The sequence below is a fragment of the Vibrio sp. J1-1 genome (assembly GCF_021728395.1).
Classification (GTDB): domain Bacteria; phylum Pseudomonadota; class Gammaproteobacteria; order Enterobacterales; family Vibrionaceae; genus Vibrio.
This window is the reverse complement of the sequence record NZ_JAKKCM010000003.1, coordinates 403381-461051: the sequence shown is the minus strand read 5'-3', so window position 1 is coordinate 461051 and position 57671 is coordinate 403381. Positions and strand designations below refer to the sequence as shown.

The 57671-nt window shown below is 45.4% G+C and carries 56 protein-coding genes and 1 other RNA gene (2 of these 57 only partly in view); 40 read left to right on the top strand and 17 right to left on the bottom strand.

Features of this window, described 5'->3' with window-relative positions; translation table 11 throughout:
• The 5 genes from endA to L3V31_RS06950 form a co-directional block, all read right to left on the bottom strand.
• Window positions 1-29 carry the 5' portion of a deoxyribonuclease I gene (endA, locus tag L3V31_RS06970; RefSeq protein ID WP_237315373.1) on the bottom strand. Its footprint begins 667 nt before the window's first position, so 29 of the gene's 696 nt are visible here — the first part of the coding sequence; it begins with the start codon at window positions 27-29; its stop codon lies beyond the left edge, outside the window.
• Window positions 30-159: 130 nt separating this feature from the next.
• Window positions 160-657: a SprT family zinc-dependent metalloprotease gene (locus L3V31_RS06965; RefSeq protein WP_237315372.1), complete on the bottom strand. Its 498-nt coding sequence runs from the start codon at window positions 655-657 to the stop codon at window positions 160-162.
• Between the two features lie 65 nt (window positions 658-722).
• Window positions 723-1520 carry a DUF2189 domain-containing protein gene (locus L3V31_RS06960; RefSeq protein WP_237315371.1) on the bottom strand — a complete coding sequence of 266 codons (798 nt, stop codon included), beginning with the start codon at window positions 1518-1520 and terminating at the stop codon, window positions 723-725.
• A gap of 312 nt (window positions 1521-1832) precedes the next feature.
• Window positions 1833-2987: a methionine adenosyltransferase gene (metK, locus tag L3V31_RS06955; protein WP_014233023.1), complete on the bottom strand. Its 1155-nt coding sequence runs from the start codon at window positions 2985-2987 to the stop codon at window positions 1833-1835.
• A gap of 87 nt (window positions 2988-3074) precedes the next feature.
• Window positions 3075-3305, bottom strand: a complete 231-nt coding sequence (locus tag L3V31_RS06950) for a hypothetical protein (protein WP_237315370.1) — start codon at window positions 3303-3305, stop codon at window positions 3075-3077.
• Between L3V31_RS06950 and tkt the strand changes: the two genes are divergently transcribed.
• The 5 genes from tkt to mscS all read left to right on the top strand — a co-directional run bounded on the left by tkt (window position 3304) and on the right by mscS (window position 10339).
• Window positions 3304-5298, top strand: coding sequence for a transketolase (gene tkt, locus L3V31_RS06945; RefSeq protein ID WP_237315369.1), 1995 nt, complete (start codon window positions 3304-3306; stop codon window positions 5296-5298). The two genes, L3V31_RS06950 and tkt, sit on opposite strands and share 2 nt — an antisense overlap.
• A gap of 142 nt (window positions 5299-5440) precedes the next feature.
• The gene (gene epd, locus L3V31_RS06940; protein WP_237315368.1) at window positions 5441-6481 is read left to right on the top strand and encodes an erythrose-4-phosphate dehydrogenase; all 1041 of its coding nucleotides are present in this window, start codon (window positions 5441-5443) and stop codon (window positions 6479-6481) included.
• Between the two features lie 155 nt (window positions 6482-6636).
• Complete coding sequence (locus L3V31_RS06935) at window positions 6637-7797, top strand: phosphoglycerate kinase (RefSeq protein ID WP_237315367.1); 1161 nt, start codon at window positions 6637-6639, stop codon at window positions 7795-7797.
• A 154-nt stretch (window positions 7798-7951) separates the two neighbouring features.
• Window positions 7952-9028 (top strand): class II fructose-bisphosphate aldolase, encoded by a 1077-nt coding sequence (fbaA, locus tag L3V31_RS06930; RefSeq protein WP_237315366.1) that lies wholly within the window; start codon window positions 7952-7954, stop codon window positions 9026-9028.
• Between the two features lie 444 nt (window positions 9029-9472).
• Window positions 9473-10339, top strand: coding sequence for a small-conductance mechanosensitive channel MscS (gene mscS, locus L3V31_RS06925; RefSeq protein WP_237315365.1), 867 nt, complete (start codon window positions 9473-9475; stop codon window positions 10337-10339).
• A 104-nt stretch (window positions 10340-10443) separates the two neighbouring features.
• On the opposite strand, the gene L3V31_RS06920 is transcribed toward mscS, so the two are convergent.
• Complete coding sequence (locus L3V31_RS06920) at window positions 10444-11073, bottom strand: LysE/ArgO family amino acid transporter (protein WP_237315364.1); 630 nt, start codon at window positions 11071-11073, stop codon at window positions 10444-10446.
• Between the two features lie 131 nt (window positions 11074-11204).
• On the opposite strand from L3V31_RS06920, the gene L3V31_RS06915 reads away from it, so the two are divergent.
• Complete coding sequence (locus tag L3V31_RS06915) at window positions 11205-12101, top strand: LysR family transcriptional regulator ArgP (RefSeq protein ID WP_237315363.1); 897 nt, start codon at window positions 11205-11207, stop codon at window positions 12099-12101.
• A gap of 250 nt (window positions 12102-12351) precedes the next feature.
• The gene (locus L3V31_RS06910) at window positions 12352-13044 is read left to right on the top strand and encodes an oxidative stress defense protein (RefSeq protein ID WP_237315362.1); all 693 of its coding nucleotides are present in this window, start codon (window positions 12352-12354) and stop codon (window positions 13042-13044) included.
• Window positions 13045-13110: 66 nt separating this feature from the next.
• On the opposite strand, the gene serA is transcribed toward L3V31_RS06910, so the two are convergent.
• The 5 genes from serA to zapA form a co-directional block, all read right to left on the bottom strand.
• Window positions 13111-14343 carry a phosphoglycerate dehydrogenase gene (gene serA, locus L3V31_RS06905; protein ID WP_237315361.1) on the bottom strand — a complete coding sequence of 411 codons (1233 nt, stop codon included), beginning with the start codon at window positions 14341-14343 and terminating at the stop codon, window positions 13111-13113.
• Between the two features lie 273 nt (window positions 14344-14616).
• On the bottom strand, window positions 14617-15273 hold the full coding sequence (gene rpiA / locus L3V31_RS06900) for a ribose-5-phosphate isomerase RpiA (RefSeq protein WP_237315360.1): 657 nt from the start codon (window positions 15271-15273) through the stop codon (window positions 14617-14619).
• Window positions 15274-15331: 58 nt separating this feature from the next.
• Window positions 15332-15925, bottom strand: a complete 594-nt coding sequence (locus L3V31_RS06895; protein ID WP_237315359.1) for a 5-formyltetrahydrofolate cyclo-ligase — start codon at window positions 15923-15925, stop codon at window positions 15332-15334.
• Between the two features lie 4 nt (window positions 15926-15929).
• Window positions 15930-16114: non-coding RNA, 6S RNA (ssrS, locus tag L3V31_RS06890), on the bottom strand.
• A gap of 8 nt (window positions 16115-16122) precedes the next feature.
• Window positions 16123-16431, bottom strand: a complete 309-nt coding sequence (zapA, locus tag L3V31_RS06885) for a cell division protein ZapA (protein ID WP_237315358.1) — start codon at window positions 16429-16431, stop codon at window positions 16123-16125.
• A gap of 248 nt (window positions 16432-16679) precedes the next feature.
• Here zapA and L3V31_RS06880 point away from each other — a divergent pair, with 248 nt between their 5' ends.
• The 3 genes from L3V31_RS06880 to L3V31_RS06870 are packed head-to-tail and all read left to right on the top strand — an operon-like array spanning window position 16680 to window position 19715.
• Window positions 16680-17258, top strand: a complete 579-nt coding sequence (locus L3V31_RS06880) for a YecA family protein (RefSeq protein ID WP_237315357.1) — start codon at window positions 16680-16682, stop codon at window positions 17256-17258.
• A gap of 27 nt (window positions 17259-17285) precedes the next feature.
• A complete protein-coding gene (gene ubiH, locus L3V31_RS06875) occupies window positions 17286-18464 on the top strand; it encodes a 2-octaprenyl-6-methoxyphenyl hydroxylase (protein ID WP_237315356.1) in 1179 nt (392 codons plus the stop codon).
• 42 nt (window positions 18465-18506) lie between these two features.
• Window positions 18507-19715 carry an FAD-dependent 2-octaprenylphenol hydroxylase gene (locus L3V31_RS06870; RefSeq protein ID WP_237315355.1) on the top strand — a complete coding sequence of 403 codons (1209 nt, stop codon included), beginning with the start codon at window positions 18507-18509 and terminating at the stop codon, window positions 19713-19715.
• Between the two features lie 60 nt (window positions 19716-19775).
• Here L3V31_RS06870 and L3V31_RS06865 read toward each other — a convergent pair whose 3' ends face one another.
• The 3 genes from L3V31_RS06865 to ygfZ all read right to left on the bottom strand — a co-directional run bounded on the left by L3V31_RS06865 (window position 19776) and on the right by ygfZ (window position 22047).
• Window positions 19776-19982 (bottom strand): DUF1107 domain-containing protein, encoded by a 207-nt coding sequence (locus L3V31_RS06865; protein ID WP_014233006.1) that lies wholly within the window; start codon window positions 19980-19982, stop codon window positions 19776-19778.
• 630 nt (window positions 19983-20612) lie between these two features.
• The gene (locus L3V31_RS06860; RefSeq protein ID WP_237315404.1) at window positions 20613-21086 is read right to left on the bottom strand and encodes a YbaK/EbsC family protein; all 474 of its coding nucleotides are present in this window, start codon (window positions 21084-21086) and stop codon (window positions 20613-20615) included.
• The gene (ygfZ, locus tag L3V31_RS06855) at window positions 21079-22047 is read right to left on the bottom strand and encodes a tRNA-modifying protein YgfZ (RefSeq protein WP_237315354.1); all 969 of its coding nucleotides are present in this window, start codon (window positions 22045-22047) and stop codon (window positions 21079-21081) included. The genes L3V31_RS06860 and ygfZ overlap by 8 nt, the downstream gene beginning before the upstream one ends.
• A gap of 186 nt (window positions 22048-22233) precedes the next feature.
• Between ygfZ and L3V31_RS06850 the strand changes: the two genes are divergently transcribed.
• Together L3V31_RS06850 and L3V31_RS06845 are read left to right on the top strand one after the other, a co-directional pair.
• Window positions 22234-22494 carry a succinate dehydrogenase assembly factor 2 gene (locus tag L3V31_RS06850; RefSeq protein ID WP_237315353.1) on the top strand — a complete coding sequence of 87 codons (261 nt, stop codon included), beginning with the start codon at window positions 22234-22236 and terminating at the stop codon, window positions 22492-22494.
• Window positions 22442-22888 (top strand): protein YgfX, encoded by a 447-nt coding sequence (locus tag L3V31_RS06845; protein ID WP_346014845.1) that lies wholly within the window; start codon window positions 22442-22444, stop codon window positions 22886-22888. The genes L3V31_RS06850 and L3V31_RS06845 overlap by 53 nt, the downstream gene beginning before the upstream one ends.
• A 28-nt stretch (window positions 22889-22916) precedes the next feature.
• Here the strand turns inward: L3V31_RS06845 and nadB are convergent, their stop codons facing one another.
• A complete protein-coding gene (nadB, locus tag L3V31_RS06840; protein WP_237315351.1) occupies window positions 22917-24539 on the bottom strand; it encodes an L-aspartate oxidase in 1623 nt (540 codons plus the stop codon).
• Window positions 24540-25113: 574 nt separating this feature from the next.
• Between nadB and rpoE the strand changes: the two genes are divergently transcribed.
• From rpoE to acpS, 11 genes are all read left to right on the top strand, one after another.
• Window positions 25114-25692, top strand: coding sequence for an RNA polymerase sigma factor RpoE (gene rpoE / locus L3V31_RS06835; RefSeq protein ID WP_014233001.1), 579 nt, complete (start codon window positions 25114-25116; stop codon window positions 25690-25692).
• Window positions 25693-25718: 26 nt separating this feature from the next.
• A complete protein-coding gene (locus tag L3V31_RS06830) occupies window positions 25719-26345 on the top strand; it encodes a sigma-E factor negative regulatory protein (RefSeq protein WP_237315350.1) in 627 nt (208 codons plus the stop codon).
• Window positions 26342-27298 (top strand): sigma-E factor regulatory protein RseB, encoded by a 957-nt coding sequence (gene rseB / locus L3V31_RS06825; protein ID WP_237315349.1) that lies wholly within the window; start codon window positions 26342-26344, stop codon window positions 27296-27298. Before L3V31_RS06830 ends, rseB begins: the two co-directional genes overlap by 4 nt.
• A 16-nt stretch (window positions 27299-27314) precedes the next feature.
• Window positions 27315-27785: a SoxR reducing system RseC family protein gene (locus tag L3V31_RS06820; RefSeq protein WP_237315348.1), complete on the top strand. Its 471-nt coding sequence runs from the start codon at window positions 27315-27317 to the stop codon at window positions 27783-27785.
• A gap of 159 nt (window positions 27786-27944) precedes the next feature.
• Complete coding sequence (gene lepA, locus L3V31_RS06815) at window positions 27945-29738, top strand: translation elongation factor 4 (protein WP_237315347.1); 1794 nt, start codon at window positions 27945-27947, stop codon at window positions 29736-29738.
• Window positions 29739-29842: 104 nt separating this feature from the next.
• Entirely contained in the window at window positions 29843-30742 is a 900-nt protein-coding gene (gene lepB, locus L3V31_RS06810) for a signal peptidase I (RefSeq protein WP_237315346.1), read from the top strand.
• Between the two features lie 20 nt (window positions 30743-30762).
• Window positions 30763-31440 carry a ribonuclease III gene (gene rnc / locus L3V31_RS06805; protein ID WP_237315345.1) on the top strand — a complete coding sequence of 226 codons (678 nt, stop codon included), beginning with the start codon at window positions 30763-30765 and terminating at the stop codon, window positions 31438-31440.
• Complete coding sequence (era, locus tag L3V31_RS06800) at window positions 31433-32395, top strand: GTPase Era (RefSeq protein WP_237315344.1); 963 nt, start codon at window positions 31433-31435, stop codon at window positions 32393-32395. The genes rnc and era overlap by 8 nt, the downstream gene beginning before the upstream one ends.
• Before the next feature lie 93 nt (window positions 32396-32488).
• On the top strand, window positions 32489-33220 hold the full coding sequence (gene recO, locus L3V31_RS06795) for a DNA repair protein RecO (RefSeq protein ID WP_237315343.1): 732 nt from the start codon (window positions 32489-32491) through the stop codon (window positions 33218-33220).
• Complete coding sequence (gene pdxJ, locus L3V31_RS06790) at window positions 33217-33948, top strand: pyridoxine 5'-phosphate synthase (RefSeq protein ID WP_176293485.1); 732 nt, start codon at window positions 33217-33219, stop codon at window positions 33946-33948. The genes recO and pdxJ overlap by 4 nt, the downstream gene beginning before the upstream one ends.
• A 13-nt stretch (window positions 33949-33961) precedes the next feature.
• Window positions 33962-34342 (top strand): holo-ACP synthase, encoded by a 381-nt coding sequence (gene acpS, locus L3V31_RS06785; protein ID WP_237315342.1) that lies wholly within the window; start codon window positions 33962-33964, stop codon window positions 34340-34342.
• Between the two features lie 84 nt (window positions 34343-34426).
• Here the strand turns inward: acpS and barA are convergent, their stop codons facing one another.
• On the bottom strand, window positions 34427-37228 hold the full coding sequence (barA, locus tag L3V31_RS06780) for a two-component sensor histidine kinase BarA (protein WP_237315341.1): 2802 nt from the start codon (window positions 37226-37228) through the stop codon (window positions 34427-34429).
• Between the two features lie 192 nt (window positions 37229-37420).
• Between barA and rlmD the strand changes: the two genes are divergently transcribed.
• From rlmD to rpoS, 13 genes are all read left to right on the top strand, one after another.
• Window positions 37421-38740 carry a 23S rRNA (uracil(1939)-C(5))-methyltransferase RlmD gene (rlmD, locus tag L3V31_RS06775; protein ID WP_237315340.1) on the top strand — a complete coding sequence of 440 codons (1320 nt, stop codon included), beginning with the start codon at window positions 37421-37423 and terminating at the stop codon, window positions 38738-38740.
• A 119-nt stretch (window positions 38741-38859) separates the two neighbouring features.
• The gene (relA, locus tag L3V31_RS06770; RefSeq protein ID WP_237315339.1) at window positions 38860-41079 is read left to right on the top strand and encodes a GTP diphosphokinase; all 2220 of its coding nucleotides are present in this window, start codon (window positions 38860-38862) and stop codon (window positions 41077-41079) included.
• A gap of 234 nt (window positions 41080-41313) precedes the next feature.
• Window positions 41314-42105: a nucleoside triphosphate pyrophosphohydrolase gene (gene mazG / locus L3V31_RS06765; RefSeq protein ID WP_237315338.1), complete on the top strand. Its 792-nt coding sequence runs from the start codon at window positions 41314-41316 to the stop codon at window positions 42103-42105.
• Between the two features lie 215 nt (window positions 42106-42320).
• Window positions 42321-43961: a CTP synthase gene (locus L3V31_RS06760; RefSeq protein WP_237315337.1), complete on the top strand. Its 1641-nt coding sequence runs from the start codon at window positions 42321-42323 to the stop codon at window positions 43959-43961.
• A gap of 81 nt (window positions 43962-44042) precedes the next feature.
• A complete protein-coding gene (eno, locus tag L3V31_RS06755; protein WP_237315336.1) occupies window positions 44043-45344 on the top strand; it encodes a phosphopyruvate hydratase in 1302 nt (433 codons plus the stop codon).
• Between the two features lie 228 nt (window positions 45345-45572).
• The gene (gene ftsB / locus L3V31_RS06750) at window positions 45573-45854 is read left to right on the top strand and encodes a cell division protein FtsB (RefSeq protein WP_014232984.1); all 282 of its coding nucleotides are present in this window, start codon (window positions 45573-45575) and stop codon (window positions 45852-45854) included.
• 1 nt (window position 45855) lies between these two features.
• Window positions 45856-46563: a 2-C-methyl-D-erythritol 4-phosphate cytidylyltransferase gene (ispD, locus tag L3V31_RS06745; RefSeq protein ID WP_237315335.1), complete on the top strand. Its 708-nt coding sequence runs from the start codon at window positions 45856-45858 to the stop codon at window positions 46561-46563.
• 13 nt (window positions 46564-46576) lie between these two features.
• Window positions 46577-47053, top strand: a complete 477-nt coding sequence (gene ispF / locus L3V31_RS06740; RefSeq protein ID WP_237315334.1) for a 2-C-methyl-D-erythritol 2,4-cyclodiphosphate synthase — start codon at window positions 46577-46579, stop codon at window positions 47051-47053.
• 45 nt (window positions 47054-47098) lie between these two features.
• Window positions 47099-48142 carry a tRNA pseudouridine(13) synthase TruD gene (truD, locus tag L3V31_RS06735; protein WP_237315333.1) on the top strand — a complete coding sequence of 348 codons (1044 nt, stop codon included), beginning with the start codon at window positions 47099-47101 and terminating at the stop codon, window positions 48140-48142.
• A gap of 29 nt (window positions 48143-48171) precedes the next feature.
• Window positions 48172-48918, top strand: a complete 747-nt coding sequence (surE, locus tag L3V31_RS06730; RefSeq protein ID WP_237315403.1) for a 5'/3'-nucleotidase SurE — start codon at window positions 48172-48174, stop codon at window positions 48916-48918.
• Window positions 48918-49544: a protein-L-isoaspartate(D-aspartate) O-methyltransferase gene (locus L3V31_RS06725; RefSeq protein WP_237315332.1), complete on the top strand. Its 627-nt coding sequence runs from the start codon at window positions 48918-48920 to the stop codon at window positions 49542-49544. Before surE ends, L3V31_RS06725 begins: the two co-directional genes overlap by 1 nt.
• 13 nt (window positions 49545-49557) lie before the next feature.
• Window positions 49558-50481, top strand: a complete 924-nt coding sequence (gene nlpD / locus L3V31_RS06720; RefSeq protein WP_237315331.1) for a murein hydrolase activator NlpD — start codon at window positions 49558-49560, stop codon at window positions 50479-50481.
• An 80-nt stretch (window positions 50482-50561) separates the two neighbouring features.
• A complete protein-coding gene (rpoS, locus tag L3V31_RS06715) occupies window positions 50562-51548 on the top strand; it encodes an RNA polymerase sigma factor RpoS (RefSeq protein ID WP_237315330.1) in 987 nt (328 codons plus the stop codon).
• A 74-nt stretch (window positions 51549-51622) separates the two neighbouring features.
• Here the strand turns inward: rpoS and mutS are convergent, their stop codons facing one another.
• Window positions 51623-54184, bottom strand: a complete 2562-nt coding sequence (gene mutS, locus L3V31_RS06710; RefSeq protein WP_237315329.1) for a DNA mismatch repair protein MutS — start codon at window positions 54182-54184, stop codon at window positions 51623-51625.
• Window positions 54185-54268: 84 nt separating this feature from the next.
• On the opposite strand from mutS, the gene pncC reads away from it, so the two are divergent.
• The 4 genes from pncC to alaS all read left to right on the top strand — a co-directional run.
• Window positions 54269-54760 carry a nicotinamide-nucleotide amidase gene (gene pncC / locus L3V31_RS06705; RefSeq protein WP_237315328.1) on the top strand — a complete coding sequence of 164 codons (492 nt, stop codon included), beginning with the start codon at window positions 54269-54271 and terminating at the stop codon, window positions 54758-54760.
• A gap of 193 nt (window positions 54761-54953) precedes the next feature.
• Window positions 54954-55991, top strand: a complete 1038-nt coding sequence (gene recA, locus L3V31_RS06700; protein ID WP_237315402.1) for a recombinase RecA — start codon at window positions 54954-54956, stop codon at window positions 55989-55991.
• Window positions 55992-56111: 120 nt separating this feature from the next.
• Window positions 56112-56579 (top strand): recombination regulator RecX, encoded by a 468-nt coding sequence (gene recX, locus L3V31_RS06695; protein ID WP_237315327.1) that lies wholly within the window; start codon window positions 56112-56114, stop codon window positions 56577-56579.
• A 142-nt stretch (window positions 56580-56721) separates the two neighbouring features.
• Window positions 56722-57671: the 5' end (the start) of an alanine--tRNA ligase gene (alaS, locus tag L3V31_RS06690; RefSeq protein ID WP_237315326.1), read on the top strand. It continues 1633 nt past the right edge of the window; only the first 950 of its 2583 coding nucleotides appear in the window; it begins with the start codon at window positions 56722-56724; the stop codon falls past the right edge of the window.

Here is a 57671-nt window from a genome sequence, read left to right as displayed (position 1 = left end):
AGAATGAATAAAGAGAACAGGTATTTCATGGTTAAAGTCTTTAAAAAGTATGACTTTATCCATTCTATCACTCAGATATTAGCTTTCGTAATAAGCAAGTTAATAATAAAAAAGAAAAGTGGGTCAATCTTTCCAACTGGTGGTTAATTGAGTGAGAGACTAAGTAAGCTGAACGCCAGTGAACTTAAGAGGCTGACGACATTTTTGACACGAATATACGGCTTGTTTTCGAAGTACTTTGTTGTGACGGCGAATAGACAATGGATATGTCGTACAGCGACAATGGTACTCGAAGGTTTTACCTTGAACGGAAGAGACTTCAAAACTATGTGTGGTTTTGGCTGGAACGTTAAATACGGATTCCATTACGGTTTGCCACTCTTTGCCATGAGGGCGAACGCGACCGTATAGCTGATACGTGATTAAGTGGGCGACCTCATGGGGTATGACTTCTTGCAAGAAAGCTTGGGTGTTTTCTTTAAATAAAACCGGGTTGAGACGAATCTCATTGAGCTGAAGGTACGCTTTTCCTGCTGCTTTACCTCGGACTTTAAAGGTCAAACTGGGAAGAGGGAATGAACGCTTAAAAGCATGTTCAGCTAATGCGATACAGTGCGCCATCACCTGTTTTGCTTTGTCGCTTAGTTCAGTGTCCATTCTTTCCTCTCAAATTCAATAAAAAGCCCCCGCAGTAGCGAGGGCTGGATCATAGCATCACTGAATTAAGGTGTGTGCTTTTTCTTAATCGTTGCATGGTAAGCATGCCATGTGCCGTAGCCAAGAATAGGCATGGTAAACAACATTCCGATTCCGTAGGTGGCAAAACCAATCAAGATGCCGCCACAGATGATTGCTGCCCAAACGATCATGGCTGGAATGTTGGATTTAACCGCATTAAAGCTGGTGAAGACCGCGGTCATCATGTCAACTCTGCGTTCCATCATCAATGGAATTGAGAAGGCTGAAATGCTGAATACTACACTTGCCAGTATAAAGCCGATGAGTGAGCCAATCACTAAGAAGGGCAAGAACTCTGTAAGCGGTGCACCTTGTACGGATGGATACAACGCATGAAGAAGCGCGGCGATTCGCATCCAGAAAATCATACAAACGGCAAGCAGAACGGCAAATGCCCATTGAGACGTCGAGTTACGGCCTATCGCTTTCATTGAGTGAAACAGGCGAGCTTTGTGTCCGCGTTCTCTCTCCCAACTTGCATCATACAAGCCTAGGGCTAAAAATGGCCCAATAAGCATGTAGACGATTAAGCTTGGCATTACGACTAAATGTGTCCCTTGCCATTGCACAAGCAGTACGATGCCGATGGCTGCTGCCATAAAGCACACCCCATAAAACGCACTAATGAGCGGCATTCGCACGAAATCATGAAGCCCTAATGCGAGCCAGTGGAATGGCGCGCTAATGTTGACCGTGTTGCACGGAATAGTTCTAGCGTATTCGTTATCAGGGACTTCCTTTCGCTTGCTGTGGAAGTTGGATGGATTGACTGTTCGAGGCATAACTCCTCCTTGGCTTATTCCTACGCAGTTATCTGAAAAATGGCTCAACCAACCCCTACTAGGTTAAGTCATAAAGGATGCCTAGCTAACGCTTTTCCCAAGGTTGCTGAAGTCACACTAGCTTACATCCGTGTTGTTATTGAAATCGTATTTAACAATATTTTAACTATTGGCGGAGTTGGGACAATTTACAACTATTTGCTTAAAATTTGTTCTTGGTAGACGGGGCTGGTGGATAGAGGCGTATGGGGAATAGGACGAAAAAAGCCCCCGCCATAAGGCGAGGGCTTTGGGAATTCAGAGCAAGCTCAATTACTTGATGCCAGCGAATTCGCGAAGAAGTGCTGCTTTATCAGTTGCTTCCCATGGGAACTCTTCACGACCAAAGTGGCCGTATGCTGCTGTCTTCTTGTAGATTGGCTGCAGAAGGTTAAGCATTTCTTGCAGGCCGTATGGACGTAGGTCGAAGAACTGACGTACCGCTTCGATGATGATGTCGTGAGATACTTTCTCAGTACCAAACGTTTCCACCATGATTGATGTTGGATCCGCAACACCGATAGCGTAAGAAAGTTGGATTTCACAACGGTCAGCCATACCAGCTGCAACGATGTTTTTCGCTACGTAACGTGCTGCGTATGCTGCACTACGGTCAACTTTTGATGGATCTTTCCCAGAGAACGCACCACCACCGTGACGAGCTGCACCGCCGTAAGTATCTACGATAATCTTACGTCCAGTCAGACCACAGTCACCCATTGGGCCACCGATTACAAAACGGCCTGTTGGGTTAATGAAGAAGTTAGTCTCTTTGTTGATCCACTCTGAAGGTAGAACTGGCTTGATGATCTCTTCCATTACTGCTTCACGCAGTTCAGGAGTTGAGATTGAATCACAGTGCTGAGTTGATAGAACAACAGCATCGATACCTACGATCTTACCTTGGTCGTACTGGAACGTTACCTGAGATTTCGCATCTGGGCGCAACCACGGTAGTGTACCGTTCTTACGTACTTCTGCTTGTTTTTCAACAAGACGGTGAGAGTACGTAATTGGAGCTGGCATTAGAACTTCAGTTTCGTTACATGCGTAACCGAACATGATGCCTTGGTCACCGGCGCCTTGCTCTTTTGGATCCGCTTTATCAACACCTTGGTTGATATCTGGTGACTGTTTACCAATTGTGTTTAGTACTGCACAAGAGTTGGCATCAAAACCCATATCTGAGTGTACGTAGCCGATTTCACGAACGGTTTCACGAGTTAGCTCTTCAATGTCAACCCATGCTGAAGTCGTGATTTCACCACCCACCATTACCATACCGGTTTTAACGTAAGTCTCACATGCAACACGAGCCTTTGGATCTTGCTCTAGAATCGCGTCAAGAACCGCATCAGAAATCTGGTCTGCAATTTTATCTGGATGACCTTCTGATACTGACTCAGAAGTAAACAGGTGCTTAGCCATGTTAGCTCCACTATATTTGGTTTAAAACTGGAGCATGATAAACGCTCCAGCGCAAAATAATACTAATATATGCAGGTGTATCTACATCTAGACGGCTATTCTAAGTTTGATTGCTCGAATTACAAGCTCTTTTTTGGTTTTTGTCACAACTAAACGTTTGCGTGAGATATTTATTATTTTGGGAGTTTCGGGGGATTTAAATTCAAAGATGTAATATTTGTGAGCTTTTGGGGTGGAAATCGTTTGCACACCCTGAGGGGCTTTGAGAGAATTATGACCAATTTTTTCGTTTCGCTTAACGTACTCAGGAGCAGACATGTCGTCTCGTAAACATCTTGCCAATGCAATCCGTGCTCTCAGCATGGATGGTGTTCAACAAGCTAACTCAGGTCACCCAGGTGCACCTATGGGTATGGCTGATATCGCTGAAGTTCTTTGGCGCTCTCACCTAAACCACAACCCATCTAACCCAGAATGGGCTGATCGTGACCGTTTTGTACTTTCAAACGGCCATGGTTCTATGCTGATTTACTCGCTACTGCACTTGAGCGGTTACGAGCTATCTATCGACGATCTGAAAAATTTCCGTCAGCTTCATTCAAAAACTCCGGGTCACCCAGAGTATGGCTATGCACCTGGTATCGAGACAACAACAGGTCCTTTAGGTCAAGGCATTACTAACGCAGTTGGTATGGCGATGGCTGAAAAAGCACTTGCGGCACAGTTCAACAAAGAAGGTCACGACATCGTTGACCACTTCACTTATGCGTTCTTGGGCGACGGCTGTCTGATGGAAGGTATCTCGCACGAAGCATGTTCTCTAGCAGGTACTTTAGGTCTAGGTAAACTGATTGCGTTCTGGGATGACAACGGCATCTCTATTGATGGTCACCTTGAAGGCTGGTTCTCAGACGATACACCTAAGCGTTTTGAAGCGTACGGCTGGCACGTAATCCCAGCGGTAGATGGTCACGATTCTGAAGCAATCAATGCTGCAATTGAAGCAGCTAAAGCGGACCCTCGCCCTACGCTAATCTGCACTAAGACTATCATCGGTTTTGGTTCTCCTAACAAGTCTGGTTCTCACGACTGTCACGGTGCGCCACTTGGCCAAGACGAAGTGCAAGCGGCACGTGAGTACCTAGGTTGGGAATTTGGTCCATTTGAGATCCCTTCAGACGTTTACGCAGAGTGGGATGCAAAAGAAGCGGGCGCGGCGAAAGAGGCAGCATGGAACGAGAAGTTTGACGCTTACGCGGCGGCTTATCCAGCAGAAGCGGCAGAGCTAAAGCGTCGTCTAAATGGCGAGCTACCTGCACAGTGGGAAGAGAAAGCAAACCAAATCATTGCTGATCTTCAATCAAACCCAGCAAACATTGCCTCACGTAAAGCATCTCAAAATGCGCTAGAAGCGTTTGGTCAAATGCTTCCAGAATTCATGGGCGGCTCTGCTGACCTTGCGCCTTCTAACTTAACCATGTGGTCTGGTTCTAAGTCTCTTGAAGCGAACGACTTCTCAGGTAACTACATCCACTACGGTGTACGTGAATTCGGTATGACGGCTATCATGAACGGTATCGCACTCCACGGTGGTTTTGTTCCTTACGGCGCAACTTTCCTAATGTTCATGGAATACGCTCGTAACGCAATGCGCATGGCTGCTCTGATGAAAGTTCAGAACATCCAGGTTTACACGCACGACTCTATCGGTCTTGGCGAAGATGGTCCAACTCACCAACCAGTTGAGCAAATGGCTTCTCTACGTCTGACTCCAAACATGAGCACATGGCGTCCATGTGACCAGGTTGAATCAGCAGTCGCTTGGAAACTGGCGATTGAGCGTAAAGATGCACCAACAGCGCTTATCTTCTCTCGTCAAAACCTAGCACAACAAGAGCGTACTGCAGAGCAAGTAGCAGACATCGCGAAAGGTGCTTACATCCTGAAAGATTGCGAAGGTAAGCCAGAGCTTATCCTTATCGCAACAGGCTCTGAGGTTGAACTAGCAGTAGAAGCAGCAGCGCAGCTAACTGCAGAAGGTAAGCAAGTACGCGTTGTTTCAATGCCATCAACGGATGCATTCGACAAGCAAGACGCGGCTTACCGTGAAGCAGTACTACCATCAGACGTAACCGCACGTATCGCTATCGAAGCGGGCATTGCAGACTTCTGGTACAAGTACGTAGGCTTTGGCGGCAAGATCATCGGTATGACGACCTTCGGTGAATCTGCACCAGCAGGCGAACTGTTCAAGATGTTCGGCTTCACTACTGAAAACGTAGTAAACACAGCGAAAGAGTTGTTAGCGTAATAAAATACGCAGATGAAAAACCGAGCAGTCATGCTCGGTTTTTTTATGCTCATAGTGTCGGTAAAAGACACTTACTTAATGCGTTTTTGTTTCTCATCGGGTACTATCTGTGACACGAAAATTCTGGTAGGGCGAAGGATAAATGCTAAAGGTTGCGATCAATGGATTTGGGCGTATAGGTCGTAATGTTCTGCGAGCTGTATATGAAAGCGGCAAACATCAGCAGATCAAGGTTGTAGCGGTAAACGAACTGGCTCAGCCTGAAGCGATGGCGCACTTACTTCAATATGACACCAGTCATGGTCGTTTCGGTAAAAAGATCTCTCACGACCAAGAGCATTTATACGTTCACCACAGCTCATGTCATCAAGATGCTGGTGATTACGATGCTATACGCATTCTTCATCTTGCCGACATTGATCTTCTTCCTTGGCGAGACCTCGAAGTTGATATTGTATTAGATTGTACTGGTGTCTATGGCTGCAAAGCTGACGGTTTAGCCCATATAGAAGCGGGTGCTAAAAAAGTACTGTTTTCCCACCCTGGCTCTGCCGACATCGATAACACCATTATCTACGGTGTAAACCACGAAACGCTTAAAGACGAACATGTTGTTGTTTCTAATGGTTCCTGTACGACGAACTGTATCGTTCCTATCATCAAAGTCTTAGATGAAGCATTCGGGATTGAGTCTGGCACCATTACGACTATCCATTCATCCATGAATGATCAACAGGTCATTGATGCATACCATAACGATTTACGTCGTACACGTGCTGCAAGCCAATCTATCATCCCCGTTGATACCAAGTTGCATAAAGGGATTGAAAGAATCTTCCCGAAATTTTCTAACAAATTTGAAGCGATTTCTGTTCGAGTTCCGACTGTTAACGTCACTGCAATGGATTTAAGTGTCACAATTAGTACAAATGTGAAAGTTAATGACGTAAATCAAACCATTGTTAACGCATCTCAGTGTACATTACGTGACATTGTTGACTATACTGAATCGCCGCTCGTTTCCATCGATTTTAACCACGACCCCCATAGTGCGATTGTGGATGGAACTCAGACAAGAGTGAGTAACGGGCAGCTAGTAAAAATGCTCGTATGGTGCGATAACGAATGGGGCTTTGCTAATCGGATGCTGGATACCGCTTTAGCAATGCAAGCTGCGAAGTAAGCCGGACAGCAGCGATGGAAAAAATGTTTATTTTTATCCTTGAAATAAATATTGAATGTCTCCATATTCTATAACCAGTTTGAAGAATTAACAGGCTTGGCAGGGTTGCCGAGTTTTCAAAAACTTTAATTTTTAAATATTTGAGAGGACACAACATGTCTGTAATCAAGATGACTGACCTGGATCTTGCAGGTAAACGTGTATTTATCCGTGCGGACCTAAACGTACCTGTGAAAGATGGCAAAGTGACTTCTGATGCACGTATCCTAGCTTCACTACCAACTATCAAGCACTGTCTTGCAGCTGGCGCTAAAGTAATGGTGACTTCTCACCTAGGCCGCCCAACTGAAGGTGAGTACGCTGAAGAGTTCTCTCTACAACCTGTTGTTAACTACCTAAACGACGCACTAGATTGCGAAGTTAAACTAGCAAAAGACTACCTAGATGGCCTAGAGCTAAACGCTGGTGAACTTGTTGTTTTAGAAAACGTTCGCTTCAACAAAGGCGAAAAGAAAAACGAAGAAGAGCTATCTAAGAAATACGCAGCACTTTGTGACGTATTCGTAATGGATGCATTCGGTACTGCTCACCGCGCTCAAGCGTCAACGCACGGCGTTGGTATGCACGCTGCAGTTGCTTGTGCTGGTCCTCTTCTTGCTGCTGAACTAGAAGCGCTAGGCAAAGCAATGGACAACCCAGAGCGTCCACTCGTTGCTATCGTTGGTGGTTCAAAAGTTTCAACTAAACTAACCGTTCTAGAATCTCTGTCTAAAATTGCTGATCAACTTGTTGTTGGTGGTGGTATCGCGAACACATTCATCGCAGCTGATGGCCACAATGTAGGTAAGTCTCTATACGAAGCAGACCTAATCGAAACAGCTCAAAAGTTAATGAAAGAGTGCTCTATCCCAGTTGCGACTGACGTTGCATGTGCTAAAGCATTTGACGAAAACGCAGAAGCGGAAATCAAGAACGTTGCAGACGTTCAAGATGACGACATGATCTTCGACCTAGGTCCAGATTCAACAGCGGCTCTTGCTGAAATCATCGGCAATGCAAAAACTATCCTATGGAACGGTCCTGTAGGTGTATTCGAGTTCAAGAACTTCGAAGCAGGTACTAAAGGCATTTCAGAAGCTATCGCTAAATCTGCAGGCTTCTCTGTAGCAGGCGGTGGTGACACACTAGCTGCTATCGACAAGTTCGGTATCAAAGCAGACGTGTCTTACATCTCTACTGGTGGCGGCGCTTTCCTTGAGTTCGTAGAAGGTAAAGTTCTCCCTGCAGTAGAAATGCTAGAAGCACGCGCTAAGTAATTAAAGCAAAGCGGGGGAGTCTCTCTCCCGCTTTGTTGTTTGCTGCAACGTGAGAGGAACTCTGCTAGAATAGCCTCTGTTGTGAGCAAACGTTTGCAAGATTTTCAACTTAACAAGTTTTGTTTAAAAACGACAGATAAATAGGATTGAATCCATGTCTAAGATCTTCGACTTCGTAAAACCAGGTGTTATCTCTGGCGATGACGTTCAGAAAGTTTTTGAAGTAGCGAAAGAAAACAACTTCGCACTTCCAGCTGTAAACGTTGTAGGTACTGACTCTGTAAACGCAGTGCTAGAAGCAGCATCAAAAGTTAAAGCTCCAGTTGTTGTTCAGTTCTCTAACGGCGGTGCAGCTTTCTTCGCTGGTAAAGGCGTTAAACTTGAAGGTCAAGGTGCTCAAATCCTTGGTGCTGTAGCTGGTGCTAAATACGTTCACGCTGTAGCTGAAGCTTACGGTGTACCAGTAATTCTACACACTGACCACGCAGCTAAGAAACTTCTACCTTGGATCGACGGTCTTCTAGACGCTGGTGAAGAGTACTTCGCTCAAACTGGTAAGCCTCTATTCTCATCTCACATGATCGACCTTTCTGAAGAGTCTCTAGAAGAGAACATCGAAATCTGTGCTAAATACCTAGAGCGTATGGCTAAGATGAACATGACTCTAGAGATTGAACTAGGTTGTACGGGTGGTGAAGAAGACGGCGTAGATAACTCTGATATGGACGCATCTGAGCTATACACTTCTCCAGAAGACGTTGCTTACGCATACGAGAAACTAAGCGCAGTTAGCCCACGTTTCACTATCGCAGCATCTTTCGGTAACGTACACGGTGTTTACAAGCCAGGTAACGTAGTTCTTACTCCAACTATCCTACGTGATTCTCAAGCGTACGTTTCTGAGAAATTCGGTCTACCAGCGAACTCTCTAAACTTTGTATTCCACGGTGGTTCTGGTTCTTCTCAAGAAGAAATCCAAGAGTCTATCGGTTACGGTGTTATCAAAATGAACATCGATACAGATACACAGTGGGCAACTTGGGATGGTATCCGTAAGTACGAAGCTGAAAACCACGATTACCTACAAGGTCAAATCGGTAACCCAACTGGCGAAGATGCGCCAAACAAGAAGTACTACGATCCACGCGTATGGCTACGTGCAGGTCAAGCTTCAATGGTTACTCGTCTTGAGCAAGCATTTGCTGACCTTAACGCAGTTGACGTACTATAATTCGATTGAATTAACGTTGTTTAAAACCCGCTCATTGAGCGGGTTTTTTTATATCTTCAGTCTGGTGTCTGTTGGGTACGATACCCTTTAAAAATAATGATCGTCATTGAATAATTTACTAGCAGCAATGGTTGTGTATGATTGGTATACAACAGGTTGCTTTTTTGTACGACATGTTTGGGTTTAGGTAATAAAAGTAGCGAAATAGGATAGCATTGCGTAATCTGTAACAGGCAGATATAGGAAAAGTCTGATAACGTCTTGTTTTGCATCTCTTTGCGAAATTCTGACTTTGCAAAACGTCAAAGTTAATATATCGTGCCAAAATTCTGACACTGTTCGGTTTTACAATAGTGATATTGTTACAGATAAGAACCTATAAAAAATAAGGTTCATAAAGAAGCGGCAATTGGTTTTATATATCTTGATTTGAGGATAAGTATTATGGCAGGTGAATCGGTGGGTATCGATAACACATTAACAAATGGGCTGACTAAAGCTGAGACTTGGCTTTCAAGCAACTCAGACCTTCTTGTTCAGTATGGCGTAAACATTATTTCAGCACTGATTATTCTATTTATCGGTAATATTATCGTTAAAGCAGTCGCTGGTAGTGTGGCAAAAGTACTTGAAAAGAAAAACATGGATAAGGCGGTCGTTGAATTTATTCACGGTCTTGTTCGTTACTTACTATTCGTTATCGTTCTTATTGCCGCTCTTGGTCGTGTGGGTGTTCAAACTGCCTCTGTAGTTGCGGTAATCGGTGCGGCAGGCCTTGCGGTTGGTCTTGCTCTACAAGGTTCACTATCAAACTTTGCGGCAGGCGTGCTTATCGTTGCATTCCGTCCATTTAAGTCTGGCGATTATGTAGAAATCGGTGGTGTTGCTGGTAGTGTTGAAGCAATTCAAATTTTCCAAACGATTCTAAAAACGCCTGATAACAAAATGGTGGTCGTACCTAACTCTTCGGTTATTGGTGGTGCAATCACTAACTACTCTCGTCACTCGACTCGTCGTGTTGATTTGGTCATTGGTGTTTCTTATAAAGCGGATCTGCAATTAACTAAGAAAGTTATCCGTGAAACACTAGAAAAAGATCCACGTATTCTTAAAAACCCTGATATGACGATTGGCGTCTTAGCACTTGCTGACTCTTCTGTGAACTTCGTTGTACGCCCTTGGGTGAAAACTGAAGATTACTGGGGTGTTTATTTTGATGCGATGCAAGGCATCAAAGAAGCTCTAGATGCCAACGGCATCGAAATTCCATTCCCACAAATGGATGTTCACCTGAATAAAGTAGAAGCGTAATCAAAACGATTTCTACCTAGAGAGCGAGGCACATGTGCCTCGCTTTTTTATACTCGGTAAGGAAGGCCACATCGAATGATGTTGGTTGCTACATAACAGAATGATCACCAGTACTTGGTGATCAACTCATTAGCTAAAACATAGGCGATAGTAAACATCATCGTTGCAACAGCAATATCAATGCCTTTTTTAACCTTAGGTTTAGACAGTGTTGGACCCAATTTAGCTGCGCCTAGAGACAGGGTAAAGAACCATACAAATGAAGCCATAATCGTGCCGAGTGCAAATGCGATACGGTCATGACCCTCAAACTGGCCACCAATAGAGCCAAGAATCACGACAGTGTCCAAGTACAGGTGAGGATTTAATACCGTAACCGCAAGTGCGCCTAAAATCACGGTGCGACGACCACGTGCTATTATTTCCCCTTTAGTTTCTGACTCATTTTCTGGCTTGAATGCACTTCTCATCGACAGGTAGCCATAAACACTGAGAAACGCAATACCGCCGAGTGTTACAGAGGTAAGAAGCATTTCATTTTGCGATAAAACCGCACCACCACCAAATATGCCTAGGGAAATAAACAGCATATCCAGAATGCTACAGATGGTGGCCGTGGTGAGGTGGTGGTTGCGTTTGATGCCTTGATTCAAGACATATGCATTTTGCGCGCCAATCGGAATGATCATCGATGCCCCTATTCCAAACCCTTGCAATACAACCCAAAAACTCACAATTCACCTCATAAAATAGTCATTAAAATCACGAAGAGAAGCAAGATAAAGGCTTTGGTAAAATAAGTATAATTAATGATTATAATATATTATTAGCAAAACTTATCATGATGGGTGAGGAGGGAATTTTCATGAGAGGGTTGGATTATAAGTGGATAGAAGCGCTTGATGCCGTAGTCTATCAAGGAAGCTTTGAGCGAGCCGCTGAGAGTTTGTATGTTTCTCAATCTGCTATTTCTCAAAGAATTAAACAGTTAGAAAAGTTCCTTGCTCAGCCAGTACTGATTCGTGAGCACCCACCTAAGCCGACCCCAATAGGTAAGAAGTTGCTCGGTTTATATCGTCGTGTTCGCTTGCTGGAACATGAGATCCTACCTGAGCTAAAAAATGACACCACGACACGCCCAGTTCAGTTGTCATTGGCGACGAATGCGGACAGTTTGGCTACTTGGCTGTTGCCTGCGTTGCAAGATGTGATGAAAGCTCGTCAAGTAGAGTTAAAACTCGCTATTTATGGTGAATCTCGGTCTATTGAAAAGCTAAGAAGTGGTGAAGTTGCAGGAGCCATCAGTCTGGAATCTCAGGCGATTCCTGGCTGTCGAGCGGATTATTTAGGACGTGTCGATTATGTCTGTGTCGCAAGTCCTGAATTTTATCAACGTTATTTTTCTGATGGCGTAAATAATCAAACGCTCTCTAAGGCGCCAGCCGTTTCGTACGATCAGTACGATGATCTACATAAAGCATTTCTTACTGAGCATTTTAATGTGCGCCCCGATAGCGTGATTCATCACAACATAAGCAGTTCTGAAGCGTTTCTGAAAATGGCGACGGCGGGTGTCGCATATTGCCTGATTCCTCGCCTACAGATCACGAATGAATTGGATCAAGGATCGCTCATTGATATCACGCCGGGATTTCTCATGACCTATCGCATCTACTGGCATCATTGGCAATTGGAAACGGGCGTTCTACAAGAAATTTCACAGGCAATCGTCGGCTATGCTCAACGTCATTTACCGCAGTAGGGGTAACAACAATGACGATAATGCGTGCCTGTTACATTGATTTGGTTAAAAATTACACCAAAGTTACACAGTCAAAGTTGTGTTAGAAGTGAGCGAGGGTGGTTGGATAATCGTCGAAAGTTTCTATTATCAAGCATTATATACTCAAACCTTGCTAAGTTTTTGAGTATTACCCCAGACGGCTTCAGTGGTTCTCACTACTGCATGTTTGTTTTGGGACATGTCTTTTATATATGGATGGATCTGTCGAATGAAACTGTATTCGTGTTTGCTGGCTACTTTGCTCAGCCTTACCAGTGTTTCAGCTCTAGCTACTACACCTGAATTCGCACACGTAACGACAACTGGTTATGGCGAGGTAATTGCGACGCCAGATATGGCGACTTTTTCGGTCAAAGTGGTGGATACTACGATGACTGCCGAGCAAGCAAAGCTGTCAGTGGATAAGACTGTCGATGAGTTTTTACAAAATCTGTCAGATGCAGGGTTATCTAAAGACAGTATCACCAGTTCGAATCTCTATCTGGCTCCTCAATACCATTATCCAAAATCGGGTAAGGCAGAGCTGGTTGGTTATCGTGCCTCTCGCAGTATTAACGTCACGGTTACGGATTTAGCTAACCTTAATCAATACTTGGATATGGCGATACAAGCGGGTATTAACCAAGTTGATAATATTCAGCTTAAGGTGAGTAATCAGGCTGAGTATCAACAAAAAGCACGCTTGGCTGCGATCAAAGATGCCAGAGAAAGTGCTGCTTCTCTAGCTTCCGGGTTTGATAAGACTCTGGGTGATATCTGGCGGGTCAACTATAACAATACTTACCCAACGCCAGTTTTAATGCGCTCTATGGCGATGGAAGGTAAGCAGAATACCAATAGTTATCAGGACTCTACGATGGTGATCCGAGATCAAGTAGAGGTTATCTACAAACTGAAATAAGGCGAATCCTTTTTTCAGATATAAAAAGGCAGGGAATATTCCCTGCCTTTGTTGTTTATGTGCTTCTTAGTGAAGAATACGAGAACGAATTGTGCCTTCGATGCTTTTCAGCTTGATAAGTGCTTCTTCTGAACGCTCAGTTTCTACATCGATAACCACGTAGCCGATTTCAGCTGCAGTTTGCAGGTACTGTGCGGCGATGTTGATGCCTTCTTCAGCAAAAATGGTGTTAATCTGAGTAAGGATACCTGGACGGTTTTTGTGAATGTGTAACAAGCGAGAACATTCACCACCGTGCTCAGGCAGAGATACTTCAGGGAAGTTAACACTTGAAAGTGTTGAACCGTTATCTGAGTATTTCGCTAGTTTACCAGCCACTTCAACGCCGATGTTTTCTTGCGCTTCTTGAGTAGAACCACCCACGTGTGGAGTCAGAATGACGTTGTCGAATCTCTGTAGTGGAGATTCGAACGGGTCTGCGTTTGTTTTTGGTTCAACAGGGAATACATCGATAGCTGCGCCAGCCAGATGACCCGCCTCCAACGTGTTGCAAAGAGCAGGAATATCAACAACGGTACCACGAGCTGCGTTGATAAAGATTGCGCCTGGCTTCATGCGCGCAAACTCTTCTTCACCCATCATGTTCTTCGTTTCTGGTGTTTCTGGAACATGCAGTGAGATAACATCACATTTATTCAGTAGTTCGCTCATGGTGTGAACTTGCGTGGCATTGCCCAGAGACAGCTTGTTTTCGATGTCGTAGTAGTAAACGCGCATACCAAGGTTTTCAGCAATGATACCCAACTGAGTACCGATGTGACCGTAACCGATAATACCAAGACGCTTACCACGAGCTTCGTAAGAGTTATCTGCGCTCTTCTTCCAGATACCGCGATGCGCGAGCGCGTTCTTTTCAGGAATGCCTCTCAGAAGCAAGAGAATCTGACCAAGAACCAGCTCAGCTACGCTTCGTGTGTTTGAGAAAGGTGCGTTAAACACAGGAACGCCGCGCTTTGCAGCCGCGTCGAGATCGACTTGGTTAGTGCCGATACAAAAACAGCCAATAGCAACCAGTTTGTTTGCCGCATTGATCACTTCTTCCGACAGGTTAGTGCGGGAGCGAATGCCAATGAAGTGAACATCTTTAACCGCCTCAATCAGTTCTTCTTCAGGAAGTGAACCTTTGTGATATTCAATGTTGGTGTAACCAGCAGCTTGAAGAACTTCAACTGAAGAAGGGTGAAGTCCCTCAAGTAAGAGGATCTTAATCTTGTCTTTTTCCAGCGAAACTTTGGCCATTTTTTCTCGTCCTTAAAATGGAAAGGTGGGCTAATATGGCGCACATTGGGCAAAACCATTAAAAAGGGGATAATTAATAGTTTTGTAGGAGGACAAACGTTTCCTTGTGCGTCTTCTGTTCAATAAAGTAACAAAAAAAAATCGCTTTGGGTAAGAAAATTACGGAATAAGGAATAATTTTCTTTAGTGAAAGAATGAAAAACGGTGCTTTGCAGCACCGTATGTAATGAAATAACCGAAAAATGAACCTGATAGGCTAATTAGCTAGGTTTTTTACTCTTCGATTTTTGCACCTTCTGGGGTGCCTGTGATAACCACATCCGCACCACGATGAGCAAACAGACCATTAGTGACCACACCAGCGATGCTGTTGATCTTATCTTCCATTTCTTTCGGGTTGGTGATCTGCATGTTGTGTACGTCTAGAATCACGTTGCCATTATCTGTCAAAACACCTTCGCGGTAAGCAGGGTCTCCGCCAAGTTTAACCAGTTCACGTGCCACATACGAGCGAGCCATTGGGATGACTTCTACAGGCAATGGGAACTGACCTAGAACATCTACTGCTTTTGTATCGTCCACAATGCACACGAACTTTTCTGAGATGGCAGCGACGATTTTTTCACGAGTTAACGCGGCGCCACCACCTTTGATCATGTCACGCGTGGGGTTGATTTCATCCGCGCCATCAACATAAATATCTAGCTTAATTACGTCGTTACACTCAAATACTTCAATACCAAGCTCTTTTAGACGCTCAGTCGAAGCCACAGAGCTAGAGACTGCACCTTTGATATCGTCTTTGATAGTCCCTAGAGCATCGATGAAGTGATTCACGGTAGAGCCAGTGCCTACACCGACAATGCTGCCTTTTTCAACATATTGTAATGCTGCCCAACCAGCCGCTTTTTTCATTTCATCTTGAGTCATGCCTATCTCCTGAATAGATGTTCGTTAACATTTGCGGCGTGATTATAGCGGGTAAGTGTTAGTTTTCCCATTGCCAGATTCGGCTTGGAGTCACGATCTTAGGCAGTGGAATGTCCCAACTTTCAATTGGCAGACGTTCAACATGCTGACAGTCATGGGCGATGCCCACAGGTGTGGCACCTTCACCACTGGCAAACCAATGTGAAAGGGTGCGATCATAATATCCACCACCCATTCCTAAACGATGCCCAATACTGTCAAAACCCACCAAAGGTGTGCAGATAAGATCGAGCTGTCTAACGGGCATAAGATGGCGAATATCGAGCTTTGGCTCAAGAATGCCATATTTGTTGTAGATGAGTTGATCATCACTCAGATACTGAAGAAACAGCAAATGACCTTTTGAAAAAGGGTGGATGACTGGTAAATATATTGATTTCCCTTGCTGCCATAGCCACTCGATAAGTGGTTTAGTATCCAGTTCACCATCTGCAGAGAGATAAATAGCAATGTGCTGAGAATGCTGGATTTCAGGGAGTTGGGAAAATTGACTGACTAAGTCGAGCGCCGCTTGAAACTGCGTATCGCTGCATAAAGCGTTGCGTTTTTCACGAATCAGTTTACGGAAGTCTTTTCGAGAAAGTTCTGACATAGAGGAGTACCCCAGGGTGCCGTTGAGGATTGTGGCCCTTGAACCAGCTGGTTCAAGGCGGATCAGCAATGATAACCGTAGGCTTCTCGGTACATGCCAAGCTTGCTCAATAGTTACCAAGTACTAACCCTTAGGTATTGCTTATCGGCTCAGGGACTTACATCCTGCTGACGCACACCCCAGGGTAAATTTTGTATTTACTGCTGTCCTTGCGTAACTTTACTTAGTGCGTTCTCTAAAGACGCTGTGAGCTGTTCCATTCGCTCAGTAATTTCTTGCTGTTGCCCACTCGATTCGTATGACTTGGTCTGCAACTCATAACAAATGTTCAATGCGGCAAAGGTCAGCAGCTGAATTTCATTGGTTACCTTAGTACGTTCGCTCATCTCTTTCAATCGTTGATCGAGATCTTTTGCTGCTGCAACGAGAGAATCCTCTTGCCCCGTAGGACAATTTACTCGAGTTACTTTGCCTAGTATTTCAACGTCGATCGCTTGATTGCTCATGATGAATAAACTCTATATTCGCGCTATCTAAGGTATTGCTCTGTACAACTACCGAAGAGCAAACTATAGGAAAACCGCTATTAAGATTCAAGCATTTCCCATCACAGAAAGAGAAATGATGACGTGATCACACAGGAATTCGGCAAATTGAGCAAATGGTGTTCAAAATGAATTTGATAGTCGTTTCGGACGACTAGGCTTGATGGTAGGATATATCGAAACAAATTTATGCAAGAATGAGCCAAGCTATGAGTGAAATCACCCTTCCTGAATACCAATCTATTGCTGCTGAGTTAAAATCTGCAAGTCTGGCGGTTACTCCTGCAGAGTTGCACGGGTTGCTAGTCGGCATGCTAAGTGGTGGATTGGCGATTACCGATCAAACCTGGCAACCAATCCTGTTTGATTACACTAACGATGGTATGGGCTGGCCTGCAACTGCGTTGGCATTTGCACAGAGTGTATTCAAAGTTTCTGTCAGTGAGCTTACCGGCTCTTCAATGGAGCTGTCGTTATTACTGCCAGATGAAGATGGTGAAGAAGGTTTGTTTGCTTTGGCCGACGGTTTGTCTGATTTTGTGAACCACTTTATCTCTGGCTTAGGCTTGGCTGGTATTGCGATGAGCAAAGCTTCTGATGATGTAAAAGAAGCTTTGGCCGATTTAGAAGAAATTGCCAAACTTGGGATCGATGAAGACGACGATCTTGGTGAGCAAGCTCAATTACTGGAGCAAGTCATCGAACATGTTAAAGCTTGTGTGCTGACCATCCATGCCGAATTTGGTGCTCGACCTGATAGCAGTGATAGCAAACCTACGATCCACTAATCACAGATTGTTCAGAGGTAAGTAAGCATGAGGCAATATGATGTAGTCATTGCTGGCGGTGCTATGGCTGGTGCGACGTTGGCACTGGCAATTGAACACTTATCCAAGGCGGCTCTGCGCATTGCTGTCGTCGAGCCTTTTAAAGCTCAGTCAGATGCCCACCCGGGGTTTGACTCGCGCTCTATCGCCTTATCGTACGGAACAGTTAATCTACTGCGCCACTTACAACTTTGGTCAGTCATTGAGCCGTTTGCTACACCAATTGAACATATTCATGTTTCTGATCGCTCTCATGCTGGGATGACGGATATCACCAAGCAAGAGGTTGGAGTTGAAGCTCTGGGATATGTGGTTGAGCTTGCCGATGTAGGGCGTGTTTACCAAGAGCTCCTTACAAACAGTGCCTCGATAGATTTCTTCTGCCCTGACTCCGTCACCTATATTGAACGAGAGCAAGATCATACGAGTGTTGAACTAAGTAGCGGCGAAAAGCTTAAAGCGAAGTTGTTAGTTGCTGCTGATGGCGCGGTTTCACAGTGCTGCCAGCAAGTTGGATTAGAGCTATCTGAACACGACTTTGAGCAAGTGGCTGTCATTGCTAACATTCAGGCTCAGGAACCGCATCAAGGGCGTGCGTTTGAGCGATTTACTGAAAACGGGCCTATCGCATTGCTGCCGATGAGTGACAATCGTATGTCCCTGGTGTGGTGTCTACACCCGGGTGAAGCTGAGACCGTTTTGGCACTCTCTGAGAGCGATTTTCTTGCGCGATTGCAGCAGGATTTTGGCTGGCGTTTAGGAGCCCTTAAGAAAGTAGGGCTGCGCGCAAGTTACCCGCTATTGCTGCGCCATCGTAAGCAGAATATTTCACATCGTTTTGCGATTGTGGGTAATGCCGCTCAAACACTACATCCGATTGCGGGACAAGGTTTCAACCTGGGGATTCGTGATGTGGTGTCTCTGGCTGAAGAGGTGATTAAGCAGAGCGAAGATGTTGGGCGTTATCAAGGTCTAATGCGTTTTAGTCAGCGCCGTGAAGCCGACCGTAGCGAAACCATCTGGTTAACGAGTTCGCTCGTTCATGTTTTTTCAAATGATTTACCCGCGATGCGAATCGGGCGCAATGCCGCTTTAGCCGCGATGGATAACCTTTCTATTTTTAAGCAGCCACTTCTACGCCACACTCTTGGCTTAGTGAAACGATGATCGGTTGCAACGAATTAGCTAAAAACTAGGTAAATAAAAGCAATGATGCAAAGTGTAGATATCGCCATCATCGGCGGTGGGATGGTTGGGTTGGCGCTTGCCGCCGCATTCAAAGACAGTGATCTGCGAATCGCTGTCATCGAAGGCAGCGTACCTGACGATAAGCTTAATGAACTGCCCGATGTGCGCGTGTCTGCATTGAGTCGCTCTAGTGAAACCATATTGCGTAAGCTAGGGGCTTGGCAGGGAATTGAACAGCGCAGAGCGTCTCCATACTACGGCATGGAAGTTTGGGAGCAGGACAGCTTTGCCAAAATAGAGTTTGATGCCCAGAGTATGGCGCAGCCTGACCTGGGGCATATTGTTGAAAACAGAGTGATTCAACTGGCATTGTTAGAGCAAGTTGAGAAACAGGACAATGTGACGCTGTTTATGCCTGCCCGTTGCGCTACATTGGCAGTTGGTGAGCAAGAAAGCTGGCTAACACTGGATAATGGGCAAGCGATGACGGCCAAACTCGTGGTCGGCGCGGATGGGGCAAACTCTTGGTTGCGTCGTCAGATGGATATTCCGCTTACTCATTGGGATTATGGCCATAGCGCGTTAGTCGCGAATGTAAAAACTACAGACCCGCATAACAATATCGCGCGTCAGATCTTCACTCCGCATGGTCCACTGGCATTATTACCAATGTCTCAACCTAATATGTGCTCAATTGTTTGGTCGACAGAACCAGACAGGGCTGAGCAATTACTTGCTATGGATGAACATGAATTCAATAAAGCGTTAACCAGTGAATTCGATGCACGTCTTGGCTTGTGTGAAGTAATCGGCGCACGCGCTGCATTTCCGCTAAAAATGCGTTATGCACGAGACTTTGTCGTAGAGCGAGTAGCACTAGTTGGTGACGCAGCTCATACCATTCATCCACTTGCAGGCCAAGGTGTGAACTTGGGGCTTCTGGATGCAGCAAGTTTGGCTCAGGAAGTTCTGTCTCTATGGAATCAAGGGCAGGATATTGGTAGTAAGCGTAACCTACGCAGTTACGAGCGCTGGCGTAAGGCTGAATCCGCCAAGATGATTGCCGCTATGCAAGGTTTCCGTGATTTATTCTCTGGTGAGAATCCGGCTAAGAAGCTGATACGTGGCATTGGTTTGAGTCTAGCGGGGCAATTACCGGGGGCGAAAGATGAAATCATGAAACGAGCGCTTGGCTTGAAAGGTGATCTACCAGAGTTAGCTCGTCAATAGCCACGTATTCCAAAAACTAAAAAAGGCTGAATTATTCAGCCTTTTTTCAATGAGTTTTAGCTAAGCATATGCGCATCGGAGTTTCATTATTTCTTTGTTGATCTCTTTTACTGCTCTGAAGTGACGTTGCTCAGCTTTTTCAGGCAGCATTAATTTTCCGTTATCAAACTCGAATTTACCGACCCCGTAAATATAAATTCTTCCCTTAAAAAGACGACTTATATGTTTAGCAATCATACCTGGTGTATAGCGCTTAAACAGTCTCATATTTACTTTCCTTTTTCTTACCTAGCTCAGGTTATTCTACGTTTTTCACGTAAAATTATTTGTGATAGCAATACTAATAAGTGCAGGTGAGATGTAACAACTTAGAGATTTGTGCTGTCTTCGGCAAATTGACAGCTTTATGTCTCAAATTGCGTGAGGGTTACCCCAAAAATCACCTACTCAGGAACGTTATTCGTTCTTTATTCTTTTATACGTGGTGCATTAAGCAATAGTTTTGTTACAGAATTAAGAATAGAAGGAAGTTAAATGTTTACTAAATGTATCTTTTTTAACGCTCATTCCATTTCCTCTTGTTACTTAATCTTAGAGCTAGAATGCTGATAAAAGTTCATACAAAAAAAGCCCGCTTTAGCGGGCGAATAGTCACAGATGCATTACACAAAAGTGGATAGCTGACTTAACAAAGATTGTTATCGAAATCAGCGGATTCACTTTATGCCAGTTGAGTCCTGTTGAAAACTCAACCAACACAGGCATCATATACGAGTTTTTCCCTAATGACTATTTATGTTTTAAAAATGATTAAAAATTCTCAAGCAATATGCGCTTGATGTGATCTTTGTCACAACGTTTTGTTTGTTGTGTAATCGATTACGTTTATGGTCTAAATCATCGACAAATATCAGCGACGACTGGCTGACACAACTTGACGAGATCATTTATTGATAAAGCGATGCCCGCCATTCGATCACCGCTACTGATGGTCACTTCCCTTTCTTTTAAAAGGCTGGGGTCGAATACGATTGGCATATGACGCTTCAATAGCAACGGTGTTACAGTGCCAATTTTATATCCGGTAATACTTTCAACATCCGCTTGGTCGACACAAGTCATGCGTCGGCATTGAAGGAGTGAGCGGACCTTTTTGGGATCAATGCTTCGGTCACCTGGCGCACAGGCGAGTGCATAAAGATTCCCCATATCTCTTAGTAAGATAGCTTTGACCATTTGAGAGGGGCGAATGCCACGCTGCTGCGCGGCATCCTCAATCGTGGTGGAGGGCCTTTGATGCGGAAGCAAACGAAATTTGATGTTTTGCTCTGCCAGAAACTGCATCAAAGGCGTTTCAATGAATTTACTCATCATCAAGGCTGTAAGGCAGCTCAGCGATTGTCCATTCACACTCCGGTTGCGAAACCAGACGCAAGCGTGTGTCGTCATCTAAGTTATTTGGTAAGACGATCAAACCGATTGCTTGGTTATCTGCAAATTGATAATGAGTCAGTAGAGCACCTACTGAACGCCAGTTCTCACCAACACTACGTTCTAGTTCGACTGGTTCATCATTTAGGTTTGTCGTGGTTGCACCTTGCACGATGTACATCGCACGTTTATTCGTACCGCGATATTTTGCACGTGCCACAGTTTCTTGCCCAGTGTAACAACCTTTAGTGAAGCTGATACCACCAAGAGCTTGTAGGTTGAGTGCTTGTGGAATGTGCTCGTTTTGCGCCGCTGCTGGTACAAATGGTAGAGCCGCTTCAATGTCAAAACGGTTCCAAAGTTCATGTGTCGTTAGTGTAGCGTCACTGTTTTCAATCATCGATTGAGCTGCATCGCTGGTCAATAGCAGTAGCCAGCGACTATCCGCTACTTTGACTGCAGTGCCGCCGTTAATCGCACGCACATCACCAGACTCTTCGCTGATGTTATCGATAAATGCATTGGCTTTAGAGCCTGCAACGCCAAGAATAATGTTGTTGGATTCTTCGATAGTCACTTTGGAAAATACAGCGTATTTTTTAATTTCTTTTAATTCGACTTCAAGGGCTGACTTAGGTTGGATGAGTCCGTAACCATCTTGGTGATGGAATAAACGGAAAACACTCCACACTTTGCCTTTGGCATCACAATGCGCCCCAAGTGTTGATTGGTCTTTCTCAAGAGAGGCGACATCGCAGGTGATCTGGCCTTGTAAGTATGACTTTTTGTCATCACCCACCATGGTGATCATACCTAAGTTATCCAGCAGTGAGATAGATAGCTCTGGTAAAGTATCTTGAGTTGAGAGGGGTAGAGCTGAAAAGCGAGTTTGCCATTCCATGATTACAATGCCTTTTGAAGATGTTTTTCAGCTATGTTAATTCGAGAATAAGCATTTGTCAGCTTTCATTATAACCAAGTACTCTCAAGGGGTTTGGTTCGCGTATTGTGACCGGTACACTAGTTGCTTAGCATATCCCTTGTTACACTCCGCACTTATAACAAGACATCTATGAAGGAATAATGAATGTACACTCCGGAAGAAAAGGCGCGTATTAAATGGGCTTGCCGTAGAGGTATGCTTGAGCTTGATGTGGTGATTATGCCGTTCTTTGAAGAGTGCTTTGATGCGCTGAGCGAACAGGAACAGCAACATTTTGTTTCTTTGCTTGAGTGTGACGATCCTGATCTGTTCACCTGGATAATGGGGCATGGCCGCAGTGAAAACCTAAGTCATGCATCAATGGTTGATAAAATTGTCGCTCACAACCTCAGTAAAGTTCGTTAATCTCACACTTTCATCTTCAAACACTGCCCGAGTTATTAGCTTTATTCTTTTTTTCTCTATGACTTGGGCGGTCACCTTGTCCGATACGCCAATTGTATTATCTATTTATCTGTTATTAATGATCGCTAAGCTGCACTTTGACCAATTGTTGGTTGTGCCTGCCAGCCAAGGTATCTGGTATGTCCATTGTGATGGTACTGTAAGAAGTGAATCAAAACAGACTCAGATTCAGCGGATTGATTTGTCGATTCTACCTTTAAAGATCGCTCTTACCCTGCATTCTGGTGATAGTGTGACAGTATGGCGAGACAGCTGTGCAGATACACAATACCGTCAATTAAGTCTGGTTTTGCGTCAGTGGGAAATGAAACAGGGAGCCGATGCTCCCTGTTGATGTGCTGGATTAAGAACGGTAACAAGTATTACTTATCAGACAGTTGCTTAGCCGGAGTTAGGATCGTCGGTCCACTGTTTTCCAATTGGTCTGGGTAATCCAGCGTGTAGTGCAAGCCGCGACTCTCTTTACGTTGCATAGCACAGCGTACCATCAGCTCCGCGACTTGAAGTAGGTTTCGCAGCTCAAGTAAGTTATTCGATACGCGGAAGTTACTGTAGTACTCGTGCGTTTCTTGCTGCAGCATCTGAATGCGTCGTAGTGCACGTTCCAAACGTTTATCAGTACGCACAATGCCCATGTAGTCCCACATAAACAGACGCAGCTCGTGCCAGTTATGCTGGATAATCACTTCTTCATCACTGTTGGTAACCTGGCTTTCGTCCCAGCAAGGTACTTGAGGTGACAACTCTACTTCAGTTCTATGTTTCAGAATGTCTTTTGCCGCAGACCATGCGTAAACCACGCACTCTAGTAGTGAGTTAGACGCCATGCGGTTTGCACCGTGAAGGCCGGTGTAGCTCACTTCACCAATCGCATATAAGTTTTTGAGGTCTGTGCTGCCGTTTCTGTCTACGATGACACCACCACAGGTGTAATGGGCTGCCGGAACAATTGGAATCGGCTCTTTGGTCATATCAATACCCAGATCCATCAAACGAGAGTAGATGGTCGGGAAGTGCTTGGTAATAAAATCCGCTGGCTTATGGCTAATATCGAGGTACATGCAATCCGCACCCAAACGCTTCATTTCAAAGTCGATAGCACGTGCCACAACATCACGCGGGGCTAACTCTTTACGTTCATCAAAATCGGGCATGAAACGAGAGCCATCAGGACGACGCAAGTATGCGCCTTCACCGCGCAGTGCTTCTGTAAGTAGGAAGTTACGCGCTTCAGGGTGGTACAAGCAGGTTGGGTGGAATTGGTTGAACTCCAAGTTTGCCACACGGCAGCCTGCACGCCACGCAATTGCAATACCATCACCAGATGAAACATCTGGGTTGGATGTGTATTGGTACACTTTCGAAGAACCACCTGTCGCAAGTACCACAAATTTTGCACGTACGGTTTCCACATGCTCTTCGTTGCGGTTCCAGATATAAGCGCCGATGACTTTATTTTTGTCACCACCAATTTTATCTTCCGTGATCAGATCAAGCGCATTGTGTCGTTCAAGAACATGAATATTTGGATGATTGTGCGCATTGTCTTGCAGTGAAGTTTGCATCGCCATACCCGTCGCATCCGCAGCGTGCAGAATGCGGCGACAACTGTGTCCGCCTTCTCGGGTTAGGTGGTAACGAGGTTCTTCGTCGGAGTCGTCTTCTTCACGATCGAATGGAACACCGCCATCAATGAGCCACTGTACGCATTCTTTTGAATGCTCAGCGATAAATCTCACGGTCTCTTCATCACAGATACCATCGCCTGCGATTTGGGTGTCTTCAACGTGTGATTCAATCGTGTCTGACTCATCAAACACCGCTGCGATACCACCCTGAGCGTAGTAAGTCGCCCCTTCGCTACGTGGTCCTTTACTAAGCACCATTACTTTACAGTGGTTTGCGACACGTAAAGCCAACGACAAACCTGCGGCTCCACTCCCTACCACTAACACATCACATTCATGTTCACGATTTGTGTTCATATAACTTTCATAATCCCAAGCTAAGACAACAACGTTATCTTGTGTATTATTTGCACACCATGTGCACTTCCATTAGCGTGACATCCGTCACTAAGGGCTAAGTTGGGAGTTTCATCTAAATTACAGTTACTCTGGTGATTTGAGCCACTCTTCTTTTTAAGTATGCCTAGATCGAAGACCTTAAAGCACATACGAATATTTTTTGAGCTTTATTTAACAACGCGTTATTCAGACAGCCAACAGCCTGCAAATGATAAGTAATAGTTTATCAATATCATTGCTTTTCCATGCTCTACCCAGCACAATTTGGACAGAGGGCAATTATTATACCCATTTCCCCCTAATTTGCTCGCCTGACAAACTTAGATTTAAGTTTAAGATGAGTAGGGATTGGGCGCATGACATCACACTGTGAAAAAACAATGACAAAAATTTGGGAAGTCTCGGAACTTTCTCATTCACATTGCAGTCACAATAGTGCTCAAGTAAGCAGTGGTGTCAATACTACGTTTTGCAGAAATAGTACCCATATCTGAGAAGATTAGGGGCATAACAAATAGGAGTATCCGCTCGAATGAACGAGCAGCTGACCGATCAAGTATTGATTGAGCGAGTTCAGAATGGCGATAAGCAAGCATTCAACCTGCTGGTAACGAAGTATCAGAACAAGGTGTGTAATCTTATCTCCAGATACGTAAGTAATCCTGGCGATGTTCCAGATGTAGCACAAGAAGCGTTTATCAAGGCTTACCGAGCTATCCCCAGTTTTCGTGGGGAGAGTGCGTTTTATACGTGGCTGTATCGCATTGCAGTGAATACTGCGAAAAATCACATTGTGGCTCAAGGGCGAAGACCCCCAGCGACAGACGTTGATGCTGAAGATGCTGAATTTTACGAAACAGGTAGTGCACTTAAAGAAATTTCGAACCCTGAGAACTTAACGTTGTCCAAAGAATTGCAACGGGTAGTGTTCAGTGCAATCGAAGCGTTACCTGAAGATTTAAAAACAGCAATGACTTTGCGAGAGCTTGATGGCTTGAGCTATGAAGAAATTGCTGAAGTAATGGATTGCCCGGTAGGAACGGTACGCTCACGTATCTTCCGTGCTCGTGAAGCGGTGGAAAAGAAAATCAAACCTCTTTTACAGCGCTAGTACAAGTAATAACTATGGTGAAAACAATGGCTGACAAAGAAAAACTTTCAGCTCTCATGGATGGAGAATTGATCGATAAGGCTTTAATTCAAGAATTAGGGCAAGATCAAGAGAGCCGTAAAGCTTGGCAGAATTATCACTTGATTGGTGATGTGATGCGAGGCGAAGCGCCAGCAAAACCTGAGTGGAATATTGCTGAAAGCGTGGCGTTAGCGTTAGAAAACGAGCCAGTACATCGTGCTGTTGACTCGCATAGTGCCAATGTAATTTCAATTACGGATGCACCTAAAGAGTCACAACCAGAACCGCAAAAAGCCAAACGTCAGCTACCAAGTTGGTTGACTCAATTTGGACAAGTTGCCGTTGCTGCGTGTGTATCGCTAGTCGTCATCTTAGGTGTACAGCAGTACGGCGGAAGTGATTCTACGGTACCTCAAGCTGAACAGTTGCCTGTATTGCAAACCGTTCCATTCGCAGGTAGCGCAGAACCTGTGAGTTTAACTCGAGAATCCGTAGAGCGTTCTATAGGTGAAGCAAATATGCAGGAGCAACGTAAGCGTGTTCATGCTATGCTGCGAGACTACGAATTACAGTTAAGAATTAACAGTGATGCATCTCAGCAAGATGCGCCTCTGACTCCGGATGTTGAATGAAAAAATTTCTGATCAGCGTTTGCGCTCTGTTCAGTATGATGTCTGCACAAGCCTTTGCTGGTGACAAACCAGCGGAGGCTTTATTGCATCAAATGAGCGAAGCGAGTAAGAATTTAAGCTACGAGCTCTCTTATATCCTCATCAAAAAGAACAGTATTGAACCTTTGCTGTACCGTCATGCGACCCACGGTGAAGAGCAATATGCCCACCTTATTTATTTAAGCGGCCCTGTGCGTGAAGTCATTCTCCGCGGCCGTGAAGTCAGCTACATCGAAACAGGTGCAGAGCCTTTCACGATAGAATCTGGAAAAATGGTTGCACCGACCATCCCAATGCTAAATACCAACATTGATGAACTGAATCGCTATTATGACTATGTTCAGGTTGGTCGAGCTCGTGAAGCCGGTGTTGCTACTCAGGTGTTACGTATCGTACCGAAAGATGGCTTACGCTATTCATATATCCTTTGGGTTGATGAAAAGAGCAAGCTTCCACTGCGAGCTGATCTTGTTGATCGCGATGGCGAAGTACTAGAGCAATACCGTACGATTTCATACACAGTGAATACTAAAATTGCTGAGCTCATGAGTGGCTTAGAAGATGTTCAGTTACCTGCTGTTCTTACCATGCCTAAAGGTGAGGTAAGCACCAGCGACTGGGTTGTCGGTTGGATACCAGATGGTTTTGAGGCTAATGAACTCAATCGCTACCGCATGGCGGTCAGTGATCAAATGGTAGAAAGCCAAATGTATTCCGATGGGTTATTTAATTTCTCGGTTTATGTAGCGAGTAAAGATGAGCACTCATTGAAAGGTCAGCTTGTACGCCAAGGTCGCAGAACGCTGCACAGCTACGTAAATGGCGATTATGAAATCTCCGTCGTGGGTGATATACCGCCAGCAACGGCGCAACGTATAGCTCAATCTGTTACATTTAAAGTAACTAACCAGTAAACATGAGTAACCTGCAATGATGACCGCGTTAGCGACTGTGACAGGTGTCGAGCGTCACGGTAAGCGATATGACATAGACTTGAGCTGCGAGCAGCAAACCAGTTGCAGCAGTTGTTCATCGCAAAAAAGTTGTGGCACAGGTGTGGTCACTAAAGCCATTGGTAATAAAAGCCTTTCTTGGCATTTGCGCACAGAAAAAGCCGTGCAAATCGGACAAGTCGTCGAAATTGGTTTCCCTGAATCCAGTTTAATTAAATCGGCGATGGCGGTATATCTACTGCCACTGTTTGGTCTGATACTCGGTGCGCTTTTCGGTCATCTACTGTTTGCTCCTCTCATTGCTGGTGGCGAAGGGGTAATTATTCTGTCTTCGGTACTATTTGCCGCTGGTGGTGTTTGGTTAGCGAAACGTGTATCCAAGCCACTTGAAGATGAATCACAACGCCAAGTTACCTTAGTTAGAGTGCTTGGAGAGCCTATCCAGTAAGCTCTGACCCCCGTCCCTTTCAGTCACTTGGGTTTATGTACTTTAAATTACGTGCGCCCGCTAACGAAATTCGGTAGAATCTGCCAACTTGATTGAAATGCCATCAGATGATGGCTTTCTTACTGTCCCTATTTGTAAAGAGTTAGTCAGCCTAAATCTATGAAGCACATTCGTAACTTTTCGATTATCGCCCACATCGACCATGGTAAGTCGACCCTATCTGACCGTCTAATCCAAGTTTGTGGAGGATTGAGCGATCGTGAAATGGCCGCACAGGTTCTGGATTCTATGGATCTTGAACGTGAGCGTGGTATCACCATTAAATCTCAGAGTGTGACGCTAAACTACACCGCTAAAGACGGCGAAACATACCAGCTGAACTTCATTGATACTCCGGGACACGTAGACTTTGCATACGAAGTATCACGCTCTCTAGCTGCGTGTGAAGGCGCGCTATTGGTTGTTGATGCTGGTCAGGGTGTAGAAGCTCAAACGCTAGCAAACTGTTACACCGCGATCGAAATGGATCTGGAAGTTGTGCCAATCCTAAACAAGATCGATCTTCCAGCCGCAGATCCAGAACGTGTTGCAGAAGAAATTGAAGAAATCGTGGGTATCGATGCGATGGAAGCGACCCGCTGTTCTGCGAAAACAGGTTTGGGTGTGGATGACGTATTAGAAAATATCGTATCCGCAATTCCAGCGCCAGAAGGTGATCCAGACGCGCCACTACAAGCGCTGATCATCGACTCATGGTTCGATAACTACCTTGGCGTAGTCTCTTTAGTGCGAATCAAAAATGGTTCACTGAAGAAGAACGACAAGATCAAAGTAATGAGCACAGGTCAAACTTGGGGTGTAGACCGTTTGGGTATCTTCACGCCTAAGCAAGTAGATACTGACGTTCTAAATACTGGCGAAGTAGGTTGGGTTGTTTGTGGTATTAAAGACATCCTAGGCGCTCCAGTAGGTGATACGCTGACTCTAGCGAAAAACGGCAGTGACAAACCACTACCGGGCTTTAAGAAAGTAAAACCTCAAGTTTACGCAGGTCTATTCCCAGTATCATCTGACGATTACGAGAACTTCCGTGACGCGCTAGGCAAACTGAGCCTGAACGACGCGTCGTTGTTCTACGAGCCAGAAAACTCTGCAGCTCTGGGCTTTGGTTTCCGTTGTGGTTTCCTTGGCATGCTGCACATGGAAATTATCCAAGAGCGTTTAGAGCGTGAATACGACCTAGACCTAATTACCACTGCACCAACGGTAGTCTACGAAGTAGAGAAAACCGACGGTGAAATGCTGTATGTCGATAGCCCAGCTAAACTACCTGCGGTAAACGATATCGAAGAAATCCGCGAGCCGATCGCGCGTTGTAACATCCTAGTGCCTTCAGAGTACCTGGGTAACGTTATCACGCTGTGTGTTGAAAAACGTGGTTCTCAGGTGGATATGGTTTATCACGGTAACCAAGTAGCCGTGACTTACGATATTCCAATGGCAGAAGTGGTTCTCGACTTCTTCGACCGTCTGAAATCGACATCACGTGGCTATGCGTCTCTGGACTACAACTTCCAGCGTTTTGAAGCGTCGAACATGGTTCGCGTAGACGTGCTTCTGAACGGTGATACGGTTGACGCACTAGCGATGATTACCCACAAAGACCAGTCTCAGACTCGTGGTCGTCAGTTGGTTGAGAAGATGAAAGAGTTCATCCCTCGTCAGATGTTTGATATCGCAATTCAGGCGGCGATTGGTAACCACATCATCGCGCGTTCGACGGTAAAACAATTACGTAAAAACGTTATCGCGAAATGTTACGGTGGTGATGTGAGTCGTAAGAAGAAACTTCTGAAGAAACAGAAAGAAGGTAAGAAGCGTATGAAGCAGATCGGTAACGTTGAACTGCCTCAAGAAGCCTTCCTGGCGATTCTTCACGTAGGCAAAGACTAGAATTGAACTTTGTTCCATTCTTGTTGGTCATAAGACGTTAGAACTTAAAATAAGTGAAAGAGTTAACGCTCTTTCACTTTCGCATTTTTAGATAAGGGAATTTAATGGCGAATACATTCTCACTGATTCTGGTTATCGTGACCTTGGTAACTGGTGTAGTTTGGCTTTTGGAAAAACTGGTGTTTGCGAAAAAACGTCAGGCGAAAGTCGCGGAGATCGAAGCTCAAACAGCCAGCGGTCTAGATGCCGTGACTCTGCAGAAAGTGGAGCGCCAGCCTTGGTGGGTTGAAAACAGTGTGTCTATCTTCCCTGTGATCGCGTTTGTTCTTGTCTTACGTTCATTTATCTATGAACCGTTTCAAATCCCGTCAGGCTCAATGATGCCTACTTTGTTAGTCGGGGATTTCATTCTGGTAGAAAAGTATGCTTACGGTCTAAAAGATCCAGTATGGCGTACTGAGCTGGTAGAAACAGGCAAACCAGAGCGTGGCGATATCGTCGTGTTTAAATATCCTCCTCACCCTAGCATTGATTACATCAAGCGTGTGGTCGGTTTGCCGGGGGATATTGTGCGTTACTCAAACGATAAGCAAATTTGTGTTCAAAGCAAAGGTGAATCGAGCTGTAAGCCAGTTAAACTGAGTAATGTCGAAGAGAGTCAATTTAGCTCGAATGGTATCCCGATGATCCAGTTGGATGAAAAACTGGGTAACGTTGAGCACAATATTTTGGTTAACCCATTGGTTCGCAACCATGTGGAGCAGTACTTCCCACGTAGCGGCACAACTGAATGGGTTGTACCACAAGGTCAGTACTTTGTGATGGGTGATAACCGTGACAACAGTGCTGACAGCCGATACTGGGGCTTTGTTCCAGAAGCAAACCTAGTCGGCAAAGCTGTTGCCATTTGGATCAGCTTTGAATTTGAGCGTGGCGCAGATAGCGTTCTACCTTCATGGATTCCAACCGGTGTGCGTTTTAACCGCATCGGTGGTATTCACTAACTATTTAATATCGAGAGAGTATGAATTCTCCAATTGATAAACTAGAGCGAAAGCTCGGCTACCAGTTTACAGATGCCGAGCTTATCAACCTGGCGTTGACTCACCGCAGCGCCAACAGTAAGCATAACGAACGTCTTGAGTTTCTGGGCGATTCAATTTTAAGTTTTGTCATCGCTGATGATCTGTACCATCGTTTCCCTAAAGTGAACGAAGGTGACATGAGTCGTATGCGTGCTACTTTGGTTCGCGGACATACATTGGCGGAACTGGGTCGTGAGTTCGATCTAGGAGATTATTTAAAATTAGGTCCAGGTGAATTGAAGAGTGGTGGCTTTCGCCGTGACTCTATTCTCGCCGATGCGGTGGAAGCCATTATTGGTGCAATTTACCTAGATAGTGATATTGAAGCAGTGCGTGGCATTGTACTGAGCTGGTACAAGTCTCGTCTTGAAGCCATTAAGCCTGGTGTATCACAAAAAGACCCAAAAACTCGCCTCCAAGAGTTCCTGCAAGGCAGAAGAAAACCGCTGCCTGTTTACACAGTGACTAATATTAAAGGTGAAGCGCACAACCAAGAGTTCACGGTTGAGTGTGAAGTTGCAGGTGTGGATAAACCTGTGATCGGTAAAGGCACCAGCCGCCGCAAGGCAGAACAGGCGGCAGCGGAAACAGCACTTGAGCAATTAACTAATGGCTGATAACGAATTTGATATCGACGCATATTTTGCGTCACATGGTGAAGCGAGCTCACCAGAAAACCAGCACTGCGGCTTTATCGCCATTGTTGGTCGTCCAAATGTAGGTAAATCGACCCTTCTAAACAAAATCTTGGGTCAGAAGATTTCGATTACCTCTCGTAAGCCACAAACCACACGTCACCGTATCATGGGTGTGGACACTGATGGTGACTATCAGGCGATTTATGTCGATACACCTGGGCTTCACATTGAAGAAAAGCGTGCTATCAACCGTTTGATGAACCGCGCTGCAAACTCTTCGCTGAGTGATGTGAACTTGGTTTTCTTCTTAGTCGACGGTACCCATTGGACCAAAGACGACGAGATGGTACTGACTAAGCTGCAGAAATCGAACTTCCCTGTTGTACTGTGTGTCAACAAAGTCGATAACGTACAAGATCGCAATGAAGTGATGATGCACATGGCGGACATGTCTAAGAGAATGGACTTTGTCGACGTTGTGCCAATCTCAGCTAAGCAAGGTAAGAACATCGATGTACTGCGTAAACATGTACGCGACCACTTACCAGTAGCCACGCATCACTTCCCTGAAGAGTACGTGACAGACCGTTCACAGCGCTTTATGGCATCCGAAATTGTTCGTGAAAAACTGATGCGTTTTACGGGTGAGGAGCTTCCTTACTCAGTGACGGTAGAGATTGAACGTTTTGATTACAACCCGGAAACCGATGGTTTCCATATCAATGCCCTGATTCTGGTTGAACGTAGTGGTCAGAAGAAAATGGTGATTGGTAAAGGTGGCGAGAAGATCAAAACCATCGGCCGTGAAGCTCGCCTGGATATGGAAGAGCTGTTTGGTCGTAAGGTTTATCTCGAAACTTGGGTTAAAGTGAAATCTGGTTGGGCTGACGACGAACGTGCGCTGCGCTCGCTGGGTTACATCGACGATCTATAAACTTGAAGCGAAGGCACTTCGCTCCAACATCGATTAGAATAAGGAGCCACTTGGCTCCTTATTTTTTTATTTTAGATAGGCACACCGGTATAGATGAGTAACCAGTCCTCTGAAGGCTTACAACGCTGCTTTGTTTTGCACCGAAGACCTTACAGTGAATCGAGCTTGATTCTTGATGTGTTCAGTGAGGAGTATGGCCGCATCACATTGATGGCCAAAGGCGCGCGTAGCAAACGTTCGAACCTAAAAGGGGCGCTACAGCCATTCACACCATTGTTACTCAAATGGTCAGGCAAAGGGTCAATGAAGACCTTACGACAGGCTGAACCAATCAGCCTCGGTTTACCCTTAACAGGTATCAACCTTTACTCTGCTATGTACGTCAATGAACTGATTGGCCGCGTATTGATGGCAGAAGTACCAATGCCAGCCTTGTTTCATGATTATCTGCATGCCTTAACCGAGCTTGCTCAGTGTGATAATCCTGAGCCTGCTCTGCGCCGTTTTGAATTGGCCTTACTTTCTACGATGGGGTACGGCGTCGACTTTATGCACTGTGCAGGGACGGGGGAACCTGTTGAAGCGAACATGACCTACCGTTATCGTGAGCAGAAGGGGTTTATTGCTTCAGTGAGGCGTGACAACCTGACATTTTTAGGTAATGAATTGATTGCAATCAGTGAGCGGCGCTTCGTCACTAAAGAGCAGTTAAAAGCGGCAAAACGCTTTACACGTATAGCCTTAAAGCCGTATCTTGGCGGCAAACCTTTAAAAAGTCGTGAATTGTTTATTCAGACATCCAGAGCACGGAGTAATGGAAAATGAGCTCAATCTATTTAGGCGTTAATATCGATCATATTGCTACTTTACGTAATGCACGTGGTACAAAATATCCAGATCCTGTTCATGCAGCTGAAATTGCAGAACGAGCGGGTGCTGATGGTATCACTATTCACTTGCGTGAAGACCGCCGACATATTTTGGACCGTGATGTACGTATTCTGCGTGAAACTATCCAGACGCGCATGAACCTAGAGATGGCAGTAACAGATGAAATGGTTGAGATTGCTCTGAAAACCAAGCCGGAGTTCGTTTGTTTAGTGCCAGAAAAACGTGAAGAACTGACGACAGAGGGTGGCCTGGATGTGGTTGGTCAACTTGCTAAAGTGAAGGCGGCAACTGAGAAACTCACCGAAGCTGGTATTAAAGTTTCTCTGTTTATTGATGCCGACCGCCAACAGATTGATGCAGCAAAGCAATGTGGTGCGCCTTATATTGAACTTCACACTGGTCACTATGCTGATGCGACAACTGAGGAAGAACAGCAAGCGGAACTGAAAAAAATTGCCGCTGGCGCAAGCTATGCTGACGACCTAGGTATCATTGTCAATGCGGGTCATGGTTTGACTTACCATAACGTTGCACCTATTGCTGCGTTACCAGAAATCTACGAACTGAACATTGGTCACTCTATCATTGGTCGCGCGGTGTTCGATGGCTTGGACAAAGCTGTGGCTGATATGAAAGCTTTGATGATCGAAGCTCGTAAGTAATCAGGCATTATTAATGGCTATTTTAGGTTTAGGTACGGACATTGCGGAAATAGAGCGCATTGAAAAAGCGCTGGTTCGAACTGGAGAGTCCTTTGCTCAGCGCATTCTTTGTGAAGAAGAGATCCTCAAGTTTTCACAGCTAAAGCAAAAAGGGCGTTACCTTGCCAAACGTTTTGCAGCGAAAGAAGCGGCATCGAAAGCGCTGGGTACCGGCATTGCAAAAGGGGTGACCTTTCACGACTTTTACGTGACTAACGATGAACTGGGGAAGCCTATACTTTCCCTTTCTGGTAAGGCAGAGCAAATAGCTCAAAGCTTGGGGGTAAACCATGTTCACCTTTCGATATCCGATGAGAGACACTATGCAGTTGCGACCGTGATTTTAGAGTCCTAAATCGCCTGAATTTCTTGTAAAGAAACCAAATAGCAAAAAGCCAGAACATCTGCTCTGGCTTTGTCGTTTTAGTCAGCGGACATTTTACTGCTTTAGATAGAGCTTAGCGGTGGTCGTGACCTTAATCATTTCATCTTGTAGCTCAAACATTTCGGGCTCAATGTCGTCAAGTTCCGCGCCTGAGCGAAGTGCCTGCTCCAGCGTCGCACACAACGACTTTAACCTTGGCACGCCGCAATACGAGCTACTGCCGTGCAGCTTGTGAATGACATGAATGAGCTCTTCACGGGCAAAGTTTTCTTCTGCTAGTGCTTGAGCAACCACATCATCCACTTCTGGGATAAAGTCGATTAACATACGCAGCATATCTTTGGCCAAATCTTCTTTATTCGCACTCTGTTTCAATGCGGCTTGCCAATCGATAATGACATCTTGGTGAGCCTTTTCTGTTGCACTTAGAGGTTCAGTCTCTTGTTCATCGATATAAGAAGGCGTGACTTTTCTAATGCTTTCCGCACAGGCATTTGGGTTCCAGTGAACCAAAACCTGTTGCAGCACATGCTCTTCAATTGGTTTGGTGAGGTAGTCATCCATACCCGCAGCGAGTAGACGATCACGTTCGCCCGCCATAGCATGTGCGGTTACCGCAATGACTGGTGTCTCTTTGTTGAGCTCAATCTGCTTGATATGTTTACACGCGGTCACCCCATCCATATGTGGCATTTGGATGTCCATGAATATCATGTCGTACTTTTTCTCGGTCGCCAGATTTACGGCTTGTTGACCGTTACTGCAGGCGGTTACCGTTTCAACACGCTCTTTCAGCAAAGCAGAGATAAGCTTCAAGTTGGCCGGGTTATCGTCAACAGCGAGAACGTGCAGCGGTAAACGTTCTTCCTCTACGGTTTTAATTGGTGCACGCAGAAGAGGCTGAGGAGATTCAACATGTTCGCTGATCAGGCTTTGTAGCAATCGGCGTCGTGACAGAGGCTTGGTCAGACACTGGATATGATGTTCCTTCATGATCTGATCTGCCAGGGCAAGTTCGGTACTTGGCGTCCCCATGATCACACTTGGTGCCATTTGCTTCGCTTGTTCTATCCAGGCTTCAACCGATTGCTCATCGTAAGTCTGGTTTGCAGCCAAATTGAGTAACACGTAATCGTAGTGCTCATTTGCTTCAGGTAACGATGAACGATAAGTCACTAAGATACCTTCCTGGCTTAGGATCTGTTGCGTTACTGATGCTGCCTGCATATTCGGTTCTACCAATAACAGCTGTTTACCCGTAAGCAGTTCAATCTCGATAAGGTCGCTCATTGGCATTTCTGTCGAGTTGAGTCGTAGGGTAAACCAGAATGTAGAGCCTTGATGCAATCGACTGGTCAGGCTGATTTCTCCCCCCATCTGGCTAACCAGTTTCTGGGTGATAACCAGACCAAGACCAGTACCACCGTAGCGGCGTGAGATGCTGGCATCGGCTTGGCTAAATGCCTGGAAGAGCTGCGCTTGCTGACGTTCTGAAATACCGATACCAGTATCACGAACCATAAACTGTAACTCGACCGAATCACCAGACTGAGAACGCATTTCAACACTGATGTCGATGTTGCCACGTTCAGTAAATTTGATCGAGTTACCAACCAGATTCGTCAGGACTTGTTGAATACGTAGAGGATCACCAATCAAACCTGATGGGATTTTAGGATCCACTTTGAGCGTGATTTCCAGTCCTTTTTCATGAGCACTGGTCGCTTGAAGGTTGACGACTTCTTCCAAACTTTCACGAAAATCGAACGGAATGTTTTCCAGAGCCAGCTTACCCGCTTCCAGTTTAGAAAAGTCGAGGATGTCATTAATAATATTGAGCAGGTTGTTTGCCGATTTTTCAATCGTTTGCAGGTAATCCGTCTGACTGTTTGATAGTTGAGTTTTGAGCATCTGGCGCGTAAAGCCAATCACGCCGTTCAGTGGAGTACGCAGTTCGTGCGACATATTGGCCAAGAACTCAGACTTCACACGCGCGGCTTCTTGGGCACGTTTCTTCGCGATGTCTAACTCAACGTTCTGGATTTCTAGCTGTTCTAAGGTTTCACGCAGATCAGAAGTTGCCTGATCGATACTGTGTTGCATCTCGACATGGTATTCCGAAAGTGAGACGGCCATGGCGTTGATACCATTCTTAAGCTGATCAAGCTCACCGTGCATTTTTCCTTCGATACGAACGTCCAAGTGGCCTCGTCGAATACGGTCTACAACGTTTTTCATGTGTGTGATCGGTTGGGTCACATCATGCATTAAACGGGAGGCGAATACACTGGCAAGGCCGAGACCTAAAATCAGCACCAAAAAGGCAGAGAAGACTTCCTGGTATTGCTGAAGACGCAGAGAGGAGAGATCCAGCTCTACAGCAATGTAACCGATAGCTTTGGTCGCTTGGCTTTTGTTAGACAGATCCGTCAGGTAATGACCTTCAGATAATATTGGCACACGAAGAATCAGGTAGTTGTCGTAGATTTCCGAATTTCCTAGCTGTGGGATAGGTTTATCTTTTGGAAACATCAACGCTTCAAAGTTGGGATGGAAGTTTGACGTTACAAACAGTTCATGGTGAACATCAAAGACGGCAATGCTTCGAACCAGTTTCGAGTTTTTGCGGTGAGCGTAGCTGATAAGGCGTCGGACAGCTTCACGGCTTTCTGTCAGTAGGTGAGATTCACTGGCAATCGCCAGCGGTTCGATGATGCTATTACCTGTGGTGATAACTTGTTTCTCAAGATCCTGGTAGCGGTTAAATGAGAAAAAGCCGCTCAGCAATAAGCCAATAATGAGAGTGGGAGCGAGAGTCAGTGTAATTACACGTGCTCGTAAGCCATATCTGGTCATGTTATCTAATTACATCGGAGTCTGGATATGGGAAAATAACGCATTATTTCTCAAGCGCACGATAAAGCCTTGAGTAAAAAAGTGACGTCACCGAATAAACGGTAAGCATAATCAAGTCACTCGAATCACACAACGGCTGCAATCAAGAATAGTGAAGCCGTAGGGCAATTAGACACAAATCAGGCACAGAGCATGGCACGCATCTTTCAACCGAAAAAGAAAACCCAACTCAACACTCGTCACCAGCAGGTGCACGTTGAACGTTTGGATCATCATGGCGCGGGTATCGCTTACCTAAAGAAAAAGCCGCTATTTATTGATGGAGCGCTGCCCGGTGAGGAAGTGGTGACACAGCTGGTGGAAGAGAAAAGTAAGTTTGCCCGCGGTAAGCTAATCAAAATTTTGCAGCCAAGTGACACACGTATAGAACCATTCTGTCCGCATTACCATGAGTGTGGTGGCTGTGATTTACAGCACTTGGAATATGACCAACAATTGACGCACAAACAGCAGACTCTGCGTCAGCTCATGCGAAAATTTGCAGGCAGTGATATCGAACTTGATGCGCCAGTATTAGGCGAGCAGCGCCAATACCGACGTCGTGCGCGCGTGAGCCTGTTTATAGATAAAAAAACGCGCCAACTGCATTTTGGCTTCCGCAAAAAGCAAAGCAAACAGATTGCTCAGGTGACCGATTGTCCCGTGTTAGCGCCGCAGCTGAACGTTCTGCTTCCTGAAATTTACGCGGAGCTAAAACAATTTAAAAAGCCTGAGCAACTTGGTCATGTTGAGCTGGTCTTAGGTGATAACGGGCCTTGTATTACTCTGCGCCACATGAGTAATTTGACCGAACCGGAAGTTGAGGCTTTGGTTAAGCTTGCTAAACGCCATAGTGCCGCCTTATACCTGATGCCACAGAGTGATCAGCTCGATTTAATTGCAGGCGAGACGCCGTTCTATCAGGAAAATGGCGTGAAGGTGCCTTTCGCACCAAATAACTTTATTCAGGTCAATCAAGCGGTAAACCAAAAAATGGTGGGTCAGGCCATCCAGTGGTTAGACCCACAAGACAGCGATCGAGTGTTAGATTTGTTCTGTGGGCTGGGTAACTTTAGCTTGCCAATCGCTAAGTTAGCCAAACACGTTGTCGGTATAGAAGGGGTAGCTGAAATGGTAGAGAAAGCGACAAATAATGCATCCTTGAACCAAATCAACAACGCACAATTTTATCACGCTAACCTAGAGCAGGACTTTGACGGTCAGGTTTGGGCGGCAGAGAGTTTTGATAAAGTACTGCTCGATCCAGCGCGTGCCGGAGCGAGTGGGATCATCGATCAAGTTTCCGCTCTTGGGGCTCAGCGTGTGGTTTATGTTTCTTGTAATCCTGCTACCCTTGCAAGGGACAGTCAGAGCTTAATTGAACAAGGCTACAAATTAACCAAACTAGGTATGCTCGATATGTTCCCGCATACCAGCCATTTAGAATCCATGGCCTTGTTTGAAAAGTCCTAGTAATAGGACGTTGGCCCTTTACTTGTGGTGGGGTCAAAAGTCAGCGCCCCATGCTGACTAAAGAACTAATCTGGACGGTGTTAGTCAAACCACACGAATATAATAATTAGGACGATGAGATGGTTGCGGTAAGAAGCGCGCATTTAAATCAAAACGAACAGTTTGAACTCGAGCAATGGGTAGCTAGCCTAGGGCAAGAGAAAAACACAGCATCCCGCTTAATTGAGGTTTACAGAGATTGCCAAAATATTTTGGTGGATCACGAGCAAGCGGAACTATTGCTGTGGCGTGGACGAGAAATGATCGAGATACTGATCACCTTGTCTATGGATAAAGCTACCTTAGTGGCAGCACAACTGTTCCCGTTGGTTTCAAGTGGTGCTTTCAACAGAGAACTGCTGGAAGAAAAATACAGTAAAGAAATCATAAAGCTGATAGATGGCGTTGAAGAGATGGCCGCCATCGGTCAACTCAATGTCACCATGGAAGGGGGCTCTGCTTCGTCTCAGGTAGATAATGTGCGTCGCATGCTACTTGCCATGGTTGATGATTTCCGATGCGTGGTTATTAAGCTGGCAGAACGTATCTGTAACCTGATTGAAGTTAAAAAAGCGCCGGATGAAGTGCGTTGTGCTGCGGCAAAAGAGTGTGCCAATATTTATGCGCCTTTGGCGAACCGTCTTGGTATCGGTCAGCTCAAATGGGAAATCGAAGACTACGCATTCCGCTATCAGCAGCCAGAAACCTACAAACAAATCGCTAAGCAGCTCTCTGAGCGCCGTATTGTTCGTGAGCAATACATCAAAGATTTTGTGGAAGACCTCACTCAAGAAATGAGAGCCTCCGGTATTAATGCTGAAGTAAGTGGCCGGCCAAAGCACATCTACAGTATCTGGCGAAAAATGCAGAAGAAGAGCTTGGCGTTTGACGAACTGTTTGACGTCAGAGCGGTGCGTATTATCGCGGATAAACTGCAAGACTGTTATGCCGCGTTAGGTGTTGTGCACACCAAATATAAGCACTTACCAAGTGAGTTCGATGACTACGTAGCGAACCCAAAGCCAAACGGATATCAATCCATCCATACCGTAATTCTTGGTCCTGAAGGGAAAACCATCGAGATCCAGATCCGAACCAAGCAAATGCATGAAGAATCGGAGCTTGGTGTCGCCGCGCACTGGAAGTACAAAGAAGGCGCGAGTGCACGTAGCGGGTACGATGAAAAGATCACCTGGCTGCGTAAGCTTCTGGATTGGCAAGAAGAGATGTCCGATTCGGGTGAAATGCTTGATGAGCTACGAAGCCAAGTTTTCGATGACCGTGTTTATGCTTTTACACCTCGTGGTGATGTTGTCGACTTACCAATGGGCGCTACTCCGCTCGACTTTGCTTATCATATACACTCCGAAGTAGGCCATCGCTGTATTGGCGCCAAAGTTGGCGGACGTATTGTACCTTTTACCCATAAGCTGCACATGGGTGATCAGGTTGAAATCATCACCTCGAAAGAGCCAAATCCATCACGTGACTGGCTAAATCCTTCATTAGGATTCGTACATTCTGGTCGAGCTCGCGCCAAGATCAATGCTTGGTTCCGCAAGCAAAGTCGCGAGAAAAACTTAGAGGCAGGTCGTGAAATCCTAGAGCACGAACTGGTGAAAATTGGCGCGACCATGAAAGACGCTGAGCGTTACGCGCTGAAGCGATTCAACGTGAATACGCCAGATGAGCTGTACGTTGGTGTGGGAAGTGGTGACTTACGTATCAACCAGATCATCAATCATATCAACGCGCTGGTCAACAAACCGACTGCAGAAGAAGAAGACCAACAGGCCCTCGAAAAGCTGCAAGAAGCGGAGCACAAATCGCCCGCTCAAAGTCGACCAAAGAAAGATGCGGTTGTCGTTGAAGGGGTCGATAACCTGATGACGCACCTTGCGCGTTGTTGTCAGCCAATCCCAGGTGATGATATCTGTGGTTATATTACGCAAGGACGTGGCATTTCAGTACACCGTAGCGACTGTGAACAGCTCGAAGAGCTAAGGCATCACGCACCAGAACGTATTATTGATACCGTCTGGGGCAGTGGTTTTGTCGGTTCGTACATTCTCACCGTTCGAGTTGAGGCGATGGAGCGTGGTGGTTTGCTGAAAGACATCACCACTCTATTTGCGAATGAGAAAATCAAAGTCACCAGCATGAAGAGTCGCGTCGATTACCGTCGTCAGCTTGCCATCATGGACTTTGATCTCGAAGTGACCAATATCGAGGCGCTTTCTCGAGTGTCGAAACGTGTGGAGCAGATCAGAGATGTGATGTCTGTAAAACGTCTCGGCTAACTTTCACGTCGTACTTTTCATTTTTACTGCGTTAACTTCGCTTTCTCGCTCCATCACATGGTGAACCATGCTCAGGAGTCTCGAAAGCTTGTTGCCTTGTTAAAATAACAATTACTTAGTGAAAGGTGAGAACTAAAAGAAGCTACGCAGTGTCGTAAGCGAATTAATTAGAGGTGAGTGGTTATGCTGCTCGCCTTTTTGTTTAAAGGAACTCTTTGTTTAAGGGAAAAGTATATGAGTCATCCAATTGAACAGCTTGAAGCGATCATGGCGCAGTTGCGTGATCCGGAGGGAGGGTGCCCTTGGGATTTGAAGCAGAGCTTTGACACCATTGTTCCGCACACTATAGAAGAAACCTATGAAGTTGTGGATGCGATTCAAAATCGAGACTGGCCAAATCTGAAAGAAGAGCTGGGGGATTTGCTGTTTCAGGTGATTTTTTACAGCCAATTGGCAAAAGAGCAGGATCTATTTGATTTTTCAGATGTGGTTGAAACTGTGAACGAAAAACTGACTCGTCGTCATCCCCACGTTTTTTCTGACGTTGAATTTGAGTCTGATGCTGAAATTAATGCGAATTGGGAAGCGGAAAAGGCGAAAGAAAAAGCACAAGTAGGCAAACAAGAAGAAAGTATTCTAGACTCAATACCAAACTCTTTACCGGCGCTTTCTCGTGCTACAAAAATTCAGAAAAAGTGTGCGAAATACGGATTTGATTGGGACTCACTTGGGCCTGTTGTGGAAAAGGTTCAGGAAGAAATTGATGAGGTAATGGAAGAAGCGATTCAAGTTGACCCAGACGACGAGAAAGTAGAGCTTGAGCTGGGTGATTTGCTTTTTGCTACGGTTAACTTGGCTCGACATCTTGGTAAAGACCCCGAGGTTGCTTTGGGTAAAGCGAATTTAAAGTTTGCGCGACGCTTTAAACAAGTAGAGATGAAGGTGGCACAATCTGGCAGGGGACTGAAAGATTGTTCATTGGCTGAGCTTGATAAATTCTGGGATGAAGTTAAAAAAGAAGAGTAGAGTGGGCGTAAAATGGCAGGAAGCGGTTTTTGAGACAAGTTTGACTCAGAAGATAAATATGCACCCGTCTTCTCTTTGTCCACTTTGATTTGAAGCAAAAAATAAAAAATAGCAGTGTGATAGATTTCACGTTGTGGCGGTAAGGAGCTTCTGGTATATTTATCTCCCGTCCAGAAGCACTCCATTTCCCTCATTCAACCAATTTCAGGTTAAACATGACGACAAATTACATTTTTGTTACTGGCGGGGTTGTATCCTCTCTAGGTAAAGGTATTGCAGCAGCATCTCTTGCGGCTATTCTAGAAGCTCGTGGTCTTAAAGTGACTATGATGAAGCTTGACCCTTACATCAACGTTGATCCAGGCACTATGAGCCCGATCCAACACGGTGAAGTGTTTGTCACGGAAGATGGCGCAGAGACTGACCTTGACCTTGGTCACTACGAGCGTTTCATCCGCACTAAAATGACCAAGCGTAACAACTTCACTGCAGGTCGTGTTTATGCCGACGTACTTCGTAAAGAACGTCGTGGTGACTACCTAGGCGCAACCATTCAGGTTATCCCTCATATCACTAACGCAATCAAAGATCGCGTGATCGCTGGCTCTGAAGGTCACGATGTGGCTATCGTTGAAGTTGGCGGCACTGTCGGTGATATCGAATCGCTACCGTTTATGGAAGCAATTCGTCAGTTGGCGATCGAAGTTGGCCGTGAAAACGCAATGTTCATGCACCTGACGCTTGTTCCTTACCTAGCCGCTGCGGGTGAAGTGAAAACTAAGCCGACTCAGCACTCTGTAAAAGAGCTGCTATCTATCGGTATCCAGCCAGATATTCTAGTTTGTCGTAGCGATCGCATGATCCCAGCGAACGAACGTAAGAAGATTGCTCTATTCTGTAATGTTCCAGAAAAAGCAGTTATCTCAATGAAGGATGTGGATTCTATCTACAAGATCCCTCAACTAATTAAAGCTCAAGGTCTAGATGATCTTGTATGCTCACGCTTTGGTATTACAGCGCCAGAAGCTGACCTGTCTGAATGGGAACAGGTAATTTACGAAGAAGCAAATCCAACTGGTGAAGTGACCATTGGTATGGTAGGTAAATACATCGAACTACCAGATGCTTACAAATCTGTAAACGAAGCGCTTAAACACGCAGGCTTGAAGAACCGTCTAAACGTGACCATCAAGTACGTTGACTCTCAAGATATTGAAACCCGTGGTGTTGAGCTTTTAGAAGGGCTTGACGCAATCTTGGTTCCTGGTGGCTTCGGTGATCGTGGCGTTGAAGGAAAAATCCGTGCAGCTCAATACGCACGTGAGAACAACGTTCCTTACCTAGGCATTTGTCTTGGTATGCAAGTTGCCCTAATCGAATACGCGCGTAACGTTGCGGGTATGGAAGGTGCACATTCAACAGAATTTAACAAAGAAACGAAGTACCCTGTGGTAGGTTTGATCACAGAATGGGTAGACGAATCAGGTAACGTTGAAGAACGCACTGAAAAGTCTGACCTTGGCGGTACTATGCGTCTTGGTTCACAGCTATGTCACCTACAGAAAGGGACAAAAGCTTACGAACTATACGGTAGCGCGACGATCCATGAACGTCACCGTCACCGTTACGAAGTAAATAACAATCTTCGTCCGCAAATCGAGAAAGCTGGTCTGAAAGTGTCTGGTCTGTCTGCGGACAAGAAGCTAGTAGAGATGGTTGAGAACCCAGAACACCCATGGTTCGTTGCGGCTCAATTCCACCCAGAATTTACATCGACGCCTCGCGATGGTCACCCATTGTTTGCAGGTTTCGTTAAGGCCGCTGGTCAATTCTCACGCGGCGAGTTCGAGAAGTAAGTAAAGGATACGGGCGGCGGCGAAGGTTGTGCTGCCGCCCTTTAAAATTGACATTTATATTTGAAACGAGAGGAAACATTAATGTCTAAGATCGTTAAAGTTCTAGGTCGTGAAATCATCGACTCACGTGGTAACCCAACAGTAGAAGCTGAAGTTCACCTAGAAGGCGGTTTCGTAGGTATGGCAGCAGCTCCATCTGGTGCATCTACTGGTTCTCGCGAAGCTCTTGAGCTACGTGACGGTGACAAAGCACGTTTCCTAGGTAAAGGTGTTCTTAAAGCAGTTGAAGCTGTAAACGGCGCAATCGCTGAAGCTCTAGTTGGCAAAGATGCTAAAGATCAAGCTGCAATCGACGCAGTAATGATCGAACTAGATGGTACTGAAAACAAATCTAAATTCGGTGCTAACGCTATCCTAGCTGTTTCTCTAGCAAACGCTAAAGCTGCAGCAGCAGCGAAAGGCATGCCTCTATACGAGCACATTGCTGAACTAAACGGCACTCCAGGTCAATTCTCAATGCCTCTACCAATGATGAACATCATCAACGGTGGTGAGCACGCAGACAACAACGTTGACATCCAAGAGTTCATGATCCAACCAGTTGGCGCTAAGACTCTTAAAGAAGCTCTACGTATCGGTGCTGAAGTATTCCACAACCTAGCTAAAGTTCTTAAAGGCAAAGGCCTAAGCACTGCAGTTGGTGATGAAGGTGGTTTCGCTCCTAACCTAGAATCAAACGCTGCTGCACTAGCTGCAATCAAAGAAGCTGTAGAAGCTGCTGGTTACGAGCTAGGTAAAGACGTTACTCTAGCTATGGACTGTGCTGCATCTGAGTTCTACGACAAAGAAGCTGGCAACTACAACATGAAAGGTGAAGGCAAAATCTTCACTTCTGAAGAGTTCAACTTCTACCTACAAGATCTAGCTAACCAATACCCAATCGTATCTATCGAAGACGGTCTTGATGAATCAGATTGGGATGGCTTCAAGCACCAAACTGAACTTCTAGGTAACAAACTTCAGCTAGTAGGTGACGATCTATTTGTTACTAACACTAAGATCCTAGCTGAAGGTATCGAGAAAGGCGTAGCTAACTCTATCCTTATCAAGTTCAACCAAATCGGTTCTCTAACTGAGACTCTAGCTGCAATCAAGATGGCTAAAGACGCAGGTTACACTGCAGTTATCTCTCACCGTTCTGGCGAAACTGAAGATGCAACTATCGCTGATCTAGCGGTAGGTACTGCTGCAGGTCAAATCAAGACTGGTTCTATGAGCCGTTCTGACCGTGTTGCTAAGTACAACCAGCTTATCCGTATCGAGGAAGCGCTAGGTGAGCGTGCACCTTACAACGGTCTTAAAGAAGTTAAAGGCCAAGCTTAATTCTTAATTGAATTAGTTTAGCTAAATAGCTTTGTAGAACGCTCCACTCCGGTGGGGCGTTTTTGTTTTAAAGAAAAGTGCCAGGTGAGCGTTCTCCCAAAGCTTTTCTTCACGCTCTTTCATGTGAGGAGTCTGTGAGTCTTCTTTAATGCCCTAGAGGCAACCCCGCATTTATGCTATATATATCATCTTATCTAATTCCTTCCGGTACAGAATGTTAGCAACGATATGCGAATCTTTGTAATAGCCCTTACGTTACTGTTTGGCTTACTTCAATACACTCTATGGTTCGGCAAGAACGGGGTGTCTGATTACTATGCAGTAGAAGATGAAATCGAAGTACAGCAACAAGTTAACAGCAAGCTACAGGCTCGCAATAATGAAATGTTTGCTGAAATTGATGATCTAAGACAAGGCATTGATGCCATTGAAGAAAGAGCGCGCCATGAGCTTGGCTTAGTCAGAGATGGTGAAACTTTCTACCGAATTGTTGGTGAGGAAAACCAGTAAGATGTTGGATACTGTCCCATCTCATATCGCTATTGTACCTGCAGCGGGTGTCGGTAGCAGAATGAAAGCCGATCGCCCCAAACAGTATTTATTGATTGATGGAAAGGCGGTGTTAGAGCATACGGTAGAGAAGCTTCTCTCCCATTCTAAAATCGCTAAAGTGGTGGTGGCGGTTACCGAAGGTGATCCTTATTACCCCGAATTATCTATTGCCAGTCATCCGGATGTTATACGAGTGGATGGAGGCAAAGAAAGAGCCGATTCTGTTCTTTCAGGGCTAAACTATGTGAGTAATCAACTTGCCAGTGAGTGGGTGCTGGTTCACGACGCTGCAAGACCGTGTGTAACGTTAACAGATATAGATCGTTTGATTGATGTGTGTATTGAACATCCCACTGGTGGCATTCTTGCTTCACCAGTGAGAGATACGATGAAACGTGCTAACTCAGTACAAAATATTGATCATACTGTCGACAGAGAAGCATTGTGGCATGCACTAACCCCACAAATGTTTAAAACTCAGCCCTTAAAAAATGCTCTGAGCGACGCTTTACAGCAAAGCATCGCCATCACTGATGAAGCCTCCGCTTTGGAGTGGAAGGGCGAAGCGCCCGCTTTAGTTCAGGGCAATGCGAGCAATATAAAAATTACTCAACCAGAAGATCTCGCATTAGCTGAGTTTTATTTAAGCCGTGAGCGCGGCGAATAATTAAGGATAGAAAATGATTCGAATTGGTCACGGTTTTGACGTACACAAATTTGGTGGCGAAGGCCCAGTTATTATTGGCGGAGTCTCTGTTCCTTATGAGCAAGGGCTTATCGCACATTCAGATGGCGATGTAGCTTTACATGCGTTGAGCGATGCGTTGCTTGGTGCAATAGCGGCTGGTGATATTGGCCGGCACTTTCCTGATACTGATGACAAGTGGAAGGGCGCAGACAGTCGCGAGCTATTGAAAGATGTCTACCGCCGTGTAAAAGAACAAGGATATCGATTAGGCAATGCCGATATTACTATCATGGCGCAAGCACCGAAAATGGCACCGCACATTGAAGCAATGTGTGCCGCAATTGCTCAAGATCTAGAAACCGATATCAGCAACATCAATGTAAAAGCGACGACAACAGAGCGCCTAGGTTTTACTGGACGTAAAGAAGGTATCGCTACAGAAGCCGTTGTTCTTTTGTTTAAGCAATAATCATCAACTTGTTCCCTAATGCTGCAAGAGCAGTGGAATTAAATCATGTCAGACATTTTATCTTCATTGGCTTACCTAACGGGTAAACCAGTCGCATCAGCGAAAATCAAAGCGCAACCAGAACACTTTCAGGTGAGCGAAGATCTCGGCTTTGCCTTTACTGGCGAAGGGGAGCATTTGATGGTGCGTATTCGTAAAACGGGTGAGAACACCAGCTTTGTTGCTAATGAGTTAGCTAAAGCGTGTGGTGTGAAATCTAAGGATGTGAGCTGGGCTGGCTTAAAAGACCGCCATGCGGTGACAGAGCAATGGCTGAGCGTTCATTTACCAAAAGGTGAGACACCGGACTTTTCCTTGTTCTTAGCGCAATACCCAAACATTGAAATTCTGGCAACGGATCGTCACAACAAAAAGTTACGCCCGGGTGATTTGGTTGGCAACGGATTTGTCGTCACGTTGTCTGAAGTGACAGACATCGCGGACGTAGAGCGTCGTCTTGAAAAAATAAAGCACGTTGGCGTACCAAACTACTTTGGTGCTCAGCGCTTTGGCAACGATGGGAATAACCTGGAAGAAGCCCGTCGTTGGGGACGTGAAAATGTACGTACACGGAATCAAAATAAGCGCAGTATGTACCTGTCAGCGGCGCGATCATGGATTTTTAACCGCATCGTTTCTGAGCGTTTAGAGCAGGGCCTGTTCGACAAGTTTGTCGAGGGTGATGTTGCACAAACCTCCGCAGGTAACGTGACGGTTGATGCGAGCAATATAGCGGCGATGCAAGCTCAGTTTATCGACGGAGACGCGGCTATTACTGCTGCACTTGCTGGTGATAATGCATTACCGACCCAAGCCGATGCTTTGGCATTGGAGCAACCGTTCCTAGATGAAGAGCCTGACTTGATGGCGCTTATCCGTGGTAATCGCATGCGTCATGATCGCCGTAATGTTGCACTAAAGCCACAAGATCTTGCTTGGCGCGTTGAAGGTAACAATATTACGCTGACTTTCTCATTAGATGCAGGCTCGTTTGCTACATCCATTGTTCGTGAGTTAGTCAACGAGGTAAAAGTAGAAAGAGAGTACTAATGGAACAAGATTCACCAAACGCTAAGTCCTTGCGAATTCTGATTAGTAATGACGATGGTGTTTATGCTCAGGGAATTCATGCTCTTGCAGATGAATTGAGAGACATTGCCGAAGTGACGATTGTTGCGCCAGACCGAAACCGTTCTGGTGCTTCAAACTCGCTGACCTTAGAGCAGCCGCTTCGAGTGACACAGATTGCACCAAACACTTATTCTGTACAAGGAACACCGACGGATTGTGTTCATTTTGCTTTAAACGAGTTAATGAAAGATGACCTGCCTGACCTTGTTCTGACTGGTATCAATCATGGTGCAAATTTAGGTGATGATGTCCTTTATTCAGGGACTGTCGCGGCAGCAATGGAAGGGCACTTTCTCGGTGTTCAGTCTGTTGCATTTTCATTGGTTGGAAAGCGCCATTTTGAGTCTGCAGCAAAAATTGCACGCAGACTTGTACAACAACACCTTGCTATGCCTATTCCAACCAACCGCTTGTTGAACGTTAATGTTCCTGATCTTCCCTTGGAAAAACTGGGCCAAATCGAAGTCACCCGCCTGGGTGCGCGTCATCACGCAGAGAACATGATTAAGCAGAAAGATCCGCGAGGTCATGATATTTACTGGTTAGGGCCTCCTGGCAAAGAGCAAGATGCAGGTGAAGGTACTGACTTTTATGCGATTGAGCGAGGTCGGGTCTCTATTACCCCGCTGCAAGTTGATCTTACGGCTCATGAATCACTGCGTGCTATGGATAGTTGGTTGAAGGAAGAGAAGTAATGAGTAACCCACATGCTGACCGGTTGATTGAATATCTCGTCGCCAGTGGCATTAAAGAGCAACGTGTTCTGGATGCGATACACCATCTGCCGAGAGAACGGTTCGTTTCTCAAGCGATGATGCACCAAGCCTACGACAACAATGCGTTACCGATTGGTCAGGGACAAACTATTTCTCAGCCTTACATTGTTGCGCGTATGACAGAGTTATTAGAGCTCGAGCCTTCAAGTAACGTTTTGGAAATTGGCACTGGCTCGGGATATCAAACTGCGGTTTTGGCGCGACTTGTCGAGCGTGTGTACTCCGTTGAACGCATTAAGTCTTTACAGTGGGAAGCCAAGCGTCGCCTCAAGCAACTTGATATCTACAACATATCGACGAAACATGGAGATGGGTGGCTCGGTTGGGAAACTAAAGGTCCATTTGATGCCATTATTGTAACCGCTGCTGCAGAAGTCATTCCCCAAGCACTTCTAGCGCAGTTGAAAGATGGTGGTAGGATGGTTATCCCTGTTGGTGAAACGGAACAACAACTATTGAAGATTGAGCGTAAAGGAGAAGAGTACCTTTCTACCGTGGTGGAGATGGTACGGTTCGTTCCTTTAGTGGCGGGTGATTTAGCATAAGGGTTAAAGATAGGTGAGTAAGTTATTACGTCGAACTGGTATTAGCTTTATGTTAGCTGCAGGACTTCTCGGTTGTGCGGCACACTCACCAGCGCCTGTTTCTAGCCTTAAAAAAGATTACTCAAATGTTGAGCGGGGGAGTTATAGAGGGAGTTACTACGAAGTAAAGAAAGGAGACACACTTTATTTCATAGCATATGTCACAGATAAGGATGTAAATGATCTCGTCCGTTACAATGAGCTTGCTCAACCTTACACTATCTATCCAGGTCAACGTCTAAAACTTTGGGCTCCGAAATATATTGCTCCGAAATACGGGCAAAAAGTGGCACCCGTTGTAGCGCCTATAGTTGCAAAGCCTCCAGTTCCAGTGGCTAAAATACCAACAGCATCCAAGCCTGTTGATTCAAGTAAAAGCTCTACTCCCAAAGTGCAACCAACTAATCCTAAAGTATTACAAAAGCAGCCTCCGAAGAAGGTTGAACAATCCAAAACAAAGGAGTATGTTGGTTCAAAAGATAACCAAAATGTGAAGAAAAATACGTCAACAACGACTACTAAAAACACAAGTGTATCGAAGTGGTTGTGGCCAACAAAAGGGAGAGTAATCAAGAACTTTTCGGCGGGAGAACAGGGAAATAAAGGTATTGATATCGCAGGGCAGCGTGGTCAGCCAATTGTTTCAACCGCAGCCGGCACAGTTGTTTATTCAGGCAATGCACTACGAGGTTATGGCAACCTAATTATAGTGAAGCATAATGATAATTATCTAAGCGCATATGCCCATAACGACAAACTGCTGGTATCCGAAGGACAGAGTGTGAACAGTGGACAGAAAATCGCAACCATGGGTAGTTCCGGTTCAAAATCAGTCAAGCTGCACTTTGAAATTCGCTATCAAGGTAAATCAGTGAATCCAAAACGCTATTTACCGTAAAACTTTGAAAAACAACTTGCGAAACCATTTAGCGACATATTGAGTTGTCATGTCTTGCTAACTCGCCAAGGGGAGGCGTTATGAGTATCAGCAACACAGTAACCAAAGTTGAAGAGTTTGAATTCGACGATGAGACAGTGAAGACCGTTGCCAATCGACTCGGAAAATCATCATCCACAGGAAGCAAAACTGCTGCGCGTGAAGAATTTGATGCAAGCAGCAAGAGCTTAGATGCAACTCAATTGTATCTAGGTGAAATTGGCTTCTCACCTCTACTTACTGCTGAAGAAGAAGTGCTGTATGCTCGACGCGCGTTACGTGGCGACGAAGCTGCTCGTAAGCGCATGATCGAAAGTAACTTACGTTTGGTGGTAAAGATCTCTCGCCGTTATAGCAACCGTGGCTTAGCTCTTCTTGACCTTATTGAAGAAGGTAATCTAGGCTTGATCCGAGCAGTTGAAAAATTTGATCCAGAGCGCGGCTTCCGTTTCTCTACGTATGCAACATGGTGGATTCGACAAACGATCGAACGTGCGTTGATGAATCAAACTCGTACTATTCGTCTTCCGATTCACGTTGTGAAAGAGCTGAACATTTACTTGCGTACGGCACGTGAACTTTCTCAGAAGCTCGATCATGAACCAACAGCCGAAGAGATTGCGGCGCAACTCGATATACCTGTCGAAGATGTCAGCAAAATGCTTCGCTTGAATGAGCGTATCAGTTCTGTCGACACGCCAATTGGTGGTGATGGTGAAAAAGCACTACTCGATATCATTCCAGATGGAAACAACTCTGACCCTGAAGTTTCTACACAAGATGACGATATTAAGTCTTCTCTGATCCATTGGCTTGAAGAGCTAAACCCGAAACAGAAAGAAGTGTTGGCTCGTCGTTTTGGTTTATTAGGCTATGAACCTTCAACGCTGGAAGAAGTAGGCCGTGAAATCGGACTCACTCGTGAACGCGTTCGCCAAATCCAAGTGGAAGGTCTACGTCGTCTGCGCGAAGTATTGATTAAACAAGGCTTAAATATGGAGAACTTGTTTAACGTCGAAGACGACTAATCGACATACATAAAGAGAAAAGGCTATGGGTAACCATAGCCTTTTTGCGTTTTAAGCAGGGTATTCAAATACTGCTAAAGCATTTTTTTCAGACGATACAGCTCTTCAAGTGCCTGGCGAGGTGTCATCTCATCGGGATCGATGTTTGATAAGGCTTGCTCGATTTCGCTTGGCTCAGGAATTAGGCTAAGCTGATTCGCCACATCGACGGCTCCCGGGCGAGGGGAGTCATTACCATGACTTAACTGCTCAAGCTGAGATAACTTCGCGCGCGCATTTTTGATCACGGTTTTTGGGACACCAGCCAATCCAGCAACGGCAAGACCGTATGATTTACTTGCAGCACCTTCTTGAACCGCGTGCATAAATGCAATGCTGTCCCCATGCTCGACGGCGTCCAGGTGGACGTTTGCCAAATTTGGTAACTGACTTGGTAGTTCCGTTAATTCAAAATAGTGCGTGGCAAACAGTGTCATTGCCCCAATTTGTGTTGCCAGCCATTCTGCGCTTGCCCATGCCAAAGACAGACCATCATAGGTGCTAGTGCCTCGGCCAATTTCATCCATTAGTACTAAACTGTTCTTAGTTGCGTTGTGCAAAATATTCGCCGTTTCCGTCATTTCAACCATGAAGGTTGATCGTCCGGAAGCTAAGTCATCAGAAGCGCCAATACGAGTGAAGATGCGATCTAACGAACCAATCTGAGCAGATTCTGCTGGCACGTATGAACCGATGTGAGCCATCAGAGCAATGAGCGCGGTTTGACGCATGTATGTCGATTTACCACCCATGTTTGGACCAGTGATGATCAACATTTTACGTTGTGGATTAAGTTCTATCGGGTTTGCGATAAATGGATCACTGGTGACTTGTTCTACGACTGGGTGGCGACCCGATTGGATTTGGATACCCGGATCTTTTACTAAATTCGGACGGCAGTAATCAAGTGAATCAGCGCGTTCTGCTAAATTTTGTAGGACGTCTAGCTGAGAAATTGCGGAAGCCAAATTCTGTAGCTGTTCAAGATTCGGCATCAGCAGATCAAACAGCCCTTCCCAAAGCTGCTTTTCTAACGCTAGTGCCTTTGACTTTGAGTTAAGCACTTTGTCTTCGTGCTCTTTCAGCTCAGGAATAATGTAGCGTTCTGCGTTTTTAAGGGTTTGGCGACGCACATAGTGTGGCGGTACTAAATGGCTTTGACCACGGCTAACCTGAATATAAAAGCCATGAACGTTGTTGTAACCCACTTTAAGCGTATCGATGCCATGACGCTCACGTTCGTCCAATTCAAGTTTTTCTAAGTATTCCGTTGCACCATCAGCGAGTTTACGCCACTCATCCAGCTCTTCATTGTAGCCCTCTGCGATAACGCCGCCGTCGCGGATCACCACTGGAGGGTTTTCCTTAATTGCGCGCTCCAGCAAATCGCATACTTCATCGATAGGTGCAGCAAACTGAGCCAGTTTCACTAGGTATGGATGAGCCAGTGAGGTGGTAACACTCTCCAGTTCAGGGAGTTGCTGCATAGCATGACGCAGACGAGCCATATCACGTGGACGTGCTGAGCGTAACGCAAGACGCGCCAAAATTCGCTCAATATCACCAACCTGTTTTAAAGTTGGCTGAAGATCGGCAAACAGGCCTTGATCTTTAATTTCACCAATTGCATCAAGGCGGTTATTTAGAGTATCGATACAACGCATAGGTTGATGTAACCAACGCTTAAGCATACGGCTCCCCATTGGGGTTGCACAGTGATCCAATACCGCAGCTAACGTATTGTCTGTCGCACCAGCAAGGTTTTGGGTAATTTCGAGATTACGACGTGTTGCGGCATCCAAAATGACGGAGTGATCCTGGCGATCAAACGTTAAAGAACGAATGTGTGGTAGCGCGGTACGTTGCGTGTCTTTTACATATTGGATCAGACAACCGGCGGCACATAATCCGAGTGACGTGTGTTCTACGCCAAAGCCAATCAAGTCTTTGGTACCGAATTGCTGATTCAGTTGTTGTTTCGCGGTATCTAATTCAAATTCCCATACCGGACGACGACGGTTACCGTTACGGCTCGACATTAAGTGGACGGGTTCAAAATCTTCAGGAAACAGTAACTCACGTGGGGCTGTGCGTTGCAGCTCAGCCGACATCGCCTCTTCGGTTTCAGGTTCCGTTAATTGAAAACGGCCTGAAGTGACATCCAGAGTCGCGTAACCAAACTTACCGTTGTGGTGATAAATCGCCGCAATCAAGTTATCGAGACGCTCAGACAGAAGGGCTTCATCGGTGACGGTACCCGGAGTAACAATGCGTACGACTTTACGCTCTACGGGACCTTTACTGGTCGCGGGATCACCGATCTGTTCACAGATTGCGACAGACTCACCAAGCTGAACAAGTTTGGCTAAATAGCCTTCTACGGCATGAAATGGCACACCCGCCATAGGAATAGGCTCTCCTGCAGATGAACCACGCTTGGTCAATGAGATATCAAGCAATTGAGAGGCACGCTTAGCATCATCATAGAAGAGCTCGTAGAAATCGCCCATGCGGTAAAACAGCAAAATATCAGGGTTCTCAGCCTTTAGCTTGAGGTATTGCTGCATCATCGGAGTGTGTTTTTGTTCAGCTTTCACAGGTAAGTTCTTTTGTTTATTTCCAGAGCGGCTTAGGATACGTGAATCCCTATCAAGTAAAAAGAGACAAAGGGCAATTTGGCTATGGAAAAAACAACAAAATTAAGCGCAGATTTAGGGGCGCTTTTAGAGCAGCATGGGCATGTAATGACGACGGCGGAATCTTGTACCGGAGGTGGTGTGGCTACCGCTATTACAGACATTGCAGGCAGCTCTGCATGGTTGGATCGTGCATTTGTGACTTACAGCAACGAAGCGAAAATGGAAATGCTTGGGGTTAACGCAAAGACTCTGGATGAGAACGGTGCAGTCAGTGAACCTGTCGTGATTGAAATGGTTCAGGGGGCATTGAACCATTCGAATGCAACGATAGGCGTCTCAATCAGTGGTATTGCAGGACCTAGCGGTGGTAGTGCAGACAAGCCGGTCGGAACAGTGTGTTTTGCATTTGCAGATAAACAAAACTGGCTGTTGGTTGAAACCATGCATTTTGCTGGTGATCGTGCAGAAGTGCGTGAACAAGCAGTGTTTCATGCACTGACTCGAATCTATCAGCATTTGAACGAGAAAATTTAAAAATACTTTAGCCCAGACGTGATAAGGTCTGGAACCAAAGTATGCTGTAGAACAGCCCAAATTTTTTTCATACAGGTATAGACACTGTATGAATCAACAGTATAATAACTTGCATTGAAGAGCGGGTTATCTGCTTAAGTAAAGTTTAATGACTATTCGTCGCCCAAAGAAGATGAATAAATCGGAGAAAGTAATGGACGAGAACAAACAGAAAGCGCTCGCCGCTGCGCTAGGTCAAATTGAAAAACAATTCGGTAAAGGCTCAATCATGCGCCTTGGCGATAACCGCGCAATGGACGTAGAAACCATCTCAACGGGTTCTCTTTCTCTTGATATTGCTTTGGGTGCTGGTGGTTTACCAATGGGTCGTATTGTCGAAGTATACGGTCCAGAATCTTCAGGCAAAACAACGCTTACGTTGGAATTGATTGCAGCAGCACAGCGTGAAGGCAAAACTTGTGCGTTTATCGATGCGGAACACGCGCTGGATCCTGTATACGCGAAGAAGCTTGGTGTAGATATCGATGCGCTATTAGTTTCTCAGCCTGATACAGGTGAACAAGCGCTAGAAATCTGTGATGCATTAGCGCGTTCAGGTGCTATCGACGTAATGGTTGTCGACTCTGTTGCCGCACTAACGCCAAAAGCAGAAATCGAAGGCGAAATGGGCGACAGCCACATGGGTCTCCAAGCTCGTATGCTTTCTCAGGCGATGCGTAAGCTAACAGGTAACCTGAAGCAGTCTAACTGTATGTGTATCTTCATCAACCAAATCCGTATGAAGATTGGTGTGATGTTTGGTAATCCAGAAACGACAACTGGCGGTAACGCACTGAAATTCTACGCATCTGTTCGTCTTGATATCCGTCGTACTGGTGCAATCAAAGATGGCGACGAAGTTGTGGGTAACGAAACTCGCATCAAAGTAGTTAAGAACAAGATTGCAGCACCATTTAAAGAAGCGAATACGCAGATCATGTACGGCCAGGGCTTTAACCGTGAAGGTGAGCTTGTGGACTTAGGCGTGAAGCACAAACTGGTTGAAAAAGCAGGTGCTTGGTACAGCTACAATGGTGACAAGATCGGTCAGGGCAAGGCAAATGCTTGTAATTACCTGCGTGAGCATACAGAAGTTGCTCAGACTATCGACAAAAAACTTCGTGAGATGCTTTTGTCGCCAGCAGTGCCTGAAGGCAGTGAAATGCCAGAGCAGAAAGAAGAAGAGTTTTAACCTCGACTTTAAATAAAGGATATAAAAGCCCTGCAACGCGGGGCTTTGTTGTATCTGTTATATCTAAAATTAAAGGGCTGACCAGAAAGTCTGTACAGGAAAAATAGGTTTAGGATCATCATGTACCAAAAGCGTCAAGCACCGACCCTATCTAGTAAAGAAGCGGCTATTCAGTTATTGAGCCGTCGTGACCACGGACAATATGAGCTATATCAAAAGCTGGCTTTGAAAGGGTATGAAGAGTCCGATATCGAAGCGGCAATCAATTTTTGTTTGGATCACAACTATCTCGACGATCTACGTTACGCCAAAAGCCAGATTCGCCAACATGTCTATAAAGGTCATGGTGAACGCAGGATCCGTCAGGAACTAGCCCAAAAACGAGTAGCGGAATCGATCATCGATGAAGCGATGATGGAAGAGCCGCAAGACTGGTTTGAATTGGCAAGAATAGCGGCGGAGAAAAAATTCAAAGGAATAAAAGCCAAAGACCAGAAAGAGTACGCCAAACAGGTGCGTTTTATGCAATATCGTGGATACAGTTTTGACCAAATCAGCTATGCGCTGAGCTTTGATGAGCACGATTGAGTGGGATTCACCAGCATTTTTTTTTGTTTTTCTTCAAAATTATTCCTCTAAGACCTCTTTTCCGTAAGAAAACTAGTCGTAGCTGATTGCTTGATCTACAATACGGCGAAATTCTAACTCGACTATTTTCAGGAAGAGCTGCATGTACATGAGCACTGACGAGGTTCGTAACGCGTTCCTCAAGTTCTTTGAAAGCAAAGGACACCAAATCGTAGAAAGTTCATCGTTAGTACCACATAACGACCCAACCCTGCTGTTCACAAACGCAGGTATGAACCAATTTAAAGATTGTTTCTTAGGCTTGGAAAAACGAGCCTATACTCGAGCGACTACGGCTCAACGTTGTGTACGTGCTGGCGGTAAACATAATGACCTGGAAAACGTAGGCTTTACAGCTCGTCACCATACTTTCTTTGAGATGCTAGGTAACTTTAGCTTCGGTGATTACTTCAAAGACGATGCGATTTCATTTGCTTGGGAATTTTTAACTCAAGTACTGAAACTACCTCAAGAGCGTCTACTGGTTACGATTTACGAAACCGATGATGAAGCATTTGATATCTGGAATAAAAAAGTAGGCGTTCCAGCTGACCGTATCATCCGTATTGGTGACAAAGAAGGCGGCAAACCATACGAGTCAGATAACTTCTGGCAAATGGGTGACACAGGTCCTTGTGGTCCATGTACCGAAATCTTTTACGATCACGGTGAGCACATCTGGGGTGGTCGCCCTGGTACTCCTGAAGAAGATGGAGACCGTTTCATCGAGATCTGGAACAACGTATTTATGCAGTTCAACCGTCACGCTGACGGTACTATGGAGCCACTGCCAAAACCATCTGTTGATACAGGTATGGGTATTGAGCGTATCTCTGCGATCATGCAAGGCGTTCACTCAAACTACGAAATCGACGTATTCCAAACTCTGATCAAAGCAGCCGCTGAAGTGGTTGGTCACGACGATTTATCTAACCAATCTTTGCGCGTTATCGCAGACCATATTCGTTCATGTTCATTCTTGATTGTTGATGGCGTAATGCCTTCAAACGAAGGTCGTGGTTATGTTCTACGCCGTATTATCCGTCGCGCGGT

Coding starts and splice junctions, on each gene's coding strand:
- L3V31_RS06965 (WP_237315372.1), bottom strand. CDS start 657: ATGGACACTGAACTAAGCGACAAAGCAAAACAGGTGATGGCGCACTGT.
- L3V31_RS06960 (WP_237315371.1), bottom strand. CDS start 1,520: ATGCCTCGAACAGTCAATCCATCCAACTTCCACAGCAAGCGAAAGGAA.
- metK (WP_014233023.1), bottom strand. CDS start 2,987: ATGGCTAAGCACCTGTTTACTTCTGAGTCAGTATCAGAAGGTCATCCA.
- tkt (WP_237315369.1), top strand. CDS start 3,304: ATGTCGTCTCGTAAACATCTTGCCAATGCAATCCGTGCTCTCAGCATG.
- L3V31_RS06950 (WP_237315370.1), bottom strand. CDS start 3,305: ATGTCTGCTCCTGAGTACGTTAAGCGAAACGAAAAAATTGGTCATAAT.
- epd (WP_237315368.1), top strand. CDS start 5,441: ATGCTAAAGGTTGCGATCAATGGATTTGGGCGTATAGGTCGTAATGTT.
- L3V31_RS06935 (WP_237315367.1), top strand. CDS start 6,637: ATGTCTGTAATCAAGATGACTGACCTGGATCTTGCAGGTAAACGTGTA.
- fbaA (WP_237315366.1), top strand. CDS start 7,952: ATGTCTAAGATCTTCGACTTCGTAAAACCAGGTGTTATCTCTGGCGAT.
- mscS (WP_237315365.1), top strand. CDS start 9,473: ATGGCAGGTGAATCGGTGGGTATCGATAACACATTAACAAATGGGCTG.
- L3V31_RS06915 (WP_237315363.1), top strand. CDS start 11,205: ATGAGAGGGTTGGATTATAAGTGGATAGAAGCGCTTGATGCCGTAGTC.
- L3V31_RS06910 (WP_237315362.1), top strand. CDS start 12,352: ATGAAACTGTATTCGTGTTTGCTGGCTACTTTGCTCAGCCTTACCAGT.
- serA (WP_237315361.1), bottom strand. CDS start 14,343: ATGGCCAAAGTTTCGCTGGAAAAAGACAAGATTAAGATCCTCTTACTT.
- rpiA (WP_237315360.1), bottom strand. CDS start 15,273: ATGACTCAAGATGAAATGAAAAAAGCGGCTGGTTGGGCAGCATTACAA.
- L3V31_RS06895 (WP_237315359.1), bottom strand. CDS start 15,925: ATGTCAGAACTTTCTCGAAAAGACTTCCGTAAACTGATTCGTGAAAAA.
- zapA (WP_237315358.1), bottom strand. CDS start 16,431: ATGAGCAATCAAGCGATCGACGTTGAAATACTAGGCAAAGTAACTCGA.
- L3V31_RS06880 (WP_237315357.1), top strand. CDS start 16,680: ATGAGTGAAATCACCCTTCCTGAATACCAATCTATTGCTGCTGAGTTA.
- ubiH (WP_237315356.1), top strand. CDS start 17,286: ATGAGGCAATATGATGTAGTCATTGCTGGCGGTGCTATGGCTGGTGCG.
- L3V31_RS06870 (WP_237315355.1), top strand. CDS start 18,507: ATGATGCAAAGTGTAGATATCGCCATCATCGGCGGTGGGATGGTTGGG.
- L3V31_RS06865 (WP_014233006.1), bottom strand. CDS start 19,982: ATGAGACTGTTTAAGCGCTATACACCAGGTATGATTGCTAAACATATA.
- L3V31_RS06860 (WP_237315404.1), bottom strand. CDS start 21,086: ATGAGTAAATTCATTGAAACGCCTTTGATGCAGTTTCTGGCAGAGCAA.
- ygfZ (WP_237315354.1), bottom strand. CDS start 22,047: ATGGAATGGCAAACTCGCTTTTCAGCTCTACCCCTCTCAACTCAAGAT.
- L3V31_RS06850 (WP_237315353.1), top strand. CDS start 22,234: ATGTACACTCCGGAAGAAAAGGCGCGTATTAAATGGGCTTGCCGTAGA.
- L3V31_RS06845 (WP_346014845.1), top strand. CDS start 22,442: ATGCATCAATGGTTGATAAAATTGTCGCTCACAACCTCAGTAAAGTTC.
- nadB (WP_237315351.1), bottom strand. CDS start 24,539: ATGAACACAAATCGTGAACATGAATGTGATGTGTTAGTGGTAGGGAGT.
- rpoE (WP_014233001.1), top strand. CDS start 25,114: ATGAACGAGCAGCTGACCGATCAAGTATTGATTGAGCGAGTTCAGAAT.
- L3V31_RS06830 (WP_237315350.1), top strand. CDS start 25,719: ATGGCTGACAAAGAAAAACTTTCAGCTCTCATGGATGGAGAATTGATC.
- rseB (WP_237315349.1), top strand. CDS start 26,342: ATGAAAAAATTTCTGATCAGCGTTTGCGCTCTGTTCAGTATGATGTCT.
- L3V31_RS06820 (WP_237315348.1), top strand. CDS start 27,315: ATGATGACCGCGTTAGCGACTGTGACAGGTGTCGAGCGTCACGGTAAG.
- lepA (WP_237315347.1), top strand. CDS start 27,945: ATGAAGCACATTCGTAACTTTTCGATTATCGCCCACATCGACCATGGT.
- lepB (WP_237315346.1), top strand. CDS start 29,843: ATGGCGAATACATTCTCACTGATTCTGGTTATCGTGACCTTGGTAACT.
- rnc (WP_237315345.1), top strand. CDS start 30,763: ATGAATTCTCCAATTGATAAACTAGAGCGAAAGCTCGGCTACCAGTTT.
- era (WP_237315344.1), top strand. CDS start 31,433: ATGGCTGATAACGAATTTGATATCGACGCATATTTTGCGTCACATGGT.
- recO (WP_237315343.1), top strand. CDS start 32,489: ATGAGTAACCAGTCCTCTGAAGGCTTACAACGCTGCTTTGTTTTGCAC.
- pdxJ (WP_176293485.1), top strand. CDS start 33,217: ATGAGCTCAATCTATTTAGGCGTTAATATCGATCATATTGCTACTTTA.
- acpS (WP_237315342.1), top strand. CDS start 33,962: ATGGCTATTTTAGGTTTAGGTACGGACATTGCGGAAATAGAGCGCATT.
- barA (WP_237315341.1), bottom strand. CDS start 37,228: ATGACCAGATATGGCTTACGAGCACGTGTAATTACACTGACTCTCGCT.
- rlmD (WP_237315340.1), top strand. CDS start 37,421: ATGGCACGCATCTTTCAACCGAAAAAGAAAACCCAACTCAACACTCGT.
- relA (WP_237315339.1), top strand. CDS start 38,860: ATGGTTGCGGTAAGAAGCGCGCATTTAAATCAAAACGAACAGTTTGAA.
- mazG (WP_237315338.1), top strand. CDS start 41,314: ATGAGTCATCCAATTGAACAGCTTGAAGCGATCATGGCGCAGTTGCGT.
- L3V31_RS06760 (WP_237315337.1), top strand. CDS start 42,321: ATGACGACAAATTACATTTTTGTTACTGGCGGGGTTGTATCCTCTCTA.
- eno (WP_237315336.1), top strand. CDS start 44,043: ATGTCTAAGATCGTTAAAGTTCTAGGTCGTGAAATCATCGACTCACGT.
- ftsB (WP_014232984.1), top strand. CDS start 45,573: ATGCGAATCTTTGTAATAGCCCTTACGTTACTGTTTGGCTTACTTCAA.
- ispD (WP_237315335.1), top strand. CDS start 45,856: ATGTTGGATACTGTCCCATCTCATATCGCTATTGTACCTGCAGCGGGT.
- ispF (WP_237315334.1), top strand. CDS start 46,577: ATGATTCGAATTGGTCACGGTTTTGACGTACACAAATTTGGTGGCGAA.
- truD (WP_237315333.1), top strand. CDS start 47,099: ATGTCAGACATTTTATCTTCATTGGCTTACCTAACGGGTAAACCAGTC.
- L3V31_RS06725 (WP_237315332.1), top strand. CDS start 48,918: ATGAGTAACCCACATGCTGACCGGTTGATTGAATATCTCGTCGCCAGT.
- rpoS (WP_237315330.1), top strand. CDS start 50,562: ATGAGTATCAGCAACACAGTAACCAAAGTTGAAGAGTTTGAATTCGAC.
- pncC (WP_237315328.1), top strand. CDS start 54,269: ATGGAAAAAACAACAAAATTAAGCGCAGATTTAGGGGCGCTTTTAGAG.
- recA (WP_237315402.1), top strand. CDS start 54,954: ATGGACGAGAACAAACAGAAAGCGCTCGCCGCTGCGCTAGGTCAAATT.
- recX (WP_237315327.1), top strand. CDS start 56,112: ATGTACCAAAAGCGTCAAGCACCGACCCTATCTAGTAAAGAAGCGGCT.